The following is a 55,023-nucleotide window of genomic DNA, read 5'->3' as shown; positions in this document are numbered from 1 at the left end:
TTCCTGCCCAAGCTGATCGTTGCGGAACAGCCAGGAGGGGGGCGTCAGGCCACGGCAATTCTCGATGGGGAAGTGCTGGAAGCGCTGAAGCGTTACGACTATTTCCTGCTGCGCGCGGGCACTCAGATGCTGCCGCTTGCGCTGACCCCGCACCGAGACGATCTGCTGGATGCGATGCAGCGCTGTGTCGAGCGACTTTGACCGGAGGTAGTGTCTAAAGCGTGTAGCCGCCGTCGCTGGTCAGCACGGTGCCGGTGACGTTGGCAGAGGCGTCCGACAGCAGGTAGCCGATATCGCGCGCCAGCTCGTCCGCCGTGGCGAACTGGCCGCGCGGGGTGGTGCTGCCCATCTGGGCGATCACGGCTTCGCGGCCATGCTGTGCGAACTGGGCCTGGAGTTCGGGCGAGTTCCAGATCGCGGTGTCGACACCACCCGGCGCGATGGCGTTGACGCGGATCTTGTGTTCGGCGTTCTCCGCCGCCGCTATCCGCGCCATGTGCGCAACTGCGGCCTTCGAGACGCCGTATGCGCCGATGCCGGGGACGGGCTTGATCCCGGTGACCGAGGCGGTGATGACCGCACTGCCGCGCCCGTTGGTACGCATCGCGCGCAGCGCCGTGGAGAGAGTGAGGAAGGCGCCGTCGAGGTTGATCGCCATCACGCGGCGCCACTCGGCAAAGTCGAGCTCGGCGATTTGTCCGCCGGTACCGATGCCGGCGTTGACGACCGCGTGGTCGAGTCGGTCGAGCTTGGAACCGAGCGACTGCCAGAACGCTTCGTCGGCCACGTCGGCTGCGTGCGTTTCGACATCGCAGGAGAGGCCCAGCTTGGTGAGGCCATCGCCATCCAGATCGACCAGCACGAGCTTGCCGATACCCTGCCGGTCGAGCCAGCGTGCGCAGGCCGCTCCGATGCCGGAAGCGGCTCCGGTGATCAGGGCGGTGCGGTTTGTGAAATCGTATCCCTCGGTCATGGCCGAGTGGCTTAGCGGGTTATGCCGCGTTGTCGATCCCGAGATCGCTCAGCTTGCGATAGAGCGTCGAGCGCCCGATGCCGAGCCGGCGCGCAACTTCGGTCATCCGGCCGCGATAATGGCCGATGGCAAGGCGGATCACGTCCGCCTCGATCTCTTCGAGCGGGCGCAGGTTGCCGTCTTCGGTGTACAGCATCACGCCAACTGCTTCCTGCACATGGTGGCCACTTTCCGCCTGTTCGCCGATCAGTTCGGAGAGTTGCGGGAAGTCGCTCGCGGTGAGCATTTCAGCCTCGCAGAACACAGCGGCGCGGAACAGCACCGCCTGCAGTTGGCGGACATTGCCCGGCCAGTCGAAGGCGCACAACAGGTTGAGCGCACTGTCTGCCAGACTGAGATGGCGCAGGCCTGGCTGGTCGCCGATGCGGGCGAGGAAATGACGGGCAAGGGCAGGGATGTCGCCCGGGCGTTCGCGCAGCGGCGGCAATGTGATGCGTGTCGCGGAGATCGCGGCGAGCAGGTCCTGGTCGAACTGGCCTTTTGCGGCGAGTTCGGACAGCGGCCTGTTACTGGCAGACAGCAGGCGCGTGTCGATGCGGTAGCCGTGCTTGGCGCCGACAGGCCGCACAATGCCTTCGTTCAGCGTTGCGGCCAGACGCGTTTGCTGGTCGGTGGAGAGGCGATCGATCTCGTCGAGCACCAGCGTGCCGGTGTCGCAATGCTGGATCGCACCCATCTGGCTCTCGAAGGCGCCCGCGAAGGCGCCTTTCTCGTGCCCGAACAGCGCGGATTCGATCGAATTGACCGGCACGCCCGCCACGTTGACGAGGCGGAACGGTGCGCGGCTGCGGGGGCTGGTCGCGTGGATCGCGCGCAGCAGCATTTCCTTGCCGGTGCCGCTCTCGCCTTCGATCAGCACGTGGCTGTGCGCACGGGCGGCCTTGGCAGCACGGGCCAGCGCGATACGGAAAGCGGGATCGGTGCCGATCATCGCGTCGAAATCGAGCACTGCCGGCATCTTCTCGGTCAGCGGCTGCAACTCGTTGCGCGGTGCCTCGACCCGGGTTGCGGCCCGCAGCGCGCGCATCAGACGCTCGGGCGCGACGGGCTTGATGAGATAATCGGTGGCACCGGCGCGCATGGCCTCCACTGCAAGCAGTGGGCTGGCACTGGTGGTCAGCATCAGGATCGGCAGGGCGGGGCGGCGCTGCTTGAGTTCCGCGATCAGGTCGCACGCGGCATCGCCGGGCACCCACTGGTCAAGGATGATGGCAGACAATTGCATGCCCTGCCGCGTGCCGAGCGTGGCAATCGCGGTTTCGGCGTCGTTGACGACGACCGTGCGCCAGCCTTCGCGCGCAGCCAGAGCGGTGACGAGACGGCTTTGCGCCGGTTCGTCATCGATCAGCATCAGCAGTCGTTCTTCTTGATCGGCCATGGTCCCCCGTAAACCGTCCCATTGCGGTGCAGACCGATGCTCTATCCGAAGGCGGTAAAGACCAGATTAAGGCTGATATGAGCCGCGATGGCGGGGGAGGCACGCCAGCAATCTCTTGAGAATGGCAGGAGGCGGCGATAGACCGCTTGGCCAATAGCACCCAATACCGGAGAATCTGTTCGTCATGGCCGCACCGCAAGACGCCGTCAGCAAAGACATGGAAAAGGCGCGCAGCACCTATGATCGCTTCATGGGCAGCCTGAAAATCTTCATCCCGATCATCCTGCTGATTGCTTTTTTCGTCGTCATCCTGATTGCGCCCTGATCCTATGAAGATCGCGGTTCTCAAGGAGCGGGCGGCAGGTGAGACGCGCGTCGCGCTGACTCCGGAAACCGCGAAGAAATTCATCGCGCTCGGCGCGGACGTGGCGGTCGAGAAGGGCGCGGGCGAAACCGCTTCCATTTCTGACGCGGCCTATGCCGAAGCCGGGGCAACCGTCGGCACTGCCGCGCAGGTGGTGAAGGATGCCGGCATCGTGCTCGGCATCCAGGCGCCCGATGTGGCCGCGCTGAAGGGCGCCAGGCCCGACGCCAAGGTCGCCGCGCTGTTCGATCCGTTCAAGAACGGCGCGCTGGTGGATGCCTACGCCAAGGCCGGGTTCGAAGCGCTGAGCATGGAGTTCATGCCGCGGATCACCCGCGCGCAGAGCATGGACGTGCTCTCCAGCCAGTCCAACCTCGCAGGCTACAAGGCCGTGATGGCGGCGGCGAACCAGTATGGCCGCGCGTTTCCGATGATGATGACTGCGGCAGGCACGGTGCAGGCCGCGCGTGTGTTCGTGATGGGTGTGGGCGTTGCCGGCCTCCAGGCGATTGCCACGGCCAAGCGTCTGGGCGCGCAGGTTTCTGCCACTGACGTCCGCTCCGCCACGCGTGAGCAGATCGAATCGCTCGGCGCGAAGGCGATCTTCGTGGCCGAGGGCGGGATCGAGGGCGAGGGAAGCGGCGGCTACGCCAGCGAGATGAGCGACGAATACAAGGCCGCGCAGGCCAAGCTCGTCTCAGAACATATCGCCAAGCAGGATATCGTCATCACCACCGCGTTGATTCCGGGCCGCCCCGCGCCGCGCCTCATCAGCGACGACCAGATCGCCAGCATGAAGCCGGGCAGCGTGATTTACGACATTGCTGTGCCGCAAGGGGGCAATGTCGAAGGAGCAGTGGCGGACGAACTGGTTAACCGCCATGGTGTCATCATCATGGGTTACGCCAACACGCCCGCGCATCTGGCGCCGGATGCGAGTGCTCTGTTTGCGCGCAACCTGTACAATTTCCTTTCCGCCTTTTGGGACGGGGAGGCTGGAGAGCCGGTCCTCGACGAGGAAATCGGCGATGCAGTGCGGCTGACGAAGGGCGGCGAAGTCGTGAATCAGCGGCTGAAGGAAGGGTAAGGTCCGATGGGGGTTCTTAATCAGACGCAGACCACGCCGCAGGGCTTCGTGGACAACCACGGGCACGCGCTGGTGGAAGGCGAAGAGGTCTACTTCGCGTTCAAGACGATTCGCGACTGGATTGCCTTCACCGACTGGCGGATCATTTACATCGACGTGCAGGGCCTGCTCGGCACGAAAAAAGAATACCTGACCATTCCGTATCGCTCGATCACCGCGTTCTCGATTACCAGCGCAAGCACGATCGACCTCGATGCGGAGATCGCGGTGTTCCTGTCGGGCCACCCGCCGATCGAGTTCAAGGTCGGCAAGTTCACCAATACCGAGGCGCTGCAGAAGCTGCTCGCGTCGCGGATGAACGTGCTTTAGGCCGCTGCCAGCAGAGCGATCGCGCAAAAGCAGTGCTTTCGCGTCGCTGCCCCATCGACAGCGCCCGCCCGCCTTGCAATAAGCCTTTCCGAACCGGCTTTCGGGCCCTCGGGGGGAGGCACATGCGACATACAGGGGCTTATACAGCCACGCTTGTGGCGGCCTTGGTGGCCTCGGCCCCCGTATGCGCGCAGGATTCCGCAGAAGCCGCACCGCAGGAAGCGCAACAGGCCTCTCCCGTCGATGAACTCCTCGAGATGATGCGGGGCCTGCCCGACCTCCAGCCCGAGTTCGATACGAGCAAGCCGGTCGTAGGGATCGGGTTCCAGATCGTCGATGGCGAGGTCGTGATCGCGCGAGTGATGGAAGGCTCGGCCGCAGAGGCGGCAGGTCTGGAAACCGGAATGATCATAGATAAGATCAACGGTGTGCGTCTGTCCGGTTTTTCGCTGAAAGAGATCGCCAAGCTGATCGCCGCTATCGACGGTGAACTGACCTTTGCGATCCGGGACAGCGACAACGTGAAACTGCGCAAGGCACCAATTGAAGAGCAGGGGAGCTAGGACAAGCAATCATGGATTTCATTTCCGTCCTGTCGATTTTCGTGCTGGCGTGTTTCGTCGGCTATTACGTGGTCTGGTCGGTCACGCCCGCGCTCCACACGCCGCTGATGGCGGTGACCAACGCGATTTCTTCGGTCATCATCGTGGGTGCGCTGATCGCCAGCGCCGAGGCGGGCAGCGCGGTCGCCAAGTGGCTGGGCCTCGCCGCGGTGGTGCTCGCCAGCATCAACATCTTCGGCGGCTTTGCCGTCACCGAGCGTATGCTCGCGATGTACAAGAAGAAGGACACCAAGTGATGGGCAACAAGCTCGACAAGGTGTTCTGGATCGTCGCGACGATCATCGTGGTTATCATCGCCGGGTGGCTCGCCTATAATGGTGGGCATTCGGTCGGTGAGAGTTCAACGCGTACGAGCAGTGCGATCCTGCCGATCTTCGCGGTGGAGGAAATGCAATGAGCCTGCCGCGCGATGTGGAGCCCCTAGCCGTGCCGCCGGGGTCCGATTACGGCATGAGCCATGCGGTGGAAACCGCTGCCGCGCATGGGCCGACCAACCCGTGGGTTGCGCTTGCCTATCTGGTGGCAGGCATCTTCTTCATTCTCGCGCTACGCGGGCTCTCCAGCCCCGCGACCAGCCGGGCGGGCAATCGCAACGGGATGATCGGGATGCTGATCGCGGTCGTCACCGTGATCGTGACCCACGATATTGCGAATATCGTCGAAATCCTGATCGCCATCGCCATCGGTGGGTTGATCGGGTTCACCATCGCCCGCCGGATCGCGATGACGCAGATGCCCGAGCTTGTTGCTGGCTTCCACTCGCTGGTCGGTATGGCGGCCGTACTCGTCGGCCTTGCTGCATGGATGAATCCCGGAGCCTTCGGCATCCTCGACCTCGATGGTCAGATCCTGACGGTCAGCCGGATCGAGTTGGGGCTGGGCATCGCCATCGGTGCGATCACCTTCAGCGGGTCGGTTATCGCTTTCCTCAAGCTGTCGGGCCGGATGGGCGGATCGCCGATCCTGCTGCCAGCACGCCATGTCATCAACCTGGGCACGCTGGCGGCAATCATCGCGCTGATTGCGGCCTATGCCATGTCGACCGTGGGCGGACCGGGCGAGGGCTGGATGGTTATCGCCATCGCGGTGCTGGCCTTTGCGATCGGCTTCCTGCTCATCATCCCCATCGGCGGGGCGGACATGCCGGTCGTGGTCAGCATGCTGAACAGCTACTCGGGCTGGGCTGCGGCGGCGATGGGCTTCACGCTGGGCAACACCGCGATGATTATTACCGGCGCCTTGGTCGGGTCTTCGGGCGCGATCCTGAGCTACATCATGTGCCGCGCGATGAACCGCAGCTTCATCTCCGTGATTGCGGGTGGCTTCGGGGCGGATGCATCTGCCGGTGGCGGCGAGGCCCGCGAACAGCGCCCCTACAAGCAGGGCAGCGCGGATGACGCTGCCTTCATGCTCGAACAGGCGGAGCGGGTTATCATCATTCCCGGCTATGGTATGGCCGTGGCCCAGGCGCAGCACGCGCTGCGCGAAATGGGCGATGTGCTGAAGGAAAAGGGCGTGGACGTGAAATACGCGATCCACCCTGTCGCCGGCCGAATGCCCGGGCATATGAACGTGCTGCTGGCCGAAGCCAATGTGCCCTATGACGAGGTGTTCGAGCTGGAGGACATCAACTCCGAGTTCGCGCAGGCAGACATCGCCTTCATCATCGGCGCGAACGATGTCGTGAACCCGGCGGCGAAGACCGATAAATCCTCGCCGATCTACGGCATGCCCGTATTCGACGTGGATAAGGCCAAACAGGTCTTCTTCATCAAGCGCAGCATGGGCGGCGTAGGCTATGCGGGCGTCGACAACGACGTGTTCTACATGAACCAGACGACCATGCTGCTCTCCGACGCGAAGAAGATGGTCGAGGAAATCGTGAAGGCGCTCGACTGATGGGCCGCTTTCTTCTCCTTCTTATCCTGCTCGGTGCTCTGGGCGTGGGCGCGTGGCTCTATTTCGGCGGCGGGATGCAGGCGGTCACCGAACGCACCGTCGAGGTCGCGCTGGTCGAGGCTGGCGTCCCGCAGGAACAGGCCGAGTGCATGGCCCCGCGCATGGCCGAACGCCTGACGACCGATCAGCTGCGCAAGCTGCAAAAAGTTGCGCCGGAAGAGGGCGAGGCCGCCCTGCCGCGTGACGCGGCCGAGGCGCTGGCGCGTATTCGCCGGGTCGACGATCCCGAAGCGGTCGAGGTGACGGTTCGCGCCGCTGCCGCGTGCACCTTCGGCGGGTTCTTCGAGAACCTGTAGCCCCTTGTCTTCGCTCGATTGCGTGGCACAATGCAACGCAAAAGGGAGAGAGACATGATCCGCACGCTTATGGTCGCCACCGCGCTGGCAACGCTTGCTTCGCCTGCCTTTGCCGAAACCATCACCGTCGCCCCGGGCGATGGCGCGCAGGAGCGGCTGCAGGAGGCGCTGATCCTCGCCGAGCCGGGTGACGAAATTGTGCTGGAGGCAGGGCGCTTTGCCCTGACCGACGGGCTCAGCCTCGATGTCGATGGGGTCACCCTGCGCGGTGCGGGAATGCATGCGAGCGTGCTCGACTTTTCCAGCCAGCAGGGTTCGGGCGAAGGCCTGCTCGTCACCAGCGACATGGTGACCTTGCGCGATTTCGGGATGGAGAATCCCAAGGGTGACGGGATCAAGTCCAAGGGTGCGGATAATATCGTCTATCAGGGCGTCCGCGTCACCTGGACCAACGGGCCCGACAGCACCAATGGCGCCTACGGCATCTATCCGGTCGAAAGCACGGGCATCCTGATCGACGGGGCGGAGGTTTCCGGCGCCTCGGATGCGGGCATCTATGTCGGGCAATCGAGCAAGATCACGGTGCGCAACTCCATCGCCAGCTACAATGTTGCCGGGATCGAGATCGAGAACAGCCGCAAGGCGATTGTCGAGCGCAACTATGTCACCGGCAATACCGGGGGCATCCTGGTGTTCGACCTGCCGGGCCTGCCGGTAAAGAACGGCGGTGAAGTGCTGGTTCGCAACAACCTGGTCGCCAATAACACCACGCCCAATTTCGCGCCGGAGGGCAATATCGTTGCCAGCGTACGACGCGGCACCGGCATCATGGTAATGGCGAACGAGGTCGTGTGGATCGGCCAGAACATGCTGTACGACAACCCCACCGCGCCGATCATGGTCATCGCCTATCCGTTGAGCTTCGATGATGCGGAATATAATCCATACCCGCGCGAGATCACGATCGACTACAACCAGACGGACGAGGGTGGCACTGATCCGCAGTTCGAAGGGGCCGAACAACTGCTTGCCGCGTTCGGCGGCGCGCTGCCCCCCGTCATGTGGGATGGTCTGGAAGATTCCGAGTGGGCCACGCTGATGGTCCACCCCGACATGGCGGGCTGGTCCGTCAACCTGCCAGAGCAAGGTGCAGGCATTGAATCGGCCAATCCCGGCCCGCTCGATGTCGCCGTGATCGGCCAGCCGATCAGCATCGAAGGCTGGGGCGCTCCCGAAGAACTCGAAGCGCGCCTTAAGTGATCCGCAACCTCGCCATCCTTGGCGCCGCCATGGCTACGCTTGCGATCAGCGCAGGCGTACAGGCGCTGCCGCCACCCAAGGTCAATGACACACTGATCATGGGCGATACCTTGCCGAAAACGCTCGGCAATTTCGGTTTCTTCCTCGACCGGGCAGGGACCAATCCGACGCCGGGCGTCGAGCCATATCGGCTCAACATGCCGCTCTTTTCGGACGGGGCGGAAAAGCTGCGCTACGTCTACGTGCCCGAAGGCACAGAGGTGAAGACGGCGAGCGGCGGCCTGCTCGATCTGCCGGTGGGGAGCGCGCTGATCAAGACCTTCGCCTTTCCGGAAGGTGAGTGGCTGCGCTATATCGAGACCCGCGTGCTCCTGCACCGTGAGGAAGGCTGGGTCGCGCTGCCCTACGTGTGGAACGAGGAGCAGAACGAGGCCACTTTGGCATTGGCCGGGGCGCGCAGAGACGTTGCTACGCCGTGGGGCGAGCAGATCAGCTATCGCGTGCCGAACAAGAACCAGTGCAAGGAGTGTCACGGGCTGAATGGTGCGGTGACGCCCATCGGCCCCAAGGCGCGCAATCTCTCGTCTGCCTGGTTGCAGTCTTTTCTCGGCAGAGTGCCCGACGGGGCCGATACGATGCCGACGTGGGAAGCGCGCGAAACAGCCGATCCCGCAGCCGCTGCGCGCGCCTATCTCGACGTGAATTGCGCGCATTGCCACCGCGCTGGCGCAACCGCTTCCAACTCCGGTCTGGACCTTCGCTGGGAGGTGGATGACGCCCACGCGCTAGGGATCGGCAAGCGGCCTGTGGCGGCGGGCCGTGGCTCTGGCGGGCACATGTTCGATATCGTGCCCGGCGACCCGGAGTCCTCGATCCTCGTCTATCGTATGGCGAGCGACGAGCCCGGTGTGACGATGCCCGAACTCGGCAAGGCGACCGTGGATGAAGAGGGCGTCGCGCTGGTCGAGCGCTGGATCAAGAGCATGCCGGCCCGATGAAGTGGGCCTTGCGGATCGTCCTGCTGCTGCTGGCGCTGCTGGTCATCGCGTTCCTGCTACTGCGCACGCCCGATACCGATCCGGCAGAAATGCGCGCCAAGTATGGCAGCGCGCCATCGCAATTCATCGAGATCGGCGGTGGCGTGACCGTCCATCTGCGCGATGAAGGACCCAAAGACGCGCCCGCGATCATCCTGCTGCATGGCTCGGCGGCGGACCTGCATACATGGCAGCCTTGGGTCGATGCGCTCAAGAGCAAGTATCGCGCGGTCCGTTTCGATCAGGTCGGTCACGGGCTGACGGGGCCCGATCCCGATAACGACTATTCGCTCGACAACTTCGTTGCCGACATCGACGAGGTGGCCGACGCGCTCGAGATCGAGACCTTCGTCCTCGGCGGCAACTCGATGGGTGGCGGGCACTCGGTCGCCTATGCGCTGGCGCATCCCGAACGGCTGGACGGACTGGTTCTGGTCGATGCCGGCGGTGCCCCGATCGAGCGCGAGGGTGGCGGCAATATCGGTTTCACCATCGCCCGCACGCCAGTGCTGAACCAGCTGATGAAGCATATCACGCCGCGCAGCATGATCGAGCGGTCCTTGCGCGAAACGGTCAGCAACCAGTCCATCGTAACCGATCAGGCAGTGGGTCGTTATTGGGAGCTGCTGCGCTACCCCGGCAACCGCGATGCGACGCGGCGGCGGTTTTCCGGCACATGGAGCACTTTCGACGCGGACGATGTGGCGACTATCTCCGTGCCGACGCTCGTCATCTGGGGCGAGGAGGACGCGCTGATCCCGGTCGAGGCAGGCCTGTGGTACGATACGCACCTGCCCGACAGCCGCCTGGTCGTCTATCCGGGCATTGGCCACCTGCCGCATGAAGAGGTGGCGGAAAGATCCTCCGCCTATCTGCTCGCGTGGCTAAACGAGCAGGGCATCCGATCTGCCGTGAATTGACGGGAATAGGCGCTGTGCCGGTCTGGACGCAGCGCGTGCTTGATCGGTAAGGCGGTGCCCGTCTGAATTCCCGGATTCGAAGGATGGATTTTTGCGCAAGGTTGGCCTGATCGGCGGAATGAGCTGGGTTTCCACCGGCATGTATTACAAGTGGATCAACAAGGCCGTCACCGCACGCGCGGGCTCGATGACCTCCGCGCCGCTCCTGATCGAAAGCCTGAACTTCAAAGAACTCTACGGCCTGACCAAGGAAGACGAGTGGGATCGCGCGGCGGACATCCTCGCCGGGTCGGCGAAGCGGCTGAAAAGGGCCGGGGCCAAGGCCATCGCGATTGCCGCCAATTCGATGCACCGGGTCTACGATCAGGTCGCCGAGGCGGTCGATGTGCCGGTGCTGCATATTGCCGATGCGGTTGGCAGCAAGATGAAGGCCGAAGGCGTGACCGATGCGGCGCTGATCGGCACGCGCAACGTGATGACTGAAAGTTTCTATCGCAAGAAGCTGGTCTCGCATGGAATCGACCTGCTGCCGCCGGACATGACCCATGTCGAACGCGTCAATTCGATCATCTACGACGAGTTGATGCAGGGCAAGGCGACCCGCGATTCAGAGCGCTTCTTCCGCACCATGATCACTAACCTCGAGAAGGACGGTGCCAAAGCCATCGTGCTCGCCTGTACAGAGCTCGACATGGTGATCGACGTCGACGCCAATGTGCTGCCGATCTTCGATTCCGCGCGCATCCACAGCCGCGCGGTTGTCGACTGGATGATGGGCGACGACGAGGCGTGAAGAATTTCAGCGCAGATTGAGGCGGTTGTCCGGTGGCACGCGGAGGGATAGACGAACACGGCATGAGCCGATCCCCCCTCGCTGCCGATCCCGCGCGTTCGCGAGGGCGCGAATTTCCCGGCACGTCCGACGAGACGCGCGGTCCGCGAAGCGCTTTCCAGCGCGACCGGGACCGGATCATTCATTCGATCGCGTTCCGGCGGTTGCGCAGCAAGACGCAGGTCTTCGTCGCGCCCGAAGGCGATCATTACCGCACCCGGCTGACGCACAGCCTCGAAGTTGCGCAGATCGGGCGTGTAATCGCCCGCGCGCTGGGGCTGGACGAAGACCTGACCGAGGCACTGTGTCTGGCACACGATATCGGGCATCCGCCCTTCGGCCATGCGGGCGAGGATGCACTGGATAATGCGCTGACCGAGCATGGCGGATTCGATCACAATGCGCAGACCCTGCGCACGCTCATGCGGCTCGAAAGCCCCTATTGCACGCACGAGGGGCTCAACCTCAGCTGGGAAGTGCTCGAAGGGCTCGCCAAGCATAACGGGCCGGTCGAGGCGCCGCACTGGGCGCTGGCGGAACTCGACGCGGCTTTCCCGCTCGACCTCGGAACATGGCCCAGCCTCGAGGCGCAGGTCGCCGCTGTGGCTGACGACATTGCCTACGATAATCACGATATCGACGATGGCCTGCGCGCCGGGTTCCTCGAACTCGACGACCTGCTGACGCTCGATTTCATCGCCGATCAGTGGCGCGAGGTGGAGCGCCGCTTCCCCCATGCGCCGCGCGACCGGCAGTTGCGCGAACTGGTGCGCGGGCAGATCGGCTGGATGGTCAACGATGTGCTGGCCCATACGCGCGCGTCGACAAAAGGAATCGAGGATCGCGCGCAGATTGCCGTATCCGACCGGGCACTCGCAGGCTTCTCTCCGGCGATGCATGCAGCGGAGCGGCGGCTGAAGGCCTTCATGTATGCCAAGCTCTATTACCACCCGGAACAGACCGCGACGGCGGAAAAAGCCAATACCGTTATCGTACAGTTGTGGGATGCCTATTGCGAAGATCCGTCAAGAATGGGATCGAGGTGGGCGGATAGCCTGCCTGCCGAAGAACCGCACCGAAGCCGCCATATCGCCGATTATATCGCGGGCATGTCGGATCAGTATGCGCTGGAGCGGGTGCGGGAGTTTTTCGGAGACGCACCGGGCGATCTTAGTAACGTGTGAGTTAGGGGCAGGGTTTTTAACGCGATGAGCAGCCGATTTCGTATCGCGATGGGCGGGGTGAGCGAACCCATCGGCATGCACCTGATGCAACTGGCGCGTCATCAGCCCTCGATCCGCCTCGTCGCCCTGACCCTTGGCGAGGTCGAAATCCCGCCCGGCAGCCGGATGGAAGTCTTCATCGCCGATGCGGACCGCTGGGTGCGGGTGATGCGCGCCATGAAGCCCAAGGTTTTCATCATCGGGCTGGGCCCGGCGGTCAATCTGGTCGGCAAGGACCACAGCGCCCTGCGCGCCATCGACGAGGAAGAAGCCGTGGTCGAGATCGCCAAGACCGCGCGCTTTGCCGGGGTCGAGCGGCTGATCGCGATCAGTTCCGAAGGCGCGGATCGCTGGTCGCGCGACAAGCACCTGAGCGCCAAAGGCAAGGCCGAGACGGAGTTGGCCCGACTTGGCTTCAAACGCCTCGATATTGTTCGCCCCGGTCCGCTTTCCCAAAGCATCGGGCCGGATGGCAGCAAGCGCTCCGTGCCATCGGCACTGCGTGGCCGGGGCACCGATGTGGGGATGGTGGCCGAGGCTCTGATGACACTCAGCTTGCGGCGTACCCCGGGCAAATTCGTGCATGAAGTAGAAGGGATTGAGCGGGCGGCGGCGATGCTTTCCCGCGCGCCCACGGCGAAGGACGCCAGCATGGCCGAACCGCAAACGCAGCAGGGATAAGGTAGCACGCAATGTGGCAGGCGCTGTTCGATATCACCAACGTGATTGCGCTGGTCGGGTGGGCGATGTTGATCTTGTTGCCACGTAGGGAGAGCGTGCTCTTTGCCGTCTTATACGGCGCCATCGGGCTGTTGTGTGCGTGCTATATCGTGATGCTGGTGTCGCTGGTGGGCAATCTCGTCGATCCTGTACCTGCTGCGGGAAGCCTGCCGCAGCCTGAGTTCGAATATAGCGTGCAAGGCCTGATGGCGATGTCCAGGTCCGAAGGCGCGATCGTGGTGGGGTGGACGCATTACCTCGCCTTCGACCTTTTCGCTGGCTTGTGGATCGCACGCGATGCGGACAAGCCGGGCGTTTCGCGGCTGGTGCAGGTGCCGTTCCTGCTCGCCACCTTCATGGTGGGGCCAATGGGGCTCTTCGCCTGGCTGATTGCGCGAGCCTTCCTTGGCGCGCGAGCCGATGACGCTGGGTGATGGCGATAGTCGAAAAGACAGCGCGTGCGGCAGTGGATCTGGCGGTGTGGATACAGAGATGAGCAAGCGTGAAAGCCCCGCTGCGCAGCGCAATCGCGCGCCGATTGCCGACGTCCTTGTGGAAGAATTGCCCGAACGCGGCGTCGTGCTCGAAATCGCGAGCGGGACGGGCGAGCATGCGGTGCATTTCGCGCGCACGTTTCCGCAGTTCGACTGGCAGCCGAGCGATCCGGACGACGCAGCACGCGCCTCGATTGCCGCTTATGCGCAGGAGGCGGCGTTACCCAACCTGCGCGATCCCGTCCTGCTCGATGCCAGCGCCGCAGTATGGCCGGTCGAGCAGGCCGATGCGATGGTGTGCATCAACATGGTCCATATTAGCCCGTGGGAAGCCACCGAGGGATTATTCGCGGGGGCAGGGCGGATATTGCCGCAAGGCGTGCCGCTGGTCCTCTATGGGCCCTATCTGGAAGATGATGTGGAGACGGCACCATCGAACCTCGCGTTCGATGAGAGCTTGAAAACGCGCGATCCGCGCTGGGGCCTGCGCGCATTATCGGCAGTGGATGCGCTGGCCGAGACCAATGGATTTGCGCGTGCCAAACGGGTGGCAATGCCCGCCAACAACATCGTGCTGGTTTATCGTAAGCAGTAAGGCGTCAGGGGTAGGCCACCGGGCAGACCCACCTCTGCCCGATGCCTTAGTCGATTTCTCGATCAGTCGATCGCATCCTGTCCGGCTTCGCCGACGGACTCGATGTCGCGGCCAACGCCCTTAACGGTGGCGCAGGCGGTTGCGGTGATGCCAAGTGCAGCGACACCAATCGCGATTGCAATCTTGCGGATCATGGGTTGGTCCTCATACAGCAAAAGGGCCTCGCACCTTGGTGTGCGGTGGTCCCGATGGGAGGAGAAATGAGGCTAGGGGGCAAGCGGTTCCTCGGGCGGTCGCGCGCGCCGGGCCTTGCGGGCCAGATGGCCTTCGCGCACCACGATGATCGTGCCAGCCAGGATGATGATCGGCGCGCCCAGCCATGTGGTGGGGGCGGGCAGGTCGTCGAACACCTGCCAGCCATACAGCGTCGCCCACAGCAGCGCGGTGTAGTCCATCACGATAACGGTCGCGGCAGAGCCGAATCGCAGCGAGTTCGTCAGCAGCAATTGCGCGGCTGCTCCGCTCAGGCCGATGCCGCCCAGCAGCAGCCACGCGTCCGTGGAATGTGCATGGCCGACAAAAGGCAGCGCCAGTGCCGCGACCGGGGTGGTCAGCAGGCAGAACCAGAACACGATGCTGGTTGAGCCCTCGGTCTTGTTGAGATCCTGGATCTGGATCGAGATCAGCGCGACCATGAAAGCCGCCGCCAGCCCAACCGCGAGGCCCAGCGGGTCGATGGGCGATCCGCCCGGCTGCGTGACGATCAGGATACCCACGAAGCCGATGGCCACCGCGCTCCAGCGGTAGCGACCGATCTTTTCCTTCAGCAGCAGCATGGAAAGGATCACCGCCCAGATCGGCGCGGTGAAATTGAGCGTGGTCGCCTCCGCCAGTGGCAGCAGGATCACCGCGCCATAGACCAGCGCCATGCCGATGATTCCGAATACGCTGCGCACCACGTGGGCGCCGAACCGGACGGGCTTGAGCGCGCCGAGGCCGACCGTGGCCGCAGCAAAGCCGATCATAACGATAAGCGTGACCGCCTGCCGCCAGAAGATCATCTCGAACAGATGGACGCCCTGTTCCCCTGCCAGCTTGACCAGCATGGAAAGGGTGGTGAGCGCGAGCGCCGCCAATAGCCGTAGGCCGATGGCCAGCAGGGGACGGGACTGGGCGACACCGGATTCCATGCCGCTGCTGGTAGAGAAACGGAGCGCATGCGCAAGCCGAACGCGCAGGCGCATTGCCTTATCGCGTGCGCGCCACCACTTGGCCCGGCATGGACTGGTTGCACAACCTGATATTCCTGAGCGATGCGGGGCGGGTCGCACTGCTCGGCGCGGGCTTCATCCTGCTGGCACTGGTAGCGCTGGTGGCGGAGCGGGCGAGGGGCAAGCGCGCGCGGATCGACCGCGTGGGATGCATGCCGTGGTTCACGATCTTCCTCGCCGCTGCGGTTATCGGCGGCGGACTGATCGCAACGGGGCTACCCGCGATGCTGCAGGGCTGATGGTTAGAGGCAGGCTTCCAGATACGCCTGGTCGAAGCCGAACTGGCGGGCCTTTTCAAGCGTATACGGGCGCAGGCCGGAGCTGCGGAACTCGCCGATGATCTTGCCGTCCTCGCTCTCGTCCAGATATTCGAACTTGAACAATTCCTGCGTCACGATGACGTCGCCTTCCATCCCGATCACCTCGGTCACGTTGGTGGTGCGGCGGGACCCGTCGCGCAGGCGCTTCACCTGGACGATCAGGTCGACCGACTCCGCGATCTGGCGGCTGATGGCTTCCTTGGGGATCTTGATGTCGCCCATCAGGATCATGTTTTCCATACGGCCCAGCGCCTCGCGCGGGCTGTTGGCGTGGAGCGTACACATCGAACCGTCGTGGCCTGTGTTCATCGCGGCGAGGAGGTCGAACGCTTCGGCGCCACGAATTTCGCCCAGGATGATGCGATCGGGGCGCATACGCAGCGCGTTCTTCACGAGATCGCCAATGGTGATCGCACCCTGACCTTCGAGGTTGGGCGGGCGCGTTTCGAGCGGCAGCCAGTGCGGCTGCTGCAAGCGGAGTTCGGCGGCGTCTTCGATGGTCAGCACGCGCTCGCCCGGGTCGATCATCTTCGACAGGGCATTGAGCATCGTCGTCTTACCCGAGCCCGTACCGCCCGAGATGACCACGTTCATCCGGCACGCGCCAGCGATTTTCAGCGCGGTCGCCATCTTGTTGTCCATCGAACCCCAGTTGGCGAGGTTATCGATGGTGATGGGTTTCTCGGAGAATTTACGAATAGAGATCGCGGTGCCGCGCAGCGACAGCGGCGGGACGATCACGTTGACACGGGAGCCGTCCTTGAGGCGCGCGTCGGCCAGCGGCGTGGTCTGGTCGACGCGGCGGCCGACCTGGTTCACGATCCGCTGCGCGATCTGGAACAGGTGCTGTTCGTCGCGGAACTGGATCGGGGCGAGTGTCAGCTTGCCCTTCTTTTCGATGTAGGTCTGGTCCGGCCCGTTGACCATGATGTCGCTGACGTCCGGGTCCTGCAGCAGCTCTTCGAGCGGCCCGAACCCGAGCAGCTCGTCGATCAGCACCTTTTCCAGCGCGAACTGTTCGCGCCGGTTAAGCGTGATCTTTAGCTCCGCCAGCACTTCCATGATGATCGGGCGGAATTCTTCCGCCAGTTCATCCTTGCTCAGCGTGGATGCGGCTTCGGGATCGATCCGTTCGAGCAGGCGTGGCAGCACCTGCTCCTTGATCTTGTGGACGCTTGCCTCGAACCCGGCGACTTCTTCCTTCACATGGACTGCGTTCGACCGCTCGTTCAGACGGCTCATCGCGTCTGCATGGCGATTGGGTGCGGCAGGTGCCGGGCTGGCAGAAGGTGCCGGAGAAGCTGCAGGGTCTTGCGGTTTCCCGCCATCGTTCGGGATCGGCGGAAACTGCTCGCCGCCGTCGGAATCCTGCGGACGAGCGTTCGTGCCGCCCTTCATGGGCTTGGCGTTGCCGAATGCCGGACGGCTTCCGGGCGTCATGCCCCCGGGCCCGTTCCTGCGTCCGAAAGCGCTCATTCCTGTGTCCCCCAAAAGCCTGGTTCAAGGCGCGAATGGCCGTAGGAGTGCTGGCACAATGGCCAACACCGCCTTCTCGGAAATGGTGAATAGGATCGAAACCTTAGCAATTCGCTAAGCGGATCAAAGGACAAGGCAGGCAGGAGCACCGGCAGGGCCTGTCCACGATTTGCCCTGCATCAATGGCTGGAATGACGGTGCTGATCGCGTAAGGCCGGGCGCAATCGTACAATCGTAAAGCAAAGGATCATCTACCCGCCATGCAGCATGACGAACGAAGTGGCATCCTGCTGGCCGTGGCGGGCTTCAGTTCGCTTTCGGTGGGCGATGCCATCGTCAAGACCATGGCGGGTGAGTGGTCCCCGCTGGCAGTCGCCGCGCTGCGCTTCACGATTGGCGCGATCGGGCTGTCGCTGCTGCTGTGGCGTAGCGAGGGGCCGTCCGCCTTCCGGCCCAAGCGCGGCTGGCTGCAGGTTGCGCGCGGGTTCTGCCTTGCCGGCGCGACGCTGTGCTTCTTCTCGGCCATTTTTGTCATGCAGCTGGCAGAGGCGATGGCGCTGGCCTTCGTCTCTCCGATCTTCGTCGCGCTGCTCAGCGGGCCGCTGCTCAAGGAGAAGGTGCGCCCGGCGGTGTGGCTGCTCACGCCGCTCGCGCTGATCGGCGTGATGCTGGTCCTGCGACCCAATTTCGCCGAGCTGGGCTGGGTGGCGTGCCTGCCGGTGGCGAGCGCGTTCTTCTTTGCGCTGATGGTCATCTCTAACCGCGCCGCTGCGGGCGATGGCAGTGCCTTGTCGATGCAGGTGTTCATCGCCTGCCTCGCGACCCCCTTCCTGATCGCTGCGGCCACAGTCGGCCATTTCAGTGGTGCGCCAGCCTTGCAGGTCGGCATGCCCGACTGGAGCATCGTGCTGCGATGCACCCTAGTGGCGATCACTGCCAGCACGGCGCACTGGCTCGCCTTCCTGGGGACCACGCGTGCGGGCGCAGCGACCATCGCTCCGATGACATACGTGCAGATGCTGGTCGCAACCGCGCTCGGCTACCTGTTGTTCGGCGACGTGCCCGACCTGCCGACGCTCGGCGGGGCGACGATCATTATCGGGGCAGGCCTGTTCCTTTGGCTCACCACGCCGCGCGCGGCGAGGCCCAAAACGGTCGATGAAGAGCCGGTTGCCGAACGATGAGGCATTGACATGATATCGCGATGTGATATCAAGATATCAACATGACCCGTATCCTCGCAGACCTGCCAGATGACGACATCAAATGGCTCGACCGGCTAGCGGACGAGCAGGGCAAGTCGCGCGCCGCAATCCTGCGCGAAGCGGTCAGCGCTTATCGCGCACAGGACAAGGACTGGTTGGAGAAGGGCTTCGGCCTCTGGGCCCGTCACGGCGTGCAGGAGGATGGCCTCGCATTCCAGCACAGATTGCGCACCGAGTGGGATGGCCCAAGCGAAGGTGATCGCGAAGGGGGCGATGCGTGAGCGACATCTTCTTCGATACCAACATCGTGGTCGATGCCCTTGGCAACCGGCAAGAGGCCTATTCGGAGCTGCGGCGTGCCTCGCGTCCATGGATCAGCCGGATCACTTGGATCGAAGTCCTCGCCGGTGTGCCATCGACCGTTCGCGAGGAAACCGAAGCTTTCCTGTCCAATTTCGCCATCAGCGAGGTTTCGGCAGAGATCGCGCGGCGCGCTGCCGAACTAAGATATCACCGCAAGACCTTGCGCATACCCGACGCCATCGTATTTGCCTCCGCGCAGGAATATGGCGCGATCCTGGTCACCCGAAACACGAAGGATTTCCCGGCGGCGATGCCGGGTATCCGCGTCCCCTACAAATAGAGCCTAAGGAACCGAAGCAATGTGCGGCATTATCGGAATCGTGAGTGGCGAGCCTGTTGCGGACCGTCTGGTCGATGGTCTCAAACGCATGGAATATCGCGGCTATGACAGTGCCGGGATATGCACGCTCAACGAAGGATCGCTGATCCGCCGCCGCGCAGAGGGCAAGCTGGCCAACCTCGTGCAGGTGCTGGCGAGCGAACCCGCGCCCGGCAATGTCGGCATTGCGCATACACGGTGGGCTACGCATGGCGCGCCCACCGCCAATAATGCGCACCCGCATGCGACGGCTGCGCTCGCGCTGGTGCACAACGGAATAATCGAGAATTTTCGGTCGCTGCGAGAGGAATTGCTCGCCGACGGGCGCGTGCTGGAAAGCGAAACCGACAGCGAGGTCGTTGCGCACCTCGTCTCCCGCGAGATCGAACAGGGTGCTTCGCCCGAAGATGCAGTGCAGACCGTGCTGCCCCGCCTGCGCGGTGCCTTCGCGCTGGCCATCGCCTTCCGCGAGCATCCCGACCTGCTGATCGGCGCGCGGCTCGGTTCGCCGCTGGTGCTTGGCTATGGCGAGGGCGAGATGTTCCTGGGGTCGGATGCACTGGCGCTCGCTCCGCTGACGCAGCGCATCGCCTACCTTGAGGAAGGCGACTGGGTGGTCGTTACCCGCGATGGCGCCACCATCCATGACGACGAGGGCGAGCAGGTCACCCGCGAAATCGTGGCTTCCGGCGCCAGCGCCGCCGCGGTCGAGAAGGGCAATTATCGGCACTACATGCAGAAGGAGATCTTCGAGCAGCCTACAGTGGTTGCCCAGACGCTCTCCAGCTACGTCCGTCAGGCGGACGAGACGGTGGCGCTGCCGCAGATCGACTTCGACCTGTCCGCCATCCGCCGCATCACCATCGTCGCTTGCGGCACGTCCTACTATGCCGGTCTCGTCGGCAAGTACTGGATCGAACAGTTCGCGCGCGTGCCGGTCGACATCGATGTCGCGAGCGAGTTCCGCTATCGCGACCCGGTGCTCGAAGATGGCGGGCTCGCGCTGTTTATCTCGCAGAGCGGGGAGACCGCCGACACGCTCGCCGCGCTGCGCCACTGCAAGGCCAACGGGCAGACGATTGCGGCGGTGGTCAACGTGCCGACCAGCACGATGGCGCGCGAGGCGGACTTGCTCTTGCCGACCCACGCGGGCCCCGAAATCGGTGTCGCATCGACCAAGGCCTTTACCTGCCAGCTGGCCGTGCTCGCCGCGCTGGCGGCCAAGCTGGCGGTGGTGAAGGGCCACATGACCCGCGCCGACGAGCAGGAGGTTGTGCATCATCTGCTCGAAGCCCCGGCAAGCCTCAACGGCGCGCTCGACCATGACGACGACATCGCGGCGATGGCTCCGCTGATCGCGCCTGCGCGCGATGTACTGTACCTGGGGCGTGGGCCGGATTTCCCGATGGCGCTGGAAGGCGCGCTGAAGCTGAAGGAAATCAGCTATATCCACGCAGAAGGCTATGCCAGCGGAGAGATGAAGCACGGGCCCATCGCGCTGATCGACGAGCATGTGCCGGTGATCGTGATCGCGCCTTCGGGGCCGCTGTTCGAAAAGACCGTGTCCAACATGCAGGAGGTGCGCGCACGCGGCGGGAAGATCGTGCTGATCTCCGACCGCGAAGGGCTGGAAGAAGCGGGCGAGGGCTGCCTCGCGACGATCGAGATGCCGCGTGTCCACCCGCTCATCGCGCCGCTCGTCTACGCGGTCCCCGTCCAACTTCTTGCCTACCATGTCGCGGTGGTGAAGGGCACGGATGTCGACCAACCGCGCAACCTCGCGAAATCCGTTACGGTAGAATAGTTTAAAGTACTCTCACGGCGACGCTCACCCGTCACAGCCTTTACATCGAAATAACTTTTTCGGGTTAGGTGCAAGGGTTGTGACAAAGCCTGAAGTCTCGAAGACGCCGGAACTACCGGCGCGTCTCTCCTTGCCGGCGCTTCTTGGCTTGCGCGATATCGTCGGCTTCGATCGTGCCTTCATCCGCAGCCTGCAATACGACCAGCTGGCCGGACAGACCCGTTTGCGGACCTTGGCTCATGGCGTCGGCGGTGTGGTCGGCAGCGTATGCATGCAGCCCTTCGTGCCGCCCGTCTTCATCGCGATGTGGATCGCCCTGCTGGCAGGCGGGCTGCTCAATTTCGTGCGCCTCGAAAGCAAGATGCGCAATGCGCGGGAACGTTCCGTTACGACCAGCCAGGTCGCCAAGCACCTGTTCGGCACGGCATGGCTCGGAATTGCCTGGATGTGCGTCCCGCTGCTTCTGTCCGTGTTTGCCGATATCGAAGGGATGCTGCGCGGTTTCGCGCTTATCGCCGTCGTCGTTTCCGCCACCGCAGCGATCATGGCTGTGGTGCCGCTGCGAGCGATCGTATTCATCTCACCCGCATGCTTTGTCGCAACCATCGGCTTCGCTCTGGGCGGAGACACGGTAACCGCCTGCATCACCACGATCTTCTATCTCCTCAACGTGTTGAGTATCTTGCGCAGGGCAGAGACATTCCTGCGATCGAGCGTCGCGGAAATCTCCGTGGCGGAGAAGTCCGAGGTGGTTTCGATGCTGTTGCGCGAGTTCGAAGAGAACGAGGCGGACTGGCTGTGGCAGATCGATACGTCGCGCCGGATCCGGTCGGCATCGCCGCGCTTCGCCTACGCGCTGGGCCGCACACCGGGAGATCTGGATGGCGCGGCATTCCTGCAGATGATTGCCGGCGACGACTGGGACCGTGGCGACCTTCCTCGAAGCCTGAACGAACTGGCCGACAAGCTGCATCGGCGAGAGAGCTTTGCCAATCTCTTCATCGAGGTGCGGATCAATGGCCAGCGTCGCTGGTGGGAACTGTCCGGGACGCCGATCCTTGACGACAGAGGCCGGTTTTGCGGCTTCCGCGGAGTTGGCTCCGATGTGACCGAGCAGCGCAATTCCTCCGAAAAGATCGCCTATCTCGCCCGTTACGACACGCTGACGGGCCTGCCCAATCGCCTGTCGCTCAACGAAACGCTGCGTGAAGCAATGGAGCTGGCGCAGGCTGAAAGGCGACGCTGCGCATTCATCATGATCGACCTAGATCGGTTCAAGGCGGTCAATGACTCGCTCGGCCACCAGGTGGGCGACATGCTGTTGGAAGAGGTTTCGAAACGTCTCAGCGAAGTGGCCGGCGACAACGACGTATGCGGCCGCCTGGGTGGCGACGAATTCGGTATCGTCGTTCGTGATGCGCCGGACTATGCCGCTGTCGATGCGATTGCACGCAAGGCGATCGATCGGCTGTCACTACCTTACGAGGTCGATCGCCACACCCTGTTTGTGGGTGCCAGCGCGGGCTCCGCGCTCGCGCCGCGCGACGGCAAGACGGTCGAGGAACTGATGCGCAATGCCGATCTCGCGATGTACCGCGCGAAGGACGATGGGCGCGGAGTGCACTTTGCCTACGAACCCTCGCTCCACGCACATGCGGAGGAGCGCCGCCAGCTGGAATTCTCGTTGCGCAAGGCGCTGGAGAAGGACGAGCTGCTGCTCAATTTCCAGCCGGTAGTCGATGCCAATTCCGAAAATGTGGTCAGCTTCGAAGCGCTGGTTCGCTGGCAGAGCGCGGAGCATGGTTTTGTCAGTCCCGGCAAATTCATTCCGGTGGCAGAAGATACGCGCCTGATCGTGCCGATCGGCACCTGGGTGCTCAAGCGAGCGTGCCAGGAAGCGGTTGCGTGGCCCAAGCACGTCAAGGTCAACGTCAATGTCTCGCCCGAGCAGCTGGTGGAGCCCGATTTCGTCGATACGGTGGTCGATGCGCTCAACCGCAGCGGCCTCGCACCGCAGCGCCTGGAAATCGAGGTGACGGAGAGCATTTTCCTGAACGACGCGGAAGTCGCGCGGGTTGCGCTGGGCAGGGTCATGGCGCTCGGCTGCCAGGTCGCACTGGACGATTTCGGCACGGGCTATTCCTCACTCGGCTACCTGCGCAAGCTCCAGTTCTCGACCATCAAGGTCGATCGCAGCTTCGTACAGGGCGCCGCGCAGGGCAGCAGCGAAAGCCTGGCTATCGTGCGGGCCGTCGTTGCGATGGCGAAAAGCCTGGAGATGAAGACCACCGCAGAGGGCGTCGAGACCGACGAAGAAGCGAAGCTGGTGCGCAACATGGGCTGCGACCGGATCCAGGGTTTCTACTTCGGCCGTCCCATGACGAGCGAAGATGCGCGCGCCCTGTTCGATACGGACTATCGGGCGCTGCGGGCCTGATCGTCTACTGGAGGGCCCTTACCGCGGGGCGGGTGGTTTGACGCTCCGAAAAATTACGCCGCTTCGGCCAGCCCTTTCATCACCGCTTCGAAAAGTCGTCGCCCGTCGGTGCCGCCATGCGCCGCGTCCATCGCGCGCTCCGGGTGCGGCATCATGCCCAGCACATTTCCGCTTTCGTTGACGATTCCCGCGATATCGCGGCGCGAGCCATTGGTCGCGGCGAGGTAGCGGAAGACCACGCGGCCTTCGCCCTCCAACGCGTCCAGCGTCGCCTCGTCAGCAAAGAAATTGCCATCGTGGTGGGCCACGGGAATCGTGATCGTCTCGCCCGCATCGAAGCCGGACGTGAACAGCGTCTGCGTGTTTTCGACCTTCAGCGCGACATCGCGGCACACGAAGCGCTGGCCTGCATTGCGCATCAGGGCGCCGGGCAGCAGGCCGGATTCGGCCAGCACCTGGAATCCGTTGCACACGCCCAGCACAGGCACGCCGCGTTGCGCCGCGGCCTTAACTTCGCGCATGATCGGGCTGTTCGCGGCCATCGCGCCCGAGCGCAGGTAGTCGCCGTAAGAGAAGCCGCCAGGCAGCGCGATGAAATCGAGCCCGTCTGGCAGTGCGGTGTCGCGGTGCCAGACCTGCGCCGGGGCGGTGCCGAATACCTCCTGCAGCGCGACCTGCATATCGCGGTCGCAGTTCGATCCGGGGAAGGTGATGACCGCGCTTTTCATGGCTCAGCCCGCATCCTCGATCCGGTAATTCTCAATCACCATGTTGGCGAGCAGCTTTTCGCACATCTCGCCGATCTTCTCGTCCGAAACATCGTCGGCCAGATCGAGCTCGATCAGCCGCCCGATCCGCACATCGTTCACGCCTGCAAAGCCCAGCCCGTCGAGCGCGTGGTGCACCGCGCGCCCCTGCGGGTCGAGCACACCGGGCTTGAGGGTCACGAAAATGCGCTTTTTCATCCTGAAGAATAGCCCCGCGTTAGGTTTGGACCAGAGGCTTGCGCCTATAGCCTGTGGCAGCGTGAGTGCAACGTGGGCACGGGGAAAAGTCGGCTAACCGGCAAGGCACGGCGGCGAAGCGCCCAGCCATACCGGATCGCTCGCCAAGGGCACATTGCCGGTTTTGCCCGCTGGGAGCAGTTTGTCATCTTCGACGTATTTGACACGCACAACCACCCTGGTGCCATCCGTCTCCGTCAAGGGGCGGTGATAGATGATCGCCTTCTCGTTGTCGAAATCATCTATTCGTTTGTTGTCGGCCGCAGCCTCATCGGGCGAAATTTCCAGTCGTTCGGTGCGAAAGCCGCGCACCATCGAGATCGATTTGTCCCGCTTCTCGTATCGGCGCGTGTAGGTTTCTCCGAACATCGATTGGGAGAACTGGCTGTTGAAAGCCCACTCTGCAGATCGAGTATCGGCGGGGTAGGTCACGGTGGTGACGTGGCAGCTATAGCCCGGTTCAGAATAATACGGCGCCGACCCATCCTGGCTGGACGGTCGCGAACGGCGCGATGGCGGCGAAAACCCCCCACCGGGCAGCGCAAGCGAGTAACTCGCTGCGTAATCTTCATCCCAGTCCACCGGCCCCGTCCCGGAGACGGTCATGATCATGGCAGAGGTCGGCTCGTCGAAACGCCAGGTTGCGCTTTCGACCTCGTCCATCGCGCCATTCGAGGCGTAGCCGTTTGAAATATCCGCTTCGAATTGCGATCGAGGCACCGAGGAGAAAACCGAATAGAGCTGCAATGCCTCGATCCCGCGCGTCACGTTGGTGATTGTCAATCGCCCCGGTTCCTCGAACCCGGCGCTGGCGTCGATGTCGTACAAGGTCATCTTCCTGGGCAGGCTGTCAGCTTCCCAAGGCAGGGTCTCCAGCCCCACGCCCTGTTCCCGATAGGGGAGCACGCGGCGGAATTCACCGCGTGGTTTGCGAGACGGCGTGGCGACCGATGGCAAGGTCCCGTCGAGCCAATAGGTTTCTCCGTCGATGGTCGCGCGCACCAGCACGTGGTCGAACAGCAGCGGGCTTGGCAGGCGCTGTTCAAGTCCGTCGTCGGCGCCTTGCGTCAGGTTGACCATCACGGCTTCGGCCGGGACGCCCAGCTCGCTCAGCAGCGCCAGCAGCAGAGCCGTCTTTCCCTTGCAGTCGCCATAGCGGCGCTGCCAGGTTTCCTCTGCACTCGCGGGCGACAATTTGCCCGCGTTGAGGCCAACAAAAACATAGCGGACCTGATCCTGCACCAGTTTAAGCGCGGCCTTTGCGCGGCCCATTTGCGTGGGATAGGCGGCAGCAATCCGCGCGGTCTCTTCGCGCAGCGGCGAGTCTGCGGGCAGCGCGGCAGCTTCTGTATAGAGCGCGGCGAACTTGCTCGACAGTTCGGCCCACGAGGCGAAGTCGGAATATTCGACCATTCGCCCCCAGGCGTAGCGGGGCGGGGCATCCTTGGGCGGTCGCAGCCTTTCGGGATTGTCGGCCTCTATGGTGATCGCGCTGTCGCCGCGTAGAACCATTTCGGAGAACGCCGGCGCGACTTTCGTGCGCGGCTCTTCACCCTCGGCCCACGAGAGTTGCAGTTTGAACCGTCCGGGCGGTGTTTGGTCCAAAAGCATCAGCAGGCCGTAGCTGTCGTCGACAAAGGTCCGGGGCTGCCCTGCGGTCGTCACCTCGTATTCGAGCTCGTCGCCCACGCGCAGATCGGGGATGGTGTAGACCGCCGTCAGTACACCGGTGATCATCGATTGTTCGAGCATGTCCTCGCGTCGCAGCACGTCGAACTCGGCCTGCTGGGTGAGGTCGATCACCTGCCCGTCGCGATAGATCTTCAACGTGTGCAATATGGGCTTGCTCGTGCCCGGATCCCAACTGAGGGTAATATTGCCAAGCTGCAGCGCGGCCGGGTTGAGCAATTTCATCCGCGAGCCGACATAGGTTTTCTCGATCCCATCCTCCAGCCGGACCAGATAGTCCTGCCGCCGCACGAAAACCGTTCCGGTCGCGTCCTCGGGCACTTCGAATAGCGCCGACGGCGCGACCCAGCTTTCGCGTGGGGCACGCTCGATCCCATCGTCCTGCGCATGAGCCGGTGCCATGATGGCGAGCGCAACCGCAGCCACCGCAGTGCGTGAGTAATACATCTGGCTTCCCCCTCTAGACCCGCCATCCGTAACGCGAATGGCGGGCAGGACAAAGAGAAACTGCCAGAATTCCGAAGCTTGGCGCTACTTCTTCTTGGGCACGCCGCGCATGCGGCCGCGATGGGCGGAAAGATCGAACACCTCGCCCGGCGTGTTGTCGTCGTTCTGCAGCACGCCCAGGCGCCGCGCGACTTCCTGGTAGGCTTCTTCCTCGCCGCCCAGATCGCGCCGGAAGCGATCCTTGTCCAGCTTCTCGCCCGAGTTCATGTCCCATAACCGGCAGCCATCGGGGCTGATCTCGTCGGCCAGGATCACGCGCGAATAATCGCCATCCCACAGTCGCCCGAATTCCAGCTTGAAATCGACCAGCCGAATGTCGACCGCAGCGAACATCCCGGCGATGAAATCGTTGATGCGGATCGCCATCGCCGCCATGTCCTGCATCTCTTCCTGGCTGGCCCAGTTGAAGCAGGCAATGTGCTCTTCCGCGATCAGCGGATCGCCCAGCGCATCGTCCTTGTAATAATATTCGATCAGCGTGTGCGGCAGCGGCTCGCCTTCTTCGAGGCCCAGCCGCTTGCACAGCGATCCCGCCGCGACATTGCGCACCACGACTTCCAGCGGGATGATCTCCACCTGCCGGATCAGCTGCTCGCGCATGTTCAGGCGGCGGATGAAGTGCGTGGGAATGCCGATATTGCCCAGCCGGGTGAACACATACTCGCTGATGCGGTTGTTGATCACGCCCTTGCCGTTGATCGTGCCCTTCTTCTCCGCATTGAAGGCGGTCGCATCATCCTTGAAATACTGGATCAGCGTGCCCGGTTCGGGGCCTTCATAGAGGATCTTGGCCTTGCCCTCGTAGATCTGGCGGCGACGCGACATGGGCTGGGATGTCCTTACAGCGTGGATGACTAAACAGCAGCGCCCCGACGTCTCGCGGGGAGAGGCCGGGGCGAGCGTTCGCCAATAGCGGCAAAGCGCGTGGAGGGCAATTGCGGTTGGCCCGCAGTGTCCGCTACCGCGCGGCGCATGAGCGATATCGTGATCGAACGCCTGCGTGGGCCCGCGCTGGATAGCGCACTGGACGACCTTGCGCGGCTGCGGATCGCGGTATTTGCGGAATATCCCTACCTCTACGAGGGTTCGCTGGATTACGAGCGCGAGTACCTGCGCGAATTCGCTGCCGAGCCGGGATCGGTGCTGATCGCAGCGCAAGACGGGGATCGCATCGCCGGCGCGGCAACCGCCTCGCCAATGGCAGGCCAGAAAGCTGCATTTCGTGCGCCGCTGGAGGCTGCGGGTTATCCGGCGAAGGATGTATTCTATTTCGGCGAGAGCGTGCTGCTGCCCGAATACCGCGGGCGGGGCATTGGCCATGCCTTCTTCGATGGGCGCGAGGCCGCGGCGCGAGAGGCCGGGGCGAAATGGGCGTGCTTCTGCGCGGTCGTCCGGCCTCGGGATCATCCCGCCCGGCCCGCCGACCATCGCCCACTCGATGCCTTCTGGCGTGCGCGCGGCTATGCGCCGATGCCGGGTGTCACCACGAATTTCGGGTGGGCGGAGCATGGTGGGTCAGGAGACATCGACCACATCATGCAGTTCTGGATGGGCGTGCTATAGCTCGCCAAGGTGCACTAGATCGCCGCTGTCCTACAGGCCCGCAATCGCGCTAGTCGTGCCGCATGGCTTCCAGCGCTGTCCTGTCTCTGCCGCTCTCGAACAGTGCCGAGCAGGCAGGCCGGTTTTTCCCCTTAAGACACTGTGTCAGGTGTGTCAGACGTTCCTGTCGGTCGCGCGTCCGAAGCGCAAAAACGGTATCCACTTTTGCTGGACGCGCTCCGGGCACGAGACTTGCGGAGCGCGTCGCAACAGGATGCGCGTCAGCCGTGCAGCTTGGCTGCCGTTTCGGCCACGCGCTTGCCGAGGTAACGTGCACCATCCAGTTCCACCTCGCTCGGCTGGCGACTTCCGTCGCCGCCTGCGATCGTGGTGGCGCCATAGGGCGCGCCCCCCTTGACCTCGTCCACGCCCATCTGGTCCTGAAAGCCGTAGTCCAGTCCCACGATGGTGCAGCCCATGTGCAGCAGATTGGTGAGGATCGAGAGCAGCGTGGTCTCCTGCCCGCCATGCTGGCTGGCGGTGGAGGTGAAGGCCGCGCCGACCTTGCCCACCAGTGCCCCCTTCATCCACAACCCGCCGGTCGTATCCCAGAAGGCCGCCATCTGGCTGGTCATCCGGCCATAACGGGTGGGGCTTCCGACCACGATGCCGTCATACTCGGCCAGTTCGTCCGGCCCATCGATTTCCTGGTGCCCCGGCATACCGGTGAACCCGGCGTTCTTGGCAACCTCTGCCGGCGCGGTTTCGGGCACGTGACGGATCACCGCCTCGGCGCCGCCTTCGCGAATACCTTCGGCAACGGCTTCGGCCATGCTCGAGGTCTGGCCGTAGGACGAGTAATAGAGGACGAGTATCTTGGTCATGCGCTTCCTTTCGCGAATTGTCCGGGTGTGAACCGTCAATGCGGAAGATGGGGCGCATGTTTCCCGGTGCACGATGGCTTTTCTTGGCCACTGCAAACGGAAATTGCTGTCAGTCCGGAAAAGGGCATCGCTGGAGCGGGGTCGTGGTGCCCAGGGGCGGAGTCGAACCACCGACACGACGATTTTCAGTCGTCTGCTCTACCACTGAGCTACCCGGGCGTCGCCACGACGGCGGACCAGCCATGCGGCAAGTGGTCCGGCGAGCGAATGAGTGCGGGCCTATGGCGAAGGTGCCAGCGCTTGGCAAGCCCTATCCGTGCGCTAGTCCTGTTCCCGCGCGATCTCATCCTCGCTGGCGGGTCGACCGGGCACCGAATAGCCATCGTTGAACCAGCGGTTGAGGTCCTTGTCGCGGCATCGCGCGGAGCAGAAGGGGGCGAACTCGTCGGTTGGCAACTTCGCGCGGCAGATCGGGCAGGGGCGGTTACTGGTGCTCATTGCGGTACGATCTGGGCCCAGTTGGCTTCCGCATCAAGGCGTGTGCTGTCGACGAGGCGTGCGGGCCGGCCCGTGCGTTTCTCCAGTTCGGTCATCCAGTGCGCCTGGATCATCGGCGCGACCCACCCGGTGCAATGCAGCTCTGTGATACCGGGCCCATCCAGGTGCTCTGCCTGCCGGAGCAATCGCCGCGCTATCGCCCCTTCGCGGTCCTGCACGATCAGGCCGAGTAGCGATGGCCGCCGGAGCCTTGCGACGATCTGGACAAAGCCGAAGCCGTTCATCGCAGTCCGCTCGTGCGGCCAGTCCGCAAGGGCATCGGCCAGCGCCGCGTCGATCCGCTTGCGGTGGGCCTTCTCGGCCAAGGTCGGGAAATCGATCCCGATATTCCCGCCTATGTCCATCCGCGCGAACATCCGGGCCAGCGGCTGCACCGCGGATGCGGCGAGCCGATCGGGTGCATCCTCGCCGTCGATATCGATCAGGAGCATGGCCGGGGTGGGGTATGGCAACAGCGAGCCGGAAGCGAACGCGACGCACTGCCCATCGGCTTCGCTCCACAGCTCGTCCCACTCCACCTCCGGGGGAAAGCGTCTTACGGCGCGCACCGACTCGCCTTCATCCTCCAGCTGTTCGGCAAGACCCGGCGCCTCGCGCAGCGGCAGGTCGCTGGGGCGGCATTGTGCGAGCTTGCGGCGGCCAGCCTCCCACACGCGTGAACGGGTGACCGCCAGCCGCATGGTCGCGCCTTCGCTGGCATTGTGAGGCAGCTTGTCGACATGGGCGCGCTCGCCATTGGAGAACAGGCCGATACCGCGCGGGGTGCCGGCATGACGGATCGTCAGCCGCGCATTCTCGACCTGGCCTGCCACCAGTCCGCCGGGCCAATGGAGCCGTGCAGCTACGATGGTCGACCCCTCCAGGCGAACGGCGCGTTCCTCGCCGATTCCCTGTTCGACCAGCCACTCAGCCAAGGGCGATTCCCGCCGCCTTTAGCAGAGCGCGCGTTTCGAACAGGGGCAGGCCGACCACGCCCGAATGGCTGCCCGAAAGGAAGTCGATCAACCCGGCTGCGCGGCCCTGGATCGCATACCCGCCCGCCTTGCCGATTCCCTCGCCACCGGCAGCGTAGTGTGCAATCTCGTCCCCCGAGAGCCGCTTGAAGCGGACCTGCGAGGTGGTGCAGCGGATGCGCTGCGTGCCGTCTGCGTCGATTACGCAGATGGCGGAATGGACGCGATGGCGACGGCCCGAGAGCAGGCGCAGGAATGCCGCCACGTCATCTTCGGAAGATGCCTGCGGGAGAATGCGCCGCCCCAGCGCGACGGTGGTATCTCCGGCAAGGATCACCTCGCCATCCTGTCGGGCCACCGCGAGTGCCTTCTCGCTCGCCATGCGTTGTGCATAGGGGAGGGGCAATTCGCCCTTGCGCGGTTCCTCGTCGATATCGGGCGAGCGGATATCGTCCGGCGTCACACCGATCTGCGCCAGCAGGTCGCGTCGCCGTGGGCTGGAACTGGCAAGGACGAGGCGTGGTGTCATCACGCCTGCTATCAGCTTGAGGGTGCGCCCTGCGGGCCGGGGCCGCCACGGCCCGGCATGAAGCGGTACGTGATCCGGCCCTTGGTCAGGTCGTACGGGGTCAGTTCGACCAGCACTTCGTCACCCGTCAGCACCCGGATGCGGTTCTTGCGCATCTTGCCTGCGGTGTGGCCCAGGATCTCGTGGCCGTTCTCAAGCTCTACCCGGAACATCGCGTTGGGCAGCAGCTCGACAACCCGACCGCGCATTTCGAGGAGCTCTTCTTTAGCCATGAATTGATCGTGTCCTTATGCAGTTCGTCGAATTTCCCGGCGATTTAGCGATCATGGGTCGAAAAGGGAAGTGCGCGTCAGCAACGGGAAAGCTTCGCGCGACAATTCGTTACGAGCCGAGGTTTGCTTTTGTATCAGCCCGCTGCAAGGGCCTGTGGCGGGGCAGATACAATTTTTTCGAGGATTTACGCCCTAATGACGTTCTCCCCCCGCCTTGCCACCCAGGTTTCCGTGCTTGCGCTCGCTGCGACGGCTGTTGCGCCGGCTTTGGCCCAGGAAGACCCCGACGCCGCTCCGCTGATCAGCCAGACATCCGATCCGGTTGAGCCGGACCAGGGCAACACCATCATCGTTACCGCAGATCGTATTCGCGGTTCGGTTGATACCGACGTGCCCCCGGTGATCGAATTAACCGAGGCGGACATCGCATCTTATGGTGCGGATTCGCTGACCGACCTGATCGCGCAGCTTGCCCCACAGACCGGTTCCGGGCGCGGTCGCGGTGAGGGGCGGCCTGTGATCCTGGTCAACGGGGAACGCATTGCCAGCTTCCGCGAACTGCGCCGTTACCCGCCGGAGGCGATCCAGAAGGTGGAAGTCTTCCCGGAAGAGGTCGCGCTGCAATTCGGTTACCGGGCCGACCAGCGGGTCATCAACTTCATCCTGAAAGACAATTTCTCCAGCCGCGAGGTCGAGCTGGAATATGGCGGCTCGCTGGAAGGCGGGGCCGAGAATGGCGAGATCGAAGTCTCGCAACTCGTCATCGCTGGCCCGCGCAGGTTCAATATTGCGGCGGAGATCAACGCAAGTTCGATGCTGACCGAGGACGAGCGCGATATTGTCCAGACGCCCGGCAGCCAGCCGACCGTTGCGACCGACCCGAATCCTGCACCTTTCCGCAGCTTGCGAGGGTCGGGCCAGTCCTACGAGTTGGAAGGGTCCTTTAACACCGCGATAAGCGAGGGCGCGAATGCCAAGGCGATTTCGCTCAACCTGTCGGCGGCGCAAACCTATTCGCGCTCGCTTTCAGGGTTGGAGATCGTCACGCTGACCGATGGTGCGGACAGCGAGATTCGGGCGATCGATGCCGATCCACTGACCCGCCTTTCGCGCACGACCACGGTTTCGGGCGGCGGTTCCTATCGCGAAACGCTCGGCGATTTCGATTTCGACCTCACCGCCGATATCAGCCATGTCGAAAGCGAGAGCGATATCGACATCCGGCGCGACCTTACCGTGCTGCAGGATCAGGTCGATGCCAACACGCTGGAGATCGACGGCCAGCTTCCGGCCATTTCGCCCCTAGGCTTCGATCGCGCGTCCAGCCGGACGACGACTGCCGCGGGCCGCTCGACCTTGCGTGGCAGCCCTTTCACCATGCCTGCGGGCGAGGTGAACATGACGCTCGCGGCAGGTTACGACTGGACGCAGGTGGTAAGCGAGGACACGCGCAGCGGTCTGGGCCAGAACGTACTGAAGCGTGGCGACATCAACGGACAGGCGAACCTCAACATTCCGCTGGCGAGCGAGCGGGAGGGCTTCCTCGGCGCTCTGGGAGAACTCAACCTCAATCTCGCGGGCGATATCAACCACTTTTCGGACTTCGGCACGCTGACCGGATCGACAGTCGGGCTCACGTGGGAGCCGCTTGACGGGCTAACGCTGAGTGCCACCCGGATTGCGCGAGAAGCAGCGCCGGGGCTGTCGGCGCTGGGCGACCCGACGATCCAGACCTTCAATGTGCCCGTGTTCGACTTCGCGACCGGCGACAGCGTGCTTGCCACCGTGACCACCGGCGGCAACCCCCTGCTGCCGGCATCGAGCCAGACCGATTACAAGTTTAGTGCGAACTACGAACTGGGGCTGTTCGACCGGTCGAACATCCTTGTCGAATATTTCGACAACAGCGCGAAGAACACGACTGAAAGCTTCCCGCTGCTGACCTCCGAAATCGAAGCGGCGTTTCCCGACCGCGTGACCCGCGACAGCGGCGGCAATCTGGTGGCGCTCGACCAGCGACCGATCACCTATGCCGAGCGCAGCAGCAAGCGGCTTCGCTATGGTATCAACCTGTTCGGCCGCGTCGGTCCCGAGCCGGACCAGAGTGGCAGCGGTGGAGGAGGCCGCGGGGGCCGCTTTGGCGCAGCGGCTGCATCCGGCAGTGGTGCCGGATCGACGAGCGGCCCACCTGCAGGTGGTGCTGGCCCTATGGGGCGCGAGCAATTCCAGCAGATGCGCGAGCAATTTTGCGCGACCGAGCCGGGCACCGTGCCCGATCTCTCGCAGGTCCCGCCTTTTATTCGTGATCGCTTGACCAACGAGGACGGTACGGTGAACACCGAGCGGCTGGCTCAGGCGCGCGAGCGTATCTGCAGCGGCGATGGCCCCGGTGCGGGCGGACCGGGCGGATTCGACCCTGCGCAGGTCGCCGCCATTCGCGAAACGCTTTGCGTTGCACCCGGCGGCGATGCCCCGCTCGACATCTCGAAATTGCCTGAGCGCCTGCGACAGCGCCTGACCAATGAAGATGGCTCGCTCAACGAAGAACGGCTTGCGCGCCTTCGCGAGGGGATTTGCCAAGGTGATAACGCCGAGAACACCCAAGCCGGCGAGGGCCAGCGAGGCGGCGGTGGTCGTAGCGGCGGCGGTCGTCGTCGCGGCGGTGGCGGACCCTTTGGTGGTGGCGACGGGCAGGGGCGCTGGAACCTCGCGCTCTATCACTCGATCGAGTTCGAGAACACGGCCCTGATCGCACCGGGTGTGCCCGTGCTCGACTTCCTCGATGGCGATGCCTCGGGCCAGTCGGGCGGCGTGCCGCGTCACCAGATCGAACTGGAAGGCGGCTTGTTCTACAAGGGTATCGGTACGCGCCTGAGCGGCAACTACCAGAGCGCAACGCGCGTCGACGGTAACGACCTGACAGGTTCGCAGGACCTCTATTTCGGCGATCTCGTCACCTTCGACCTGCGCGTATTTATGAACCTGGAACAGCAGGGATGGCTGACCGGCGACAATCCGGGCTTCTTCAAGGGCGCGCGCCTGTCGCTGAGGGTCGATAACCTGTTCAACACCCGGCAGGAGGTGGTCGACGGCAACGGCGACACGCCGATCCGTTTCCAGCCTGCGCTGATCGACCCGCTGGGTCGGACGGTCTCGGTGGAATTCCGCAAGCTTTTCTAGCGGTCAGGTGGCGTATGCGGGGCGTGCAGCCTATCTAGGCGCGCATGCCCCGTACACCGGCAGACACCAAGGCCAATCGCCCGCATGATCCGCGCGGCAAGGAGCGCTTCAACGAGGAGCGCGCCGCCTATACGGTCGCGAGTGCGCAGCCAGACCTGGAGGCCGGCGTCAAGGCGATCCGCGAGACGGTGAGGACTCTGCCGCCGCGCCCCGGCGTGTACCGCATGCTCGATGCGCGCGGCGACGTACTCTACGTCGGCAAGGCGCGTAGCCTGAAAGCGCGGGTGGCGAATTACACGCAGGTGGCCGCGCTTTCCAATCGGTTGCAGCGGATGGTCAGCCAGACGCGCAGCATGGAGATCGTCACCACGAATAGCGAGGCAGGTGCGCTGCTGCTCGAAGCGCAATTCATCAAGCGCTACCGCCCGCCGTTCAACGTCCTGCTGCGCGACGACAAGAGCTTCCCTTTCATCCTGCTGCGCGCCGACCACGCCTTTCCCCGCATCCACAAGCATCGCGGTGCGCGCCGTGCCAAGGGCAATTATTATGGCCCTTTCGCCAGCGCGGGCAGTGTCAACAAGACGCTTAATGCGCTGCAGAAACTGTTCCTGCTGAGGTCTTGCACGGACAGCTTTTTCAACAATCGCGACCGGCCGTGCCTGCTTTACCAGATAAAGCGTTGCTCGGGCCCCTGCGTAGGCCGGATCGACGAGGCAGGCTACGACGAGCTGGTGCGGCAGGCGAAGGATTTCCTCGGCGGGAAGTCCTCCTCCGTGCAGACCGATCTGGAACGCCAGATGGCGGAAGCGGCCGAAAAGCTCGACTTCGAAACCGCCGCGATCCTGCGCGACCGGCTGCGCGCGGCGACTTTCATTCAGGGTGCGCAGGCTGTGAACGCCACTGGCGTGGGTGATGCGGATGTCTTCGCACTCGCCGCCAAGGGCGGACAGATTGCAGTGCAGGCCTTCTTTATCCGGGGCGGGCAGAACTGGGGCCACCGCGCCTTCTTCCCCACCCATACTCAGGATGTAGACAAGGACGAGGTGCTCGCCCGCGTCATCATGCAGTTCTATGAGGAGGTGCCGCCACCGCGCACAGTGCTGGTGGACCGCGACCTGCCGGAAGCCGAACTTCTGGCGCAGGCGCTATGCGAAGCGGCGGAGCACAAGGTCGAAATTTCAGTGCCCCAGCGCGGCGACCGGCGGCGGCTGATGGAGCAGGCCCAGCGCAATGCAGTCGATGCGCTCGACCGGCGGCTGGCGGAGACGGGCACCAAGGCGAAGCTCAACCGCGAACTCGCCGAATTCCTGGAGTTGGAAGAGCCGCCCCAGCGGATCGAAGTCTACGACAACTCGCATATCCAGGGCGCGAAGGCGGTGGGCGCGATGGTGGTTGCGGGCCCCGAAGGTTTCGAGAAAAACCAGTACCGCAAGTTCAACATCAAGACCGCGCAGACCAACGACGATTTCGGGATGATGCGCGAGGTCATGCAGCGACGCTTCCGCAACCTGGCGGAGAATCCCGACGGGGAGGAGGGCAAGCGCAACAGTCACGAAACCGTGTGGCCCGATCTGGTCCTGATCGACGGGGGTAAGGGCCAGATGTCTTCCGTGCGCAATACGCTGGCCGAGATGGGGATCGAGGATGTCCCGCTGATCGCCATCGCCAAGGGCCCCGATCACGGCCGCGAGGGCCGCGAGGTATTCCACTTCCCCGACGGGCGGGAGAAGACGCTGCCGGTCAATTCACCGCTGCTGTTTCACCTCCAGAACCTGCGTGATGAGGTTCACCGCTATGTCATCGGTGCGCACCGGGCGAAGCGCAGCCGCGCGATTACCGCCTCACCGCTGGACGAGATTCCGGGCATCGGCCCGGCCCGCAAGCGCGCGCTGTTGCTGCATTTCGGCACCGCGAGCAAGGTGCGGGCCGCTGCGCTCGACGATCTGAAACGAGCGCCGGGCATCAGCGATGCAGTGGCGCAGCAGGTTTTCGATTTCTACCACGCCGGGTCGTAAGGCGATCGAGTATCTGGAAGACTTCGCGGAAAGGCTGTAAGCAAGGAGCCAATTCCTTTCCTTCAGGACCGGTTTTCTACAGTACAGATGCGGACGACCTCACCCATGCAGACCGTCATCCGCAGCCTGCGCGGTCCTGGCTTGCAGGAGGACTGGCGGAGTTCCCGCGCGGTCCTGTGGATGGCAGCGGCCTTCGCGATTGCGGTGGCGCTGATCCCTGCGCTCACCGGCGAATGGCAGCAGCAGGCGCTTGCCGAGCTCTCCGGCCTCGCCTCACGCTATTTCGCCGAAGGTGGACTGGCGGGTTTCGCGCTTGGTGGCGCAAGCGCAGCGGGATGGGGCCTTTTGCTGTCCAGCAACGCGCTGATCATCATCGCTGCGTGGTTCGCGCTTGAAAGCGCCTTGGTTGGCTGGCCAAAGAACCTCAAATGGATCGGATTCATCATCGCGGTGCAGGTCGGCATGGTCGGCGTCTATTTCTTCGCCAACCCCTATATCCAGATGGTCCTTCCGGTGGGGCTGTTCGACCCGCTGTTATCCCTGCGGTCCGATGTGTTGCCGCAAAGCCTGCGGTTCGTGTTCGATATCCTGCTGGCAATCCTCGTGATCCTGATCCGCGGTTTTTTCAATTACTGGAAACACCGCGCGAGCCACGAGATTCCCTTTCTGTGGCATTTCCACGCGGTACATCACAGTATCGAGGACCTGGATGCCGTGACCGATATTGCCCATCCGGTCGACGACCTGCTGGGGCGGGCGGCGACTATCATCATGGCGGCGCTGATCGGCTTCGAGTACCAGACTTTCGCGGTGCTGGTCGCGCTGCACACGGTTTACGGGCAGCTGCACCACACGCGCGCACCGCTCAACCTCGGGCCGCTGGGCAAGATCATTGTCGATCGCAATTTCCACCTTACGCACCACAGCATCGACCCGAAATATTTCGACCGGAACTACAGCGGATCGCTGGTCCTCTACGACAAGCTGTTCGGCACCTATGAGGCGCCCGACGACAAGCCGATAACCACCGGTATTCCGGGCCACCACCAGCCTGCAAACGTCTGGGAGTTCGCGACGGCCCGTCTGCGCCCGCGCGACTGAGCGATCAGGCCTTGCCTGCCTTCAGACGCCGTTCCTGAAAGGCGAAGCGTGCCGCTTCGCCGACATCGCCCTGGAACGACACGTTCACCGCGCCGCCGATCACCGATCCGACCAGCGGGACCACAGCGCCTACGCGGCGGCGGAACAGGGCGATGGCAAGCGCGCGGGATACGCGCTCCACTGCCTGTTCGATGATCGGCTCGATCTCGTCAGCGGGCATTTCTGTCAGGTTTCCGTCGGAGCCGATGCCAGCTTCCAGCGCGGCAAGCCTTTCGGCACGGAGCGTTTTGTCGTTGAGGCCCGCCAGCTCCAGCACCTGCAGGCGGAACAGCCGCTCGCGCGCGCCCTTGCCATCGTACCCATAGGCGCGGCCCGTATCGCGGATACAGCGCAGGGCCAGCGCGAGGGTCGCGGGGATGTCGAGCCCCATGGTCAGGATGCCGCCGATGCCCGATGCCGCGCCGGTCGTGCCGCTGATCGCGCGGGTGGCAATGGCGACGCGTTCGGCGGCGTTCTGGCAGGCTGCGAGATCGCTCAGGTCGTGGTCGAACCTGACCAGTTGCGGCGCACCGATTGCCTGGTCGATGCCTTGCAACACCCCGCGGACGAGCCCGCTGGGCACGAAGCCTGCGACCGCCCCGCCGACGGGATTCGTTATTATCTCGAACCCGCGCCCGATGATGGAGGGGCGGGAATTGCGGTAGGCCTGTTGCTGCTTCTCGAAATCCATGCCTCGCGAACGGGCAGACCCCGCCCGCGTTCCGCAATCAACCCCTGTTGCCGCTTTTTGGAGGCGGTTCAGTTTTCCACGCGCTTCAGATCGAGATCGTGGAAGTCGTAAGAAAAGTCGGTCAGATCGGAGATCGCCTTCATCTTCATCCCGGTCACCTTGCCGTTCTCGACCGTGAAATCGACAAAAGCATCGGCCTTCAATGAGCTGTCCGGCCAGAAAGCGGCGAACCGGTCTTTTTCGTAGTGGGTCAGGTCGCCATCCAGGATTTCGCTGCGGCCCATGTCTATGAAGAGACCGTCGCCCTGCATGCGGATGCGGACCTCGCCGTACCACGGATCGCGATAGGTCCCCACATATGCCGACAGCGGCAGGCTGGGCGGTGCGGCACCTTCGGGCGTGCCGGTCGCCGTGTCGGCGATCAGCTGCGTGCCTGCCGCTTCGGCCTTCGCGAATGCGCCACCCCAATCGGTAATAAAATCGTTTTCGGGGTGGCCCAGAAGCGCCACCGCGACGTGATAGTTGAAGGTGGAAGGCGCGCTGCGATAATCATTGCTCGCGCTGAACAGCACGAGGTTGTCTTCCGGGATGATCATGAAATTGCTGACCACACCGGGTGCTCCCCCGCCGTGGCTGACGAGCAGGCGGCCTGCAAAATCCTGCGTGAACCACCCCAGCGAGTAGGCCGAAAGGTGAGACAGGCCTGCTGCACGCAGCCTCCCACTCACGCCGGTCGGCGTCACCCCCTGCCACACTTCGCGCACCTGCTTCTCGCTCAGCAGGCGTTTGCCGCCTTCGGTCACGCCTTCGTCGAGCCAGAAGCGGCCCCAGGTCATCATGCCATCCGTGTTGCACCAGATGCCGCCCGCAGCGCTCCATGTTTCCGAAAACGCGAGCCGTTCGTCGATGGGAACGCCTGCCTCCGCGCCAGCCGCGCGCTCGTGCCCGGTCACGAACGGCGCCCCTGCCGGGATCCGACTTTTGTCGGCCACGCATTGGCCCATGCCGACCGGGACGAGGATTTCGTCAGTCACGAATTCCGCCCAGCTCTTGCCGGAGACACGCTCCACGATTTCGCCCGCCACGATGTAGAGCAGGTTGTCGTAGGCATATTCGGAGCGGAAAGCCGAGCTTGGGCGAAGGTGCGGCAGGGCCGCGATAATATCTTCCGGCTTCGCGTCTCCATCCGGCCAGATCAGCAAGTCGCCCGCGCCTAGCGGTAGGCCGGATCGGTGAGTCAGCGCATCGCGCACGGTGAATTCTTCGCTGACCCACGGGTCCCACATCGCAAATTCGGGGATGTAGGTGCGAACGGGTGCGTCCCAGTCGACTTCGCCCCGGTCGACGAGGATTGCGAGCGCGGTGGTGGTGAAAGCCTTGGATATGCTGGCGATCGGAAACAGCATGTCCTGCGTCACCGGTCGATTGGTGCCTTCTTCGGCGAGCCCTTGGGCGCCCTGCCAAACGGTCTCTCCATCGATCGAAACGGCCGCGACCATTCCGGTCGAATCATAGGCCTGCATCGTGCGCTGGAGTGCCGCGTCGTAATCGACCGATGCAGTTGCATCGGCAGCGGGCTGTGCCTGGGGCGCCTGCTCGGCCGCATTGAGGGGTGCTGCGGCGAAGAGTGCGGTGGGGAGGAGCAGCAAGGCTCCGGTCCTGGCGAAGTTCATGCGTGTAATGCTCCCGTTATCGCCTCGTTATGCCGATATTGGGGGCCCTAGCCAACGGCCGATTGAAGGTGAGCTGTGTCAGTTCGGCTTAGGCCGCCGTTTGCGCATCATCCCTTCCTGCGCGACGCTGGCCACCAGCGTGCCGCCTTCGGTAAAGATGCGCCCGCGATTATAGCCACGCCCGCTCCCCGACCAGGGGCTGTCGGTATCGTAGAGTAGCCATTCGTCGGCGCGCGCCGGTGCGTGGAACCAGATCGCGTGGTCGAGGCTGGCGCCGACCAGTTCGTTCCTCATCCAAGAAAGGCCATGCGCAATGGCCGCCGTGCCCAGCAGCGTATAATCGCTGGCATAGGCGATCACGGCGCGATGCAGGGCCGGATCGTCCGGCAGGGCGCCGACCGTCTTGAACCAGGTTTGCGACTTGGGCTCGCGCGGTTCGTTATGCATCCAGTGCAGGCCATCGACCGGGCGCATTTCGATCGGGCGCGGGCGCAGCATGAAGCGGCGCTGGCCCTCGCTCATCTGGTCGAGCTTGTCGGCGAAGATTTCGCGCCGCAACTTCTGGTCGGATTTGAGCTCAGAGGGATCGGGGACATGCGGGAAGGGCATGTTCTCGTGCGAGAGCCCTTGTTCGTGCGCCTGGAAACTCGCGGTAAGGTTCAGGATCGGGGTTCCGTCCTGGCTGGCAACGGCACGGCGGTTGGCGAAGCTGCGGCCATCGAAATCGCGCGCAATATCGTAGGTGATCGGCGGACCTTCTTCGCCGCCGCGCAGGAAGTAGGCATGCAGCGAGTGCGCTTCCTTGCCATCGGTGATGCTCGCCTGCGCTGCCTGCAGCCCCTGTGCGATAACCTGGCCGCCGAAAACGCGACCGATCCCGTCGACTTGCGGCTTGCCACGGAAACGGTCGGTGTCGATGCGTTCGACCGTCAGCAGGTCGACAAGTTGCGCGGTAAGCTCTGCCGGATCGACGGGATCGTGTTCGCTGAAATCGGTGCTGTCGGATGTGGTTTCGGTCATGTCCCGTCTGTGCGGGCCCTTTCCGCAAGCGTCAAGCGTCGCCGCGTTGCCATTGCTGCCAGCCATAGCCGGCCAGACCGATTGCGATGAACAATTCGCGATATTCGGTGCTGTCGTATGGCATAACCATGGTGTCTCCCCAAACGAGGTGGAGGACCTGCGCGAGCACGACCCACGATGTCAGCGCACACCATAATATCTTTTCGCCGCGCGAAGCGGCAGTCGCGGCAAAGGCAAAGCAGGCGGCCAAGCCTATCCAGAACGCCGCCTGCACGGGCAGCAAGGTCCAGTGGCTGTAGGTGAAGATCAGCATCGGCGCCGATAGAGCGGCAACCGTGCGAGTGGGCAGTAACGGGAAGATGGCCCGAAAAGCAGGCCATCGGCCCAGCGCGCTCTCGCGCAGCAAGGGAATGAACATCAGGAATATCCCGGTGCCCGCGTATAGCGCTAGCTCGGCGATGTCCGTCTGGAAGTTGTGCAGGTTGAACTCTCCCTGCCAATTGCGCGCGGCAACGCTTTCAGGCGCGTCGAAACCAATTTGGCGCTGAAGCCAGCTGACCTCTTCACCCGCCATGACGAAGAACAGGAAGCAGAGTGCGGCTGCGCCAAGCGCCCGGAGCCGATGGGATTTTGGGGTACTGCGCAATTCCTTGCGCAGGCTTAATGCCATCAGGGTAGAGGCAAAGATCAGCAGCAGCGCACTGAGCCACTCGATCGCGCTGTCTTCGGCGCCAACCCTTGCATAAGCAACCGGACTGGCGAGGAGCAGTCCTGCCGCTGCAACCGAGAGCGCAGCGATCGCCCAAGAGACGCGGCGAGCTCCCGCCGACACTGGCTCGGGGCGGAGGCCGGTGCGCCACAATGCCGCGACCATGGCCAGACACAAAACCGCATTTACCGAACGGCGGAACCAGTGCCATTCGTCATGCAGCGGTACTTCCTCGCGCGCAAAGTGCCAGCCGAAGAAAGCCTGCTCGAACGCAGACATTCCGATCAGGTACACGCCAAGTAATGCTGCCGCCGCCAGCGCGATCGGGGTGGTACTCTTCACCGCTCGTCCTTCCAGCGAAGGCCCAGCAGCTTTGCCGCCACGCCTCCGCGCACGAAAAGCAGGTCAAGCAGGGATGACGCGGGCTCTGCACCCATCTCTGTCTTATAACCTGCGTCCCCGACACCCCAGCTTACGCGGGTGATGCCATCCGCAGCTGCATGGGCAAAATCGTCGTATAGCAAGACCCGGCCCGGGCCGAACTTGGTGAAGCGGTCGTCGAAGTTATTGGCGATGTAATAGCGCGTGTCGCCCGCTTCGACCCCAAAGGTAAAGGCTGCGGGCGTCTCGCCCAGCCACAGGATACTGCCGAAGAGCTTGGCGGCGAGCCGGGGATCGCTGCATAACCCTTCCCAATAGGCACGCATTGTCTGGTCACTGAACTTCGTGTCGCCGCCATCGTCGAGCTTGCCGAGCCAGCTTGCCTCCTCGATCGCGGCCATCGCATCGCGGTGCGAGGCGGTCCAATCGAGCCCAGTGAAGAATTCCACCCGTAACTTTCCGTGGCGTTCTTCCAGCCTGCGTTTGCGCCAGCGGTTCTTGCGCTGTGTCTTGCTGCTTGGCCATTTGCCATTCGCAGCGGGGGCAAGATCGAGCTCGAACACGGTCCCGAGCTGTCGGGCAAGCACAGTCCAGCCAGCCTCGCGAGCGGCGGGGAGGAGGGTGGCGAGGGCTGGATCATCCGCCTCGACCGGGCCGAGCCTCCAAATGCGGCCCAACCGGCCGCGTTGTGCTTCCATTGCTGCAGCCAGGCTATCGACCGATGCGTCCGCAGCGATCGGGACGGAGCAATAGGGCCAGTAGCAGCCCGCAATCTCGCGAACAGACAATGGACCAAGTCGGCGTTCGACAAGCGGGAAAGCCGCGATTGCCTGGGCATCCTCGTCGCTAAGCAGCACAGTCTCGGACTCTCTGGCATCGGCGGTAAACCATTTGCCACGCAGGAACGACCTGCGCGGATCGTCTGCCTCGGCCAGAGCGTCAATCTGCGAGAGTGTGTTGGCCTTCGCCGCTATGGGGCTCAGTGCATTCATTTTGCTGCGATGGGCGGCGGAGGAGGCCCGAATACCTTATACCAAGCGCGGTAGCCGATACTCTTTGCCTTGTTGGAACCCGGCCAGCGCCTGGGCGGGGCGGGGTCCAGCCCGGCGCGACGCAGCACGGCATTGAAGCACCGTGCACCAGCCTCGTCATAGCTCCAGTCCGACCGCCATGTGATGCTGAGCGAGATCGAGCTTTCCGGACCGTTCCTGACGAAGTGCGGCGCCATGACGGGCACGAACAGCGCCTCGCCCGGCCCGATCGGATAATCGGTGCCGCCGCTGGCAAGCTCTTCGTGCCACACAAGTTCGCGCGGGCCACCAAGGTGATAGCTTTCGTGCATCAGGTCGGGCGCATAGCGCGCGTCGCCTGCAGGAAACTGCGTCATTGCCTTGCTGCCCTGCAATTGCAGCAGGATGTTGTGCTCGGGGTCGAAATGGTAGGGAGTCACCGCATCGGGGCTGGAGATGAACACGAAGGCCTGTGGGTGCAGCATCGCGCCCGTTTTCGCTTCGATGGCGGGCCGCAGTTCCTCTAGTAAGGCAAGCAGCAGCGCGCGATATGACTCATCCTGCTCGATATTCTTGAGCACCGCCCACGAATTGGTCTCGGCAATCCGATGAATGGTGTCCTGGATGCTCAACCCTGTCTGTTCGGGCTTACCATCGACACCGATCGGCAGGTCGCCGCGATTATATTCGATCGCGCTTTCCGGTAGCCTACCGGCGAGTTCGGCCAATGCGTCAAGCTGCAACAGCGGGTGGTCGCGCAGCCGATGTTCCAGCACCAGCGGTTGTTCGGGATAGGCAGCGGCGAATGCGGCGCGCGAACTTGCGGGGAACACGGCGTCGGTTGTGGGCGCATCGTTGTGAAGCAGTTTAGTTGGGGCGTTCATGGGCGATCTTTCCCTGCGATCTTGCGGGCTTCGTAAGCGATGAGTTGCGCGCCGAGCGTGCGGCGGCATCGCCCCCCAATGGCGACATTGCGGGCAACGACACTACGCTGGCCGCGCCAGAAATGGTCGATCATCGGGTGGTCGGGTGCGGCGCAGCTGTCGCACCACGCGACATCATCGCGCGCCAACAAATCGAGATTTTCCTTTTGCAGGAGCACTCCGGGAGAAAAGCGAGCATAGCGCTCGTCAAAGGCGGTTTTGAAGCTGAAGGTCCCGGGCGGGCTGAGGAAGGTGGCGAGCATGGCGATGGGTTCACCGTCGAGCGTCAGAGAGAGACCTTCCACCCGGCCGAGCCGTGCGGCGCCGAGCAGGCTCTCGCGGAAAAAGCGCGCGCGTGCGGGATCGCCTGCAAGCGAAGAGCCTGCACGGCCTTTCCAGCTTGCCGCTTCGAGCGCAAGAAACCGGTCGGCGAATATTTCCACCGCTTCGGGATCGCTCGCGCGTTCGACCGAAAGGCTGCCCTGTTCACCAAGGCGCCGGGCCTGCCGGCGCAGCTCCTTGCGTTTCTTGTTCGGCAGCGACTGCGCGAAGTAGTCTTCCGGCGACAGATCGGAGGAGAGCAGGGCGCGTTCTTCCCGCTCAACCACATCGACGACCCGCGCTTCCTCCTGCGCGACAACATCCAACGCGGTATCCGGGGCGCATCCTTCGGGCATGGTCGGCAGATGCAGGAAGCAGGCGAGCCCGGCGTGATCGTCGACCCAGCGGAGCAATTCTCTCCAGAACATCGCTTCGAAGCCGCGCGCCACCAGCGGTACGCCGCAAAAGGCATTGTCATGCAGCCAGACCGACAGGTTCGGCACGGGGCGACGATAATAGGACCTGGCGAACGCGAGCGGTACCAGCCCTGCCAGCTTTCCGTCGAGCCGCATCTGGGCGATCAGCACCTGGCCTTGCGGGTCGAAGGCATGCAGCGAAGGGGTAAGAAACCACCGCTCGAAGAAAGAGTTAGGCTCGCTGGCCGCGAGGCCGAGCATGTCCCACTCTGCATCCTCAGGCATAGCTTTTGGCCAGGGCGCGACAACGAACTGCGGCGCAGAACCGCTCGCATCGTCGAATTGAGTATCCACCAAGACCATCGAAGCCCGCCGCCTGTTTGCGCTTTCCAGCCCTTACCGAGGCGTTAAGCCTAAGGCGGAAAGCCTAGGATTTGCTTAAATGCAGACAGGTCTCAGGGCCGGGGCGTATAAAAGAAAGGGCGCGGCCCCTGACTGGAACCGCGCCCCCCTGGTGTTGGGTTTGGTGTTGTCCGGCTTAGCCGGCAGCACCTGCCGCCAGCGCGGCCAGCAACAGCAGCGCGACGATATTGGTGATCTTGATCATCGGGTTCACCGCCGGACCGGCAGTGTCCTTGTACGGATCGCCCACGGTGTCACCGGTGACCGCAGCATGATGCGCCTCGGATCCCTTGCCGCCGTGGTTGCCATCCTCGATGTACTTCTTGGCGTTATCCCACGCACCGCCGCCCGCGGTCATGGAAAGCGCGACGAACAGGCCGCCCACGATCACGCCCAGCAACAATGCGCCGAGTGCCGCGAAGCCGTTTGCCTGGCCGGCAATCAGCGTGATCACGAAATACACGACGATCGGCGTGAGCACTGGCAGCATCGAGGGCACGATCATTTCCTTGATCGCGGCCTTGGTCACCAGATCCACCGTCTTGGCATAGTTCGGCTTGCTGGTGCCCTTCATGATGCCGGGGTCGGCGGCGAACTGGTCGCGCACGTCCTTCACCACGTCGCCAGCAGCACGTCCCACTGCGGTCATGCCCATCGCGCCGAACAGGTAGGGCAGCAATGCGCCCAGCAGCAGGCCAACGATCACATACGGGTTCTCGAGGCTGAAATTGACCTCGATATCGGGGAAGAACTCCGCGAGGTCGGTGGTGTAGGCCGCGAACAGCACGAGTGCCGCGAGGCCCGCCGAACCGATGGCATAGCCCTTGGTCACGGCCTTGGTGGTGTTGCCCACCGCGTCGAGCGCGTCGGTCTTCTCGCGCACGCTGTCGTCCAGCCCCGCCATTTCGGCAATGCCGCCCGCATTGTCGGTCACCGGACCATATGCGTCGAGCGCCACGACCATCCCGGCCAGCGCCAGCATCGCGGTCGCCGCATAAGCAATCCCGATCAGGCCTGCGAGCATGTAGGCGATGATGATCCCGGCAACGATCACCAGCGTGGGCAGCGCGGTCGCTTCCAGCGAAATCGCGAGGCCCTGGATCACGTTGGTGCCGTGGCCCGTTTCCGATGCCTTGGCGATCGAGCGGACCGGGCGATACTCGGTGCCCGTGTAGTACTCGGTGATCCAGATGATCAGGCCGGTGATCAGCAGGCCGAGCATGGAGGCCCAGAACAGGTCCATGCCGTTGAAGCTGGCCAGCTCACCTCCGCCAAGTTCCGTGTTCATGTCGCCGAGCGCCCAGCTCATGACCCCGTAGATCGCCGGAATCGCGAGCACGGCGGTTACGATGAAACCCTTGTACATCGCGCCCATGATATTGGGCTTGCGGCCCAGCTTCACGAAATAGGTCCCAATGATTGAGGTGACGATGCACGCACCGCCGATCAGCAGCGGCAATGCCATCAGCGGCAGCAGCAGGTCGCCTGCGGTGCGCAGCAGAAGCGCGGTCAGCACCATGGTGGCGCCCACGGTGACCACATAGGTTTCGAACAGGTCGGCGGCCATGCCCGCGCAGTCGCCCACATTGTCGCCCACGTTATCCGCGATCACCGCGGGGTTGCGGGGGTCATCCTCGGGAATGCCCGCTTCCACCTTGCCGACGAGGTCCGCGCCCACGTCCGCCGCCTTGGTGAAGATACCGCCACCCAGACGCGCGAAGATCGAGATCAGCGATGCACCGAAGGCGAGGCCGACGAGCCCGTCCACGACTTCGCGGCTGTTCGCTTCGAAGCCGAGAGGCCCGGCTAGGATGTAGAAGAACACCGCGATGGCCAGCAGGGCGAGGCCTGCCACCAGCATGCCGGTGATCGCGCCCGCACGGAACGCCAGCGTCAGGCCCTGCTGCAATCCGCTTTGCGCGGCGGCGGCCGTGCGCACGTTGGAGCGGACCGAGATGTTCATCCCGATATAGCCAGCCACGCCGGACAGGATCGCACCGATCAGGAAGCCGACGGCCGGGATCCAGTCGAGAAACACGAAAACCAGCACTGCAACCACGACACCGACGATGGCGATCGTGGTGTACTGGCGGTTCAGGTAGGCGGCAGCGCCTTCCTGGATCGCGGCGGCGATTTCCTGCATCTTCTCGTTGCCGGCCCCGGCACCAAGAACCTGTCGGCTCGTAAAAATTCCGTAGATGATGGCTAGCAGACCAAGTCCGATAGCGACGAGAACGAGTTCCACGCCTTATTTCTCCCCCAGTTATATACCGAATAGCATCCGGTTTGCTCGCCCTTGTCTACGGGCAATTCAAGGTGTGCATGGCTATAAGGGCTCGGCCCAAGGCGCAAGCCCTGCTTGCATTTCTGCACATCTGGCAGGGTCGGCGCCGAAGGTCACCCGGCCTCGTTCAGTGGCGATAGCCTAGTTTGTCGCTGTCACTCACGGCCGTTCCATCGAGGATGACAGGTGCAGCACCGCGTTGTGCGACCGCGCCGATCCGCGCCGCATCGATGGGAAGATCGGTGCCGTCCGGGGCGGTGAAAAGCAGTGCGTAATCGTCGCCCCAGCGCAGCGCATCGGCGCGGCGGGTTTCGGGCGCGGCGAGGGGCACGGCGGCGCTATCCAGTGAGAATGAGACGCTGCTGGCCTCGGCCATGCGCCACGCATCGAGCAGGAGCCCGTCGGACACGTCCATCATGGCAGATACATGCGGTGCCAGCGCTCGGCCTTGAACCAAAAGCGGGGCTGGGCGGGTGAAAGGCGCGGTATCGGCATCGCCGCCCTGCGTCAGAGCCTCGAACCCCATCATTGCACCGCCGATAGCTCCGCATAAGAATACTCCATCACCCGGCTGTGCGCCGCTGCGCGAGGGGACGGGTATGTGCGTCGCGCGGCCGAGTGCGGTGAGGCTGAAAGTACTCGGGCCATCGGATTTGACGGTATCGCCGCCGAGCAGAGGCACGTCGAAGGCGATCAGCGCGGCTTCGAGACCCTTCAGAAACGCCGCATCATTGGCTCCGAGCGAATAGCCGAGCAGTACGCCGAGAGGCTCTGCACCCTTCGCCGCCAAGTCCGACAGGTTCACCGCGACAAGTTTCCACGCGACATCCGCCAACGACTGTTCGCGCGGCCAGTGAACGCTTTCGACCATCATGTCCTTGGTCAGGACCAACGTCTCATTGCCCAACTTGAGCACCGCAGCATCGTCGGCCAGCCCGCGCGCGGATTCGCTATTCGCGAGAGCGCGCAGTGCAGCGATGAAATCGAGCTCGTTCATGTCATGCTACCTGCCGTTCGCCTCGAGCGAAGTCGAGAGGCGGTAACCTCAGCGTTTCTCGATTGCGCTCGACACGAACGGATGCTGGTGACTAACCCCTAACAGCCTTGGCCACTGCGTCGAGCACGCCATTGGCGAACTTGGCTTCGCGATCGTCGAAGAAGGCTTTCGCGACATCGACATACTCGCTGATGACCGCTCCCGTCGGGATGTCGGCGCGTGCGATCAGCTCGTAAGCGCCGCAGCGCAAAACCTGCAGCAGCGTCTTGTCGAGTCGCTTGAGGCTCCATCCTTCGGCCAGCTTTGCTTCCAGGGCCGCGTCGATTTCTTCGCCACGCGCATCCACGCCGCGCACGATATCGTCGAAGAACGGCACCTCCGCCTCGGCATAGGTATCGCCCTCGATCTCGCGCCCCAGCCGGTGCTGGTGGAATTCGTCGAGCAGTTTCGGCAGGGGAGTGCCCTCCATCTCGCGCTGGTAGAGCGCCTGGACGGCTGCGAGACGAGCGGCGGAGCGGGCAGTGCTTCTGGACATTATTTCAATCGCAATCTGATGGACTGGGCGTGGGCTGGAAGCCCCTCGGCTTCAGCGAGGGTGATGGCGGCAGGGCCGATGGCGGCCAGCGCATCTTCGCCCGCCTCGATAAAGCTGGTCCGTTTCATGAAGTCGAGCACGGAAAGGCCGCTGGCGAAGCGGGCGCGGCGCCCTGTGGGCAGCACGTGGTTGGGCCCCGCGATATAATCGCCGACCGCTTCGGGCACCATACGGCCAAGGAACACGCTGCCTGCATGGCGCAGCTGTGCGAACAGTGCCTCGGGATCGTCGACCGCCAGCTCGACATGCTCTGCGGCGAGCCGGTTGGCGAGCGGGATTGCATCGTCGAGGCTGGCGACGGTAATGATCGCGCCGTGTGAGTCCCACGCGGCACGCGCGGTCTTGCCGGTGGCGAGCATGGCCGCCTGCACATCGACCTGGTCTTCGACTTGCGCGGCGAAATCGGCACTGTCGGTGATGAGGATCGATTGCGAGCTTGGGTCATGCTCGGCTTGGCTGAGCAGGTCGGCGGCGATCCATGCGGGGTCGTTCTTGTCGTCCGCGATGACGAGGATTTCGCTCGGCCCCGCGATCATGTCGATCCCGACCGTGCCGAAAACCTGCCGCTTGGCTTCCGCGACCCACGCATTGCCGGGGCCGGTAATGACATCGACCGGCGCGATCTTTTCCGTGCCGTAGGCGAGTGCGGCAATCGCCTGCGCTCCGCCGACGCGCCAGATCTCGTCGATGCCTGCGATGTGCGCGGCCGCCAGCACCAGCGGGTTCATCTCGCCCTTGGGTGTCGGGGTGACCGCAACCAGACGCTCCACGCCCGCGACCCGTGCAGGGATGGCGTTCATCAGCAAGGAAGAGGGGTAGGCCGCGCGTCCGCCGGGGACGTAGAGCCCCGCCGCGTCGACAGCATTCCAGCGATGCCCGAGCCGGACCCCTGCATCGTCAGTGAAATCTCGCCCGCCCGGTTTTTGTGCCTCATGGTAGGCGCGGATGCGCGACGCCGCGAGGTCGAGCGCATTGCGCAGATCCGCGTCCAGTTCCTCGTAAGCGCGCTCGCACCGCCACGAGGGAACGCGCCAATCTTCGTCGCTTGAGAAGTGATGGCCGTCGAGCTTCATGGTCAGCTCGGCCAGCGCCTTGTCGCCATGCGCGCGGACCTTGGCGATGATCTCGGCCACGTCGCGGCTGACATTCTGCTCGCTCTCGCGACGCGCATTGACCACGCGATCGAATTGGTCGGAAAAATCGGGGGCGTTGGCGTCTAAGATCTGCATCAGGCGGCGGCCTTCGCTTGCGCGCGCTGTTCGGCCTCGCTGCGGAACGCCTCGACCAAGTCTGCCACTCGGCTGTCGGTTTTCAATGCGGCACGGTTCACGATCAGGCGCGCGGTGATGTCCACGATCCGCATGGTTTCGACCAGTCCGTTTTCCCGCAGGGTCGTGCCGGTGGACACAAGGTCCACGATACGGCGCGCGAGGCCCAGCGAGGGCGCGAGTTCCATCGCCCCGTTCAGCTTGACGCATTCGGCCTGGATGCCGTGCTTTTCAAAATGGCGGCGGGTGATGTTGGGGTATTTGGTCGCGACGCGCACATGGCTTTCGCCGTCGACTTCGCGTTCATCATCCGCGCGCTTGGCCACTGCGAGGTGGCAATGTCCGATATCGAGATCGACCGGCGCATAGAGGTCCGAATAGTCGAATTCCTCTATTACGTCGGAACCGACGATCCCGATCTGTGCGGCGCCATGCGCCACGAATGTCGCCACATCGAACGCGCGCACGCGGATCAGGCGCAGATCCTCGCGTGCCGTTGCGAAGCACAGTGCACGGTTGGCCTTGTCGTGGAAGCCTGCCTCGGGCACGACGCCCGCACGCTCCATCACGGGCAGGGCATCGTCGAGCAGTCGGCCCTTGGGCACGGCGAAAGTGAGGTCGCTCTGCGGCATGGAGCGCCAGATAGGGCGGACGAAGCGAAAGGGCAATTGCACGAAGACTATGGCAGGCGGCAAAGCGAAGTACGAGGTTGTCGATCCGCAGGCAAAAGGGTTCGAGGCGGTGCAGCGCGCATTCGCCAATCAGGTCGCCTACTGTAGCGATAATGGTGCGCCCATCACTGCCGCCATCTGTCAGGCCTTGCACGATCTGCTGGAGACAGAGCGGGGCGGGGCGGTGATGCGCCGGGTCCGCAAATGGGCGGGTGCGCCGCTGGCCGATGCGCTGCCTTTGCGCGTGGCTGGCGGGCTGCATGCGCTTCATCTTGGCGGGGAGGACGATGCGCTCTCGGCGATCTATCTCGACCAGCGGGTGAGCAATCCGGCGGAGATCGTCGCCGATGCGATCGAACGGCACGAGGCGTTCCTGATGCCGTGGCTCGACGGCCCGCCCCAAACCAACGAAGCTGGCCGCAGTTGGGCCTATGCCGCCGCGATGCTGTGGCTCGCGGACAAGGGGCTTCCCGCGCAGTTCGCACTCAACGAGATCGGGTCGAGCGCCGGGATCAACTTGATGCTGCGGCGATACTTTTTCGATCTGGGCGGGGTGACCGCCGGACCGAGTGGCGCGCAAATGAGGCTTGCCCCCGAATGGCGAGGTCCGCCGCCGCCCGCGCGGAAATACGATATTGTCGGCGCGCGCGGATGCGACGTGAAACCGGTCGACCTGACCGATCCCGCGCAGGCACTGCGGCTGAAGGCCTATATCTGGCCCGAATTTACCGAGCGCTTTGCGCGCATGGATGCGGCGATTGCAGCCGCCAACACGATGCCGCCCGAAGTGGAGCGCGAATCCGCCGATGCTTTTGTCGAACGCGTGCTGGCCGAACCGGCAGAGGCGGGCGTGACGCGGGTCATCATGCACTCGGTCGTGTGGCAGTACGTACCCGAATACCAGCGCGAATTCGTGACGAAAGCAATAGAGGCGGCAGGCGAGAAAGCGACCGCCGACGCTCCGCTCGCATGGGTCTCGCTCGAAGCCAATCGCGACACGCACCGGCACGAGTTGTCCGTGCGCTATTGGGCCGGTGACAAGGCCGATGGCAAAGACTGGCAGCGGCTGGCGGTCGCCCACCCGCATGGCAGCTGGGTGGAATGGGAAGCAGGTTAGGCTGTTCGCCCCAGGAATGCCTCCATCGCCGCATTGACCTTTTGCGGCGCTTCCCACGGCACGAAATGTCCGCAGCCCGCGACCTGCTCGATAGTCAGGTCGTCGATGATGTCTTCCATGCCCACGAGATTACCGGGCGGCAGGGCGATATCGTCCATCGCCCAGATCACGAGTGTGGGGATCGTCAGCTTGGGAAGCTGCGGCGCCTTGTAATCCGCTGGAAGCTCGAACGGGGCGTCCATTGGCGGCACGATCACCGGGCTTGCCCGGTACCAGTTGAGCATGCCGAAGGCGGCGGCGCGGTCCTGCCATTCCTCCAGCAGCTTGTTCCGCTCCTCGTCGTCCATGCCGGAAGAGCGGTCCCACTTCACTTCCTTCATCAGGATGCCGACGAGGCCTTTCTCGCGAACGAGGTCGTCATTCGCGGTGTTGCGGAAGCCCCGCATGTACTGGCTGCTTTCGCGCTGGTACGGATCGGTGAAGAGCAGTTTCTGGAAGATCGCAGGGTGCGGCGCATTGGCGATAATGCAGCGGCTGACGCGACCGGTGCCTGCGCCGCTCTGCCCCGCCAGTGCCACGCCCCACGCGATGGCGCCGCCCCAGTCGTGCCCGACGATGGTGAAATCGTCGACACCCAGTTCGGCAGCGAGCAGGAAGATATCGCCGATCAGCTTGTCGGGCGTGTATTCGGAAACCTCGCGCGGCTTGGACGATCCGCGATAGCCACGCTGGTCGGGCGCGATGCAACGATAGCGGTCGGAGAAATGCGCGATCTGGTTGCGCCAGGTCCGATGGCTTTCGGGGAAGCCATGCAGGAAGATCAGCACAGGAGCATCGCGCGGTCCCTCGTCGACCACATCCAGCTCGATCCCGTTCGCCAGCGTTACGCGCGTCTGTTCCATGCTCATCCTTCTGCTTCGACCTTGTCCATATATCCGTTGGCAACCATCGCCGCGACCTGATCGAACAGCTGGTCGGGGGTCCGGCGCATCTCGCCCATCGCTTCTTCGAAACCCTTTGCAAGGATAATCTCGCGCTGGCCAAGGGTAATGGCATTGAGGATATCCGTCGCGACTGTGTTCGGGTCGAGGCCATCGTCGATGGCCTTGTCGCTCTTGCCGCGTGCCGTACCGCTGGCGGTCAGGGCATTGCGGCTGACATTGGTCGCGACCGACCCGGGGCAGACCACGTGCACGCCGATGCCAGTCTGCGACAGTTCGCCACGCAGGGCATCGGCATAACCGATCAGCCCGTGCTTGGCGGCGCAATAGGCTGTGCGCAGCGGCACGCCGACCTTGCCCGCGATCGAGGAAATGAACACGAGGTGCTTGGGCTCGTCCTTACTGGCCTGTTCGACCAGGTTGGGCAGCAATGCCTGCACCGCCGCGATCTGCGCGGTCAGGTCGATCTCGATAATGTCCCGGTAGACCTGCATCGCGGTTTGCGTTGCGCGGCTGCGCTGCGAAATCCCCGCATTGGCCACGAAAAGGTCGATACCGCCGCGCCATGCAATCGCCTTCTCGGTGGCGGCATGCATCGCGGCCTCGTCACGCACATCGAACGGCAGGATCAGTGTTTCGGTGTCGCATGTGTCAGCAATATCGCGCAGACGCGCTTCGTCGCGGCCCGAGAGGATCACGTGTGTGCCTCGGTTTGCTGCCTCTCGCGCAAGTGCGGCGCCGATCCCGGACGAAGCTCCGGTGATCCACGCGGTCTTCCCGCTGAAATGCCCTGTCATGTGTCCTCCCCGTTCGTGTTCGTCACGGATAGGTGACAGTCTTGGGCACTTCCGGCAGCGGAATCCACTCTTTCTCGTCGCCCGGCACCTTGGCGAAGCGGCCTTCGCGCCAGTCTTCCTTCGCCTGCTGGATGCGATCCCGCTCCGAGCTGACGAAGTTCCACCAGACATGGCGCGGGTTTGAGAAACTCTCCCCGCCCAGCAGCATCACGCGCGCACCCTTCTGTGATCTCAGGGCAGGCGCATCGCCCGGTTTGATGACGACAAGCGTGTAGAGCGGAAGGTCCATACCATCGAGTGTCGCCTCCCCATCCACCACCATCACTGCGCGTTCGTCCGCCGGGGAATCGATGGGCAGCTGGCCACCGGGAGCCAGCACGATCTCGGCATAGATCGTATCGGCATAGGTCGTGGTCGACGCACGCTGGCCCCAGAGCTCGCCCATGATGACGATGGCGCGCGCGCCGCCATCTTCGATCACCGGAAGGTCGTCCACCGCCTCGAACGCCGGGTCGATCTCTTCGCATCCGTCGGGCAGTGCAAGCCAGGTCTGCATGCCGAACATTTTCGGCCCGCCCTTGCGCTCGTTTTCTGGCGAGCGTTCGGAATGGACGATGCCGCTGCCAGCGGTCATCAGGTTCACCGTGCCGGGGCGAATGGTCGAAAACGTGCCGATGCTGTCGCGGTGATCGATTGCGCCATCGAACAGCCAGGTGACCGTGGCGAGGTTGATATGCGGGTGCGGGCGGACATCCATCCCGCCGCCTGCAGGCAGGTGCGCGGGGCCGAACTCATCGACGAAGATGAAGGGCCCGACCATGCGGCGCTCGCGCGAAGGCAGCGCACGACGAACCTGGAAATCGCCGAGGTCGTGGTTGGTCGGCGTGATGGTCGCTTCGATGGGGCCCGAAATCATGTCGTCGTCTCCGGCGCAGTGGCCTTGATAGCCAGCGCATGCACACGATCACCCGGAATATCGCCCAGCGCCCCGTTGACCATGCGCTGGCGTGCGAGACGCGATTTGTGCGCGAAGGCGGGGGCTTCGATCAGGATCGTGAAATGCGATTCCCCGCTGCCATCGTCGCCCATGTGGCCGCGATGCTTTGCGCTGTCGTTGACGATCTCCAGCGATGTCGGCGCGAAGGCCTC

At 63.7% G+C, this 55,023-nt stretch carries 58 protein-coding genes and 1 tRNA gene (1 of these 59 only partly in view); 28 read left to right on the top strand and 31 right to left on the bottom strand.

Features of this window, described 5'->3' with window-relative positions; translation table 11 throughout:
- A protein-coding gene (locus tag ACEQXE_RS11420; RefSeq protein ID WP_370179439.1) for a hypothetical protein crosses the window boundary here: on the top strand, positions 1-201 show its end. The gene continues 324 nt to the left of window position 1, outside the view; the window shows 201 of its 525 coding nt (coding positions 325-525); its start codon lies beyond the left edge, outside the window; the stop codon is at positions 199-201.
- Between the two features lie 13 nt (positions 202-214).
- Here ACEQXE_RS11420 and ACEQXE_RS11415 read toward each other — a convergent pair whose 3' ends face one another.
- Together ACEQXE_RS11415 and ACEQXE_RS11410 are read right to left on the bottom strand one after the other, a co-directional pair.
- Positions 215-973: an SDR family NAD(P)-dependent oxidoreductase gene (locus tag ACEQXE_RS11415; protein ID WP_370179437.1), complete on the bottom strand. Its 759-nt coding sequence runs from the start codon at positions 971-973 to the stop codon at positions 215-217.
- Between the two features lie 19 nt (positions 974-992).
- Positions 993-2,411, bottom strand: a complete 1,419-nt coding sequence (locus tag ACEQXE_RS11410; protein ID WP_370179435.1) for a sigma-54-dependent transcriptional regulator — start codon at positions 2,409-2,411, stop codon at positions 993-995.
- 184 nt (positions 2,412-2,595) lie between these two features.
- Here ACEQXE_RS11410 and ACEQXE_RS11405 point away from each other — a divergent pair, with 184 nt between their 5' ends.
- From ACEQXE_RS11405 to ACEQXE_RS11330, 16 genes are all read left to right on the top strand, one after another.
- Entirely contained in the window at positions 2,596-2,736 is a 141-nt protein-coding gene (locus ACEQXE_RS11405) for a hypothetical protein (protein ID WP_370179433.1), read from the top strand.
- Between the two features lie 4 nt (positions 2,737-2,740).
- Positions 2,741-3,862 (top strand): NAD(P) transhydrogenase subunit alpha, encoded by a 1,122-nt coding sequence (locus tag ACEQXE_RS11400; protein WP_370179431.1) that lies wholly within the window; start codon positions 2,741-2,743, stop codon positions 3,860-3,862.
- 6 nt (positions 3,863-3,868) lie between these two features.
- Positions 3,869-4,231: a PH domain-containing protein gene (locus ACEQXE_RS11395; protein WP_370179429.1), complete on the top strand. Its 363-nt coding sequence runs from the start codon at positions 3,869-3,871 to the stop codon at positions 4,229-4,231.
- Positions 4,232-4,353: 122 nt separating this feature from the next.
- Positions 4,354-4,794, top strand: a complete 441-nt coding sequence (locus ACEQXE_RS11390) for a PDZ domain-containing protein (RefSeq protein WP_370179426.1) — start codon at positions 4,354-4,356, stop codon at positions 4,792-4,794.
- Positions 4,795-4,805: 11 nt separating this feature from the next.
- A complete protein-coding gene (locus ACEQXE_RS11385; protein WP_370179424.1) occupies positions 4,806-5,090 on the top strand; it encodes an NAD(P) transhydrogenase subunit alpha in 285 nt (94 codons plus the stop codon).
- Positions 5,090-5,251: a hypothetical protein gene (locus ACEQXE_RS11380; protein WP_370179422.1), complete on the top strand. Its 162-nt coding sequence runs from the start codon at positions 5,090-5,092 to the stop codon at positions 5,249-5,251. The genes ACEQXE_RS11385 and ACEQXE_RS11380 overlap by 1 nt, the downstream gene beginning before the upstream one ends.
- A gap of 53 nt (positions 5,252-5,304) precedes the next feature.
- The gene (locus ACEQXE_RS11375; RefSeq protein WP_370179510.1) at positions 5,305-6,753 is read left to right on the top strand and encodes an NAD(P)(+) transhydrogenase (Re/Si-specific) subunit beta; all 1,449 of its coding nucleotides are present in this window, start codon (positions 5,305-5,307) and stop codon (positions 6,751-6,753) included.
- The gene (locus tag ACEQXE_RS11370) at positions 6,753-7,109 is read left to right on the top strand and encodes a hypothetical protein (protein WP_370179420.1); all 357 of its coding nucleotides are present in this window, start codon (positions 6,753-6,755) and stop codon (positions 7,107-7,109) included. Before ACEQXE_RS11375 ends, ACEQXE_RS11370 begins: the two co-directional genes overlap by 1 nt.
- Before the next feature lie 54 nt (positions 7,110-7,163).
- On the top strand, positions 7,164-8,369 hold the full coding sequence (locus ACEQXE_RS11365) for a parallel beta-helix domain-containing protein (protein ID WP_370179418.1): 1,206 nt from the start codon (positions 7,164-7,166) through the stop codon (positions 8,367-8,369).
- Complete coding sequence (locus tag ACEQXE_RS11360; protein ID WP_370179416.1) at positions 8,366-9,367, top strand: SO2930 family diheme c-type cytochrome; 1,002 nt, start codon at positions 8,366-8,368, stop codon at positions 9,365-9,367. Before ACEQXE_RS11365 ends, ACEQXE_RS11360 begins: the two co-directional genes overlap by 4 nt.
- Positions 9,364-10,326: an alpha/beta fold hydrolase gene (locus tag ACEQXE_RS11355; protein WP_370179414.1), complete on the top strand. Its 963-nt coding sequence runs from the start codon at positions 9,364-9,366 to the stop codon at positions 10,324-10,326. The genes ACEQXE_RS11360 and ACEQXE_RS11355 overlap by 4 nt, the downstream gene beginning before the upstream one ends.
- 91 nt (positions 10,327-10,417) lie before the next feature.
- Entirely contained in the window at positions 10,418-11,119 is a 702-nt protein-coding gene (locus ACEQXE_RS11350; RefSeq protein WP_370179413.1) for an aspartate/glutamate racemase family protein, read from the top strand.
- A 62-nt stretch (positions 11,120-11,181) separates the two neighbouring features.
- A complete protein-coding gene (locus ACEQXE_RS11345) occupies positions 11,182-12,342 on the top strand; it encodes a deoxyguanosinetriphosphate triphosphohydrolase (protein WP_370179411.1) in 1,161 nt (386 codons plus the stop codon).
- A gap of 24 nt (positions 12,343-12,366) precedes the next feature.
- Positions 12,367-13,062, top strand: a complete 696-nt coding sequence (locus ACEQXE_RS11340; RefSeq protein ID WP_370179409.1) for a nucleoside-diphosphate sugar epimerase — start codon at positions 12,367-12,369, stop codon at positions 13,060-13,062.
- Positions 13,063-13,073: 11 nt separating this feature from the next.
- On the top strand, positions 13,074-13,535 hold the full coding sequence (locus tag ACEQXE_RS11335) for an ABA4-like family protein (RefSeq protein WP_370179408.1): 462 nt from the start codon (positions 13,074-13,076) through the stop codon (positions 13,533-13,535).
- A 58-nt stretch (positions 13,536-13,593) separates the two neighbouring features.
- Positions 13,594-14,190: a DUF938 domain-containing protein gene (locus ACEQXE_RS11330; RefSeq protein WP_370179406.1), complete on the top strand. Its 597-nt coding sequence runs from the start codon at positions 13,594-13,596 to the stop codon at positions 14,188-14,190.
- A gap of 62 nt (positions 14,191-14,252) precedes the next feature.
- Here the strand turns inward: ACEQXE_RS11330 and ACEQXE_RS11325 are convergent, their stop codons facing one another.
- Positions 14,253-14,384: an entericidin A/B family lipoprotein gene (locus ACEQXE_RS11325; RefSeq protein WP_370179404.1), complete on the bottom strand. Its 132-nt coding sequence runs from the start codon at positions 14,382-14,384 to the stop codon at positions 14,253-14,255.
- Positions 14,385-14,456: 72 nt separating this feature from the next.
- Entirely contained in the window at positions 14,457-15,380 is a 924-nt protein-coding gene (locus tag ACEQXE_RS11320) for a DMT family transporter (RefSeq protein ID WP_370183862.1), read from the bottom strand.
- A gap of 89 nt (positions 15,381-15,469) precedes the next feature.
- On the opposite strand from ACEQXE_RS11320, the gene ACEQXE_RS11315 reads away from it, so the two are divergent.
- Positions 15,470-15,700, top strand: a complete 231-nt coding sequence (locus ACEQXE_RS11315; protein WP_370183859.1) for a hypothetical protein — start codon at positions 15,470-15,472, stop codon at positions 15,698-15,700.
- A 3-nt stretch (positions 15,701-15,703) separates the two neighbouring features.
- Here ACEQXE_RS11315 and ACEQXE_RS11310 read toward each other — a convergent pair whose 3' ends face one another.
- On the bottom strand, positions 15,704-17,257 hold the full coding sequence (locus ACEQXE_RS11310) for a CpaF family protein (protein ID WP_370179400.1): 1,554 nt from the start codon (positions 17,255-17,257) through the stop codon (positions 15,704-15,706).
- Positions 17,258-17,517: 260 nt separating this feature from the next.
- On the opposite strand from ACEQXE_RS11310, the gene ACEQXE_RS11305 reads away from it, so the two are divergent.
- The 5 genes from ACEQXE_RS11305 to ACEQXE_RS11285 all read left to right on the top strand — a co-directional run bounded on the left by ACEQXE_RS11305 (position 17,518) and on the right by ACEQXE_RS11285 (position 23,385).
- Complete coding sequence (locus ACEQXE_RS11305; RefSeq protein ID WP_370179399.1) at positions 17,518-18,441, top strand: DMT family transporter; 924 nt, start codon at positions 17,518-17,520, stop codon at positions 18,439-18,441.
- 41 nt (positions 18,442-18,482) lie between these two features.
- Positions 18,483-18,743 (top strand): ribbon-helix-helix domain-containing protein, encoded by a 261-nt coding sequence (locus tag ACEQXE_RS11300; protein ID WP_370179397.1) that lies wholly within the window; start codon positions 18,483-18,485, stop codon positions 18,741-18,743.
- A complete protein-coding gene (locus tag ACEQXE_RS11295) occupies positions 18,740-19,105 on the top strand; it encodes a type II toxin-antitoxin system VapC family toxin (protein ID WP_370179396.1) in 366 nt (121 codons plus the stop codon). Before ACEQXE_RS11300 ends, ACEQXE_RS11295 begins: the two co-directional genes overlap by 4 nt.
- Before the next feature lie 19 nt (positions 19,106-19,124).
- Positions 19,125-20,948, top strand: coding sequence for a glutamine--fructose-6-phosphate transaminase (isomerizing) (gene glmS / locus ACEQXE_RS11290; protein WP_370179394.1), 1,824 nt, complete (start codon positions 19,125-19,127; stop codon positions 20,946-20,948).
- Positions 20,949-21,027: 79 nt separating this feature from the next.
- On the top strand, positions 21,028-23,385 hold the full coding sequence (locus tag ACEQXE_RS11285; RefSeq protein ID WP_370183854.1) for a putative bifunctional diguanylate cyclase/phosphodiesterase: 2,358 nt from the start codon (positions 21,028-21,030) through the stop codon (positions 23,383-23,385).
- Between the two features lie 53 nt (positions 23,386-23,438).
- On the opposite strand, the gene purQ is transcribed toward ACEQXE_RS11285, so the two are convergent.
- From purQ to purC, 4 genes are all read right to left on the bottom strand, one after another.
- Positions 23,439-24,113, bottom strand: a complete 675-nt coding sequence (purQ, locus tag ACEQXE_RS11280) for a phosphoribosylformylglycinamidine synthase subunit PurQ (RefSeq protein WP_370179391.1) — start codon at positions 24,111-24,113, stop codon at positions 23,439-23,441.
- 3 nt (positions 24,114-24,116) lie between these two features.
- Positions 24,117-24,350 carry a phosphoribosylformylglycinamidine synthase subunit PurS gene (purS, locus tag ACEQXE_RS11275; RefSeq protein ID WP_370179389.1) on the bottom strand — a complete coding sequence of 78 codons (234 nt, stop codon included), beginning with the start codon at positions 24,348-24,350 and terminating at the stop codon, positions 24,117-24,119.
- 93 nt (positions 24,351-24,443) lie between these two features.
- Positions 24,444-26,525, bottom strand: a complete 2,082-nt coding sequence (locus tag ACEQXE_RS11270; RefSeq protein WP_370179388.1) for a DUF3857 domain-containing protein — start codon at positions 26,523-26,525, stop codon at positions 24,444-24,446.
- Positions 26,526-26,609: 84 nt separating this feature from the next.
- A complete protein-coding gene (gene purC / locus ACEQXE_RS11265) occupies positions 26,610-27,410 on the bottom strand; it encodes a phosphoribosylaminoimidazolesuccinocarboxamide synthase (RefSeq protein WP_370179387.1) in 801 nt (266 codons plus the stop codon).
- A 147-nt stretch (positions 27,411-27,557) separates the two neighbouring features.
- Here purC and ACEQXE_RS11260 point away from each other — a divergent pair, with 147 nt between their 5' ends.
- Positions 27,558-28,148: a GNAT family N-acetyltransferase gene (locus ACEQXE_RS11260; RefSeq protein ID WP_370179385.1), complete on the top strand. Its 591-nt coding sequence runs from the start codon at positions 27,558-27,560 to the stop codon at positions 28,146-28,148.
- A gap of 260 nt (positions 28,149-28,408) precedes the next feature.
- On the opposite strand, the gene wrbA is transcribed toward ACEQXE_RS11260, so the two are convergent.
- From wrbA to infA, 6 genes are all read right to left on the bottom strand, one after another.
- The gene (wrbA, locus tag ACEQXE_RS11255; protein ID WP_370179383.1) at positions 28,409-29,011 is read right to left on the bottom strand and encodes an NAD(P)H:quinone oxidoreductase; all 603 of its coding nucleotides are present in this window, start codon (positions 29,009-29,011) and stop codon (positions 28,409-28,411) included.
- A 144-nt stretch (positions 29,012-29,155) separates the two neighbouring features.
- A tRNA-Phe gene (locus tag ACEQXE_RS11250) sits at positions 29,156-29,230 on the bottom strand.
- A 102-nt stretch (positions 29,231-29,332) separates the two neighbouring features.
- Positions 29,333-29,509 (bottom strand): DNA gyrase inhibitor YacG, encoded by a 177-nt coding sequence (gene yacG / locus ACEQXE_RS11245; RefSeq protein WP_370179382.1) that lies wholly within the window; start codon positions 29,507-29,509, stop codon positions 29,333-29,335.
- Positions 29,506-30,483, bottom strand: a complete 978-nt coding sequence (locus tag ACEQXE_RS11240; RefSeq protein ID WP_370179380.1) for a ribonuclease — start codon at positions 30,481-30,483, stop codon at positions 29,506-29,508. The genes yacG and ACEQXE_RS11240 overlap by 4 nt, the downstream gene beginning before the upstream one ends.
- Positions 30,476-31,051, bottom strand: coding sequence for a nucleoside triphosphate pyrophosphatase (locus tag ACEQXE_RS11235; RefSeq protein ID WP_370179378.1), 576 nt, complete (start codon positions 31,049-31,051; stop codon positions 30,476-30,478). The genes ACEQXE_RS11240 and ACEQXE_RS11235 overlap by 8 nt, the downstream gene beginning before the upstream one ends.
- 11 nt (positions 31,052-31,062) lie before the next feature.
- Positions 31,063-31,323, bottom strand: a complete 261-nt coding sequence (gene infA, locus ACEQXE_RS11230) for a translation initiation factor IF-1 (RefSeq protein WP_370179377.1) — start codon at positions 31,321-31,323, stop codon at positions 31,063-31,065.
- Between the two features lie 195 nt (positions 31,324-31,518).
- Between infA and ACEQXE_RS11225 the strand changes: the two genes are divergently transcribed.
- The 3 genes from ACEQXE_RS11225 (at position 31,519) to ACEQXE_RS11215 (ending at position 37,619) form a co-directional block, all read left to right on the top strand.
- On the top strand, positions 31,519-34,503 hold the full coding sequence (locus ACEQXE_RS11225) for a hypothetical protein (protein ID WP_370179375.1): 2,985 nt from the start codon (positions 31,519-31,521) through the stop codon (positions 34,501-34,503).
- 44 nt (positions 34,504-34,547) lie between these two features.
- Positions 34,548-36,518: an excinuclease ABC subunit UvrC gene (gene uvrC / locus ACEQXE_RS11220; RefSeq protein WP_370179373.1), complete on the top strand. Its 1,971-nt coding sequence runs from the start codon at positions 34,548-34,550 to the stop codon at positions 36,516-36,518.
- Between the two features lie 105 nt (positions 36,519-36,623).
- A complete protein-coding gene (locus ACEQXE_RS11215) occupies positions 36,624-37,619 on the top strand; it encodes a sterol desaturase family protein (protein WP_370179371.1) in 996 nt (331 codons plus the stop codon).
- A 4-nt stretch (positions 37,620-37,623) separates the two neighbouring features.
- On the opposite strand, the gene ACEQXE_RS11210 is transcribed toward ACEQXE_RS11215, so the two are convergent.
- The 12 genes from ACEQXE_RS11210 to hisG form a co-directional block, all read right to left on the bottom strand.
- Positions 37,624-38,349: an EcsC family protein gene (locus ACEQXE_RS11210; RefSeq protein ID WP_370179369.1), complete on the bottom strand. Its 726-nt coding sequence runs from the start codon at positions 38,347-38,349 to the stop codon at positions 37,624-37,626.
- Between the two features lie 68 nt (positions 38,350-38,417).
- Positions 38,418-40,022, bottom strand: a complete 1,605-nt coding sequence (locus ACEQXE_RS11205; RefSeq protein WP_370179367.1) for a serine hydrolase — start codon at positions 40,020-40,022, stop codon at positions 38,418-38,420.
- 78 nt (positions 40,023-40,100) lie between these two features.
- Positions 40,101-41,042 carry an acyl-CoA thioesterase gene (locus ACEQXE_RS11200; RefSeq protein ID WP_370179366.1) on the bottom strand — a complete coding sequence of 314 codons (942 nt, stop codon included), beginning with the start codon at positions 41,040-41,042 and terminating at the stop codon, positions 40,101-40,103.
- A gap of 31 nt (positions 41,043-41,073) precedes the next feature.
- Positions 41,074-42,093, bottom strand: coding sequence for a hypothetical protein (locus ACEQXE_RS11195; RefSeq protein ID WP_370179364.1), 1,020 nt, complete (start codon positions 42,091-42,093; stop codon positions 41,074-41,076).
- Positions 42,090-43,124, bottom strand: a complete 1,035-nt coding sequence (locus ACEQXE_RS11190; RefSeq protein WP_370179362.1) for a GNAT family N-acetyltransferase — start codon at positions 43,122-43,124, stop codon at positions 42,090-42,092. Before ACEQXE_RS11190 ends, ACEQXE_RS11195 begins: the two co-directional genes overlap by 4 nt.
- A complete protein-coding gene (locus ACEQXE_RS11185) occupies positions 43,121-44,026 on the bottom strand; it encodes a transcriptional regulator (RefSeq protein WP_370179360.1) in 906 nt (301 codons plus the stop codon). Before ACEQXE_RS11185 ends, ACEQXE_RS11190 begins: the two co-directional genes overlap by 4 nt.
- Positions 44,023-45,165: a GNAT family N-acetyltransferase gene (locus ACEQXE_RS11180; protein WP_370179358.1), complete on the bottom strand. Its 1,143-nt coding sequence runs from the start codon at positions 45,163-45,165 to the stop codon at positions 44,023-44,025. Before ACEQXE_RS11180 ends, ACEQXE_RS11185 begins: the two co-directional genes overlap by 4 nt.
- Positions 45,166-45,340: 175 nt before the next feature.
- The gene (locus tag ACEQXE_RS11175; RefSeq protein WP_370179356.1) at positions 45,341-47,449 is read right to left on the bottom strand and encodes a sodium-translocating pyrophosphatase; all 2,109 of its coding nucleotides are present in this window, start codon (positions 47,447-47,449) and stop codon (positions 45,341-45,343) included.
- 166 nt (positions 47,450-47,615) lie between these two features.
- The gene (thiL, locus tag ACEQXE_RS11170; RefSeq protein ID WP_370179354.1) at positions 47,616-48,485 is read right to left on the bottom strand and encodes a thiamine-phosphate kinase; all 870 of its coding nucleotides are present in this window, start codon (positions 48,483-48,485) and stop codon (positions 47,616-47,618) included.
- Between the two features lie 91 nt (positions 48,486-48,576).
- A complete protein-coding gene (gene nusB, locus ACEQXE_RS11165) occupies positions 48,577-49,020 on the bottom strand; it encodes a transcription antitermination factor NusB (protein ID WP_370179352.1) in 444 nt (147 codons plus the stop codon).
- Entirely contained in the window at positions 49,020-50,309 is a 1,290-nt protein-coding gene (hisD, locus tag ACEQXE_RS11160) for a histidinol dehydrogenase (protein ID WP_370179351.1), read from the bottom strand. Before hisD ends, nusB begins: the two co-directional genes overlap by 1 nt.
- Positions 50,309-50,980, bottom strand: coding sequence for an ATP phosphoribosyltransferase (hisG, locus tag ACEQXE_RS11155; RefSeq protein ID WP_370179349.1), 672 nt, complete (start codon positions 50,978-50,980; stop codon positions 50,309-50,311). The genes hisD and hisG overlap by 1 nt, the downstream gene beginning before the upstream one ends.
- Before the next feature lie 49 nt (positions 50,981-51,029).
- Here hisG and ACEQXE_RS11150 point away from each other — a divergent pair, with 49 nt between their 5' ends.
- Complete coding sequence (locus ACEQXE_RS11150) at positions 51,030-52,136, top strand: DUF2332 domain-containing protein (RefSeq protein ID WP_370179347.1); 1,107 nt, start codon at positions 51,030-51,032, stop codon at positions 52,134-52,136.
- Here the strand turns inward: ACEQXE_RS11150 and ACEQXE_RS11145 are convergent.
- From ACEQXE_RS11145 to ACEQXE_RS11130, 4 genes are all read right to left on the bottom strand, one after another.
- Positions 52,133-53,044 (bottom strand): alpha/beta fold hydrolase, encoded by a 912-nt coding sequence (locus ACEQXE_RS11145; protein WP_370179345.1) that lies wholly within the window; start codon positions 53,042-53,044, stop codon positions 52,133-52,135. The two genes, ACEQXE_RS11150 and ACEQXE_RS11145, sit on opposite strands and share 4 nt — an antisense overlap.
- On the bottom strand, positions 53,041-53,874 hold the full coding sequence (locus ACEQXE_RS11140; protein ID WP_370179343.1) for an SDR family NAD(P)-dependent oxidoreductase: 834 nt from the start codon (positions 53,872-53,874) through the stop codon (positions 53,041-53,043). The genes ACEQXE_RS11145 and ACEQXE_RS11140 overlap by 4 nt, the downstream gene beginning before the upstream one ends.
- Positions 53,875-53,896: 22 nt before the next feature.
- A complete protein-coding gene (locus ACEQXE_RS11135; RefSeq protein WP_370179342.1) occupies positions 53,897-54,790 on the bottom strand; it encodes a pirin family protein in 894 nt (297 codons plus the stop codon).
- Positions 54,787-55,023 (bottom strand): BolA family protein (locus ACEQXE_RS11130; RefSeq protein WP_370179341.1); only part of this gene is annotated, 237 nt, incomplete at its 5' end. The genes ACEQXE_RS11135 and ACEQXE_RS11130, both read right to left, overlap by 4 nt.

This window comes from Alteriqipengyuania sp., from assembly GCF_964222115.1.
GTDB lineage: Bacteria > Pseudomonadota > Alphaproteobacteria > Sphingomonadales > Sphingomonadaceae > Alteriqipengyuania.
The sequence above is the reverse complement of the archived record's forward strand: the minus strand, read 5'-3'. Positions and strand labels throughout refer to the sequence as shown.

Excerpts from the sequence above, each read along its gene's own strand:
- ACEQXE_RS11305 (WP_370179399.1), top strand. The coding sequence starts at position 17,518 with ATGCAGCATGACGAACGAAGTGGCATCCTGCTGGCCGTGGCGGGCTTC.
- ACEQXE_RS11185 (WP_370179360.1), bottom strand. The coding sequence starts at position 44,026 with ATGAACGCCCCAACTAAACTGCTTCACAACGATGCGCCCACAACCGAC.
- ACEQXE_RS11385 (WP_370179424.1), top strand. The coding sequence starts at position 4,806 with ATGGATTTCATTTCCGTCCTGTCGATTTTCGTGCTGGCGTGTTTCGTC.
- glmS (WP_370179394.1), top strand. The coding sequence starts at position 19,125 with ATGTGCGGCATTATCGGAATCGTGAGTGGCGAGCCTGTTGCGGACCGT.
- yacG (WP_370179382.1), bottom strand. The coding sequence starts at position 29,509 with ATGAGCACCAGTAACCGCCCCTGCCCGATCTGCCGCGCGAAGTTGCCA.
- ACEQXE_RS11355 (WP_370179414.1), top strand. The coding sequence starts at position 9,364 with ATGAAGTGGGCCTTGCGGATCGTCCTGCTGCTGCTGGCGCTGCTGGTC.
- ACEQXE_RS11215 (WP_370179371.1), top strand. The coding sequence starts at position 36,624 with ATGCAGACCGTCATCCGCAGCCTGCGCGGTCCTGGCTTGCAGGAGGAC.
- wrbA (WP_370179383.1), bottom strand. The coding sequence starts at position 29,011 with ATGACCAAGATACTCGTCCTCTATTACTCGTCCTACGGCCAGACCTCG.
- ACEQXE_RS11310 (WP_370179400.1), bottom strand. The coding sequence starts at position 17,257 with ATGAGCGCTTTCGGACGCAGGAACGGGCCCGGGGGCATGACGCCCGGA.
- ACEQXE_RS11345 (WP_370179411.1), top strand. The coding sequence starts at position 11,182 with ATGAGCCGATCCCCCCTCGCTGCCGATCCCGCGCGTTCGCGAGGGCGC.
- purC (WP_370179387.1), bottom strand. The coding sequence starts at position 27,410 with ATGTCGCGTCGCCGCCAGATCTACGAGGGCAAGGCCAAGATCCTCTAT.
- ACEQXE_RS11325 (WP_370179404.1), bottom strand. The coding sequence starts at position 14,384 with ATGATCCGCAAGATTGCAATCGCGATTGGTGTCGCTGCACTTGGCATC.
- ACEQXE_RS11330 (WP_370179406.1), top strand. The coding sequence starts at position 13,594 with ATGAGCAAGCGTGAAAGCCCCGCTGCGCAGCGCAATCGCGCGCCGATT.
- ACEQXE_RS11315 (WP_370183859.1), top strand. The coding sequence starts at position 15,470 with ATGGACTGGTTGCACAACCTGATATTCCTGAGCGATGCGGGGCGGGTC.
- ACEQXE_RS11205 (WP_370179367.1), bottom strand. The coding sequence starts at position 40,022 with ATGAACTTCGCCAGGACCGGAGCCTTGCTGCTCCTCCCCACCGCACTC.
- ACEQXE_RS11375 (WP_370179510.1), top strand. The coding sequence starts at position 5,305 with ATGAGCCATGCGGTGGAAACCGCTGCCGCGCATGGGCCGACCAACCCG.
- uvrC (WP_370179373.1), top strand. The coding sequence starts at position 34,548 with ATGCCCCGTACACCGGCAGACACCAAGGCCAATCGCCCGCATGATCCG.
- ACEQXE_RS11340 (WP_370179409.1), top strand. The coding sequence starts at position 12,367 with ATGAGCAGCCGATTTCGTATCGCGATGGGCGGGGTGAGCGAACCCATC.
- ACEQXE_RS11270 (WP_370179388.1), bottom strand. The coding sequence starts at position 26,525 with ATGTATTACTCACGCACTGCGGTGGCTGCGGTTGCGCTCGCCATCATG.
- purQ (WP_370179391.1), bottom strand. The coding sequence starts at position 24,113 with ATGAAAAGCGCGGTCATCACCTTCCCCGGATCGAACTGCGACCGCGAT.
- ACEQXE_RS11370 (WP_370179420.1), top strand. The coding sequence starts at position 6,753 with ATGGGCCGCTTTCTTCTCCTTCTTATCCTGCTCGGTGCTCTGGGCGTG.
- nusB (WP_370179352.1), bottom strand. The coding sequence starts at position 49,020 with ATGTCCAGAAGCACTGCCCGCTCCGCCGCTCGTCTCGCAGCCGTCCAG.
- ACEQXE_RS11405 (WP_370179433.1), top strand. The coding sequence starts at position 2,596 with ATGGCCGCACCGCAAGACGCCGTCAGCAAAGACATGGAAAAGGCGCGC.
- ACEQXE_RS11365 (WP_370179418.1), top strand. The coding sequence starts at position 7,164 with ATGATCCGCACGCTTATGGTCGCCACCGCGCTGGCAACGCTTGCTTCG.
- ACEQXE_RS11190 (WP_370179362.1), bottom strand. The coding sequence starts at position 43,124 with ATGAATGCACTGAGCCCCATAGCGGCGAAGGCCAACACACTCTCGCAG.
- thiL (WP_370179354.1), bottom strand. The coding sequence starts at position 48,485 with ATGAACGAGCTCGATTTCATCGCTGCACTGCGCGCTCTCGCGAATAGC.
- hisG (WP_370179349.1), bottom strand. The coding sequence starts at position 50,980 with ATGCCGCAGAGCGACCTCACTTTCGCCGTGCCCAAGGGCCGACTGCTC.
- infA (WP_370179377.1), bottom strand. The coding sequence starts at position 31,323 with ATGGCTAAAGAAGAGCTCCTCGAAATGCGCGGTCGGGTTGTCGAGCTG.
- ACEQXE_RS11395 (WP_370179429.1), top strand. The coding sequence starts at position 3,869 with ATGGGGGTTCTTAATCAGACGCAGACCACGCCGCAGGGCTTCGTGGAC.
- ACEQXE_RS11150 (WP_370179347.1), top strand. The coding sequence starts at position 51,030 with ATGGCAGGCGGCAAAGCGAAGTACGAGGTTGTCGATCCGCAGGCAAAA.
- purS (WP_370179389.1), bottom strand. The coding sequence starts at position 24,350 with ATGAAAAAGCGCATTTTCGTGACCCTCAAGCCCGGTGTGCTCGACCCG.
- ACEQXE_RS11320 (WP_370183862.1), bottom strand. The coding sequence starts at position 15,380 with ATGGAATCCGGTGTCGCCCAGTCCCGTCCCCTGCTGGCCATCGGCCTA.
- ACEQXE_RS11180 (WP_370179358.1), bottom strand. The coding sequence starts at position 45,165 with ATGGTCTTGGTGGATACTCAATTCGACGATGCGAGCGGTTCTGCGCCG.
- ACEQXE_RS11225 (WP_370179375.1), top strand. The coding sequence starts at position 31,519 with ATGACGTTCTCCCCCCGCCTTGCCACCCAGGTTTCCGTGCTTGCGCTC.
- hisD (WP_370179351.1), bottom strand. The coding sequence starts at position 50,309 with ATGCAGATCTTAGACGCCAACGCCCCCGATTTTTCCGACCAATTCGAT.
- ACEQXE_RS11400 (WP_370179431.1), top strand. The coding sequence starts at position 2,741 with ATGAAGATCGCGGTTCTCAAGGAGCGGGCGGCAGGTGAGACGCGCGTC.
- ACEQXE_RS11410 (WP_370179435.1), bottom strand. The coding sequence starts at position 2,411 with ATGGCCGATCAAGAAGAACGACTGCTGATGCTGATCGATGACGAACCG.
- ACEQXE_RS11210 (WP_370179369.1), bottom strand. The coding sequence starts at position 38,349 with ATGGATTTCGAGAAGCAGCAACAGGCCTACCGCAATTCCCGCCCCTCC.
- ACEQXE_RS11135 (WP_370179342.1), bottom strand. The coding sequence starts at position 54,790 with ATGATTTCGGGCCCCATCGAAGCGACCATCACGCCGACCAACCACGAC.
- ACEQXE_RS11200 (WP_370179366.1), bottom strand. The coding sequence starts at position 41,042 with ATGACCGAAACCACATCCGACAGCACCGATTTCAGCGAACACGATCCC.
- ACEQXE_RS11140 (WP_370179343.1), bottom strand. The coding sequence starts at position 53,874 with ATGACAGGGCATTTCAGCGGGAAGACCGCGTGGATCACCGGAGCTTCG.
- ACEQXE_RS11390 (WP_370179426.1), top strand. The coding sequence starts at position 4,354 with ATGCGACATACAGGGGCTTATACAGCCACGCTTGTGGCGGCCTTGGTG.
- ACEQXE_RS11145 (WP_370179345.1), bottom strand. The coding sequence starts at position 53,044 with ATGAGCATGGAACAGACGCGCGTAACGCTGGCGAACGGGATCGAGCTG.
- ACEQXE_RS11260 (WP_370179385.1), top strand. The coding sequence starts at position 27,558 with ATGAGCGATATCGTGATCGAACGCCTGCGTGGGCCCGCGCTGGATAGC.
- ACEQXE_RS11300 (WP_370179397.1), top strand. The coding sequence starts at position 18,483 with ATGACCCGTATCCTCGCAGACCTGCCAGATGACGACATCAAATGGCTC.
- ACEQXE_RS11235 (WP_370179378.1), bottom strand. The coding sequence starts at position 31,051 with ATGACACCACGCCTCGTCCTTGCCAGTTCCAGCCCACGGCGACGCGAC.
- ACEQXE_RS11335 (WP_370179408.1), top strand. The coding sequence starts at position 13,074 with ATGTGGCAGGCGCTGTTCGATATCACCAACGTGATTGCGCTGGTCGGG.
- ACEQXE_RS11415 (WP_370179437.1), bottom strand. The coding sequence starts at position 973 with ATGACCGAGGGATACGATTTCACAAACCGCACCGCCCTGATCACCGGA.
- ACEQXE_RS11380 (WP_370179422.1), top strand. The coding sequence starts at position 5,090 with ATGGGCAACAAGCTCGACAAGGTGTTCTGGATCGTCGCGACGATCATC.